We start from the raw sequence: 57,671 nt of genomic DNA on the forward strand, positions 1-57,671 counted from the left end.
AAGAACTTCAGAACCTCTGCACCATTTGCGCCATTTTTCTGCTGCTTGTGGATCAGGATGAATGTCGTTGAAGTGATTGGCCACGCATTTTCGCCCGGTTGATTAGTCAGATCCTGTGCGAAACTTTTACTCCAGTCAGCACCTTTTGCCGCCGCACTGAAATTGGCCTCAGTGGGAACAACTGTCTTTCCGTCAGCGGTAATCAACCCGGTATAAGCAAGGTTATTCTGTTTCGCATAGGCATATTCAACATAGCCAATGGAACCGGGTAAACGCTGAACAAATGCGGCAATACCATCGTTGCCTTTACCTCCCAGCCCGGTCGGCCACTTCACTGTAGAACCAGCGCCGACTTTTGTTTTCCAGTCACTATTCACTTTAGATAGATAGCTGGTAAAGACAAATGAAGTACCAGAGCCATCCGCGCGACGAATAACGGCAATGTCCTGATCAGGTAGTTTAAGATCCGGATTCAGTTTCGCAATGGCGGGATCATTCCATTTCTTAATGGTGCCGAGATAGATATCTCCCAGCGTTTTACCATCCAGCACCAGCTGGCCTGATTTGATATTCGGAAGGTTCACCGCCAGCACAATGCCACCGATTACAGTAGGAAACTGGAATAAACCCTCAGATGCCAGTTTTTCATCGGTGAGTGGCGCATCTGAAGCACCAAAATCAACCGTACCAGCTATGATCTGTTTTACGCCACCCGAAGAGCCAATTCCCTGATAATTGATTTTGTTGCCGGTTTCTTTTTGATAGGAATCAGCCCATTGGGTATATATCGGTGCCGGAAAAGTCGCTCCGGCTCCTGTCAGGCTGGTTGCTGAAAATGAAGAGACAGATACCATAGCTGATGCTGCTGCCATCATACCTACTACAGTGAAACGCATTGGTTTCATACACCCTCCGCTAAGAGACACATCATTCATCAAAAACAACTGTTAGTAGTTTGGTTTTATACCAATTCAACTTCAAGATTCGGGTAGAAATAAGGACTCGCCTCATATTGCCCGTTGAAACTTGAAGTTTACCGAGTATAAAAAGATGATTCTGGAGGGAAAAATAAGTCACTTTGATGACAGCAAAATGTACGAATTATGACATTTTTATGACACCGGTTCAGAATGAGGAACTCAGGAATCAGCCGCTAGTGGGATGTAAGCCCGAATGGATAAGCCTCCTCTTTCACTTCTGCCCACATCAAGATATCCGTCATGCATGTCGATGATACGGCGGATAATAGCAAGCCCCAGCCCAACGCCACTGTGATTATGGCGGTTATTCATGCTATGCGCTTTTGCCTGCCTGAAAGGCTGGAACAAAATATCAATGTCTTCCTTTGTGATACCAGCGCCATTATCTTCCACCTGAAACCAGCCGAATTTTTCAGTTTTTCCAGTGCTGATACCGATCCATCCATTACCATAACGCTGAGCGTTAGTGAGCATATTCGCCAGTACACGCTTCACTGACAGAGGGTCGGCCATAATGAAAACCGGAATAACAGACAGATTATCTGCAATTTCGGCCTTTTCTGCCATCATCACTTCCTTAATGAGCTGATTTAACTCACAACGAATTTTTGCCGTATCCTGCCCGGCCCGCTGATAATCGATGAACTGGCTAATAATTGCATTACACTCTTCAATATCATGATTCACGGATTCACAAAGGAAATCATTTTCTCCGCCAATCAACTCCATCGCCAGCCGTATCCGTGTCAGCGGAGTACGTAAATCATGGCTGAGACCTGCTATAAAAATAGCCCGATCATCCTCCAGCGACTTAAGCGCCACCGACATTTGGTTAAAGGCACGGATAACCGACCGGGTGCCGGATGTGCCCGATTCAGGTAACGGTGCGATGATTTTTCCTTTTCCTGTCCTGATGATTGCCTGCTGTATGGCGGCCAAAGGACGCCTTTGTGCCCGAAGGTAAAGCCAGCACATTGCGGCAACGAGGAGTACTGACAATAGTGTGCTAATCAGGATATACGGGAATACGGTAATAAATGAAATGCCTTCCTGCCTTGCCAGCATGGTGGCAGACAGATAACTGATCATCAGGCTGCTCAACGGCATCGCCAGTGCCCAGACCAGAGCACGGGAGAATTTATGATGCAGTGAGAGCCTGAACTTTTTCATAACGTACTTCCACTTATTCCTTATCAGGTACCTTATTACGATTTATGCTTGATTACCGTCAGGAACGAAAACATATCCCAATCCCCAAACGGTCTGGATATAGCGGGGATGTGCCGGATCTTCTTCAAGCAGACGGCGCAGACGGGAAACCTGTACATCAATAGAACGTTCCGTTGCACCGTATTCCCTGCCCCGGGCCAGACTCATCAGCTTATCCCGCGATAACGGTTCACGGGGATGAGACACCAGCGCTTTCAGTACAGAAAATTCACCACTGGTCAGGGACAGTTGTTCATCTTTATGGAACATTTCTCGCGTCCCGAGATCCAGTTTAAATTTACCAAACGTCACGACGGCATTATCCGGTGTCTGTGCGCCGGATAATTCATTAGAGTGTCTGCGCAACACTGCTCGGATACGTGCCAGTAATTCCCGTGGATTAAAGGGCTTTGCCAGATAATCATCCGCTCCGATTTCCAGACCGACAATCCGGTCAACTTCTTCCCCTTTCGCAGAGATCATAATGACAGGGATCGGGTTATTCTGACTCCTTAATCTGCGACAGATTGAAAGCCCATCTTCTCCCGGTAACATTAAATCCAGTACAATCAATTGAATAGATTCTCTGGTCAATAAGCGGTCCATCTGCTCTGCATTTGCAACACAACGAACTTGAAAACCCTGCTCCGATAAGTAGCGTTCCAGCAATACCCGCAAACGCATATCATCATCAACAACAAGTATTTTATAACTCTCTTGCATGTGTCAGCTCCCAAGATGCTCCATGCCCGCAATATCCATTATTCTTACAGAAAATCCATGCCTTAAAATAACACTAACGCCATGTATTTTAAGAATATTTGCAATATTGGCAATAATTACTTATGTTTCTGTTTTTCATCCCTGTTTTCCTTGCTCCCTGATTTACACCTACTGCTTTTATATCTCCGGTGGCTGATAACGGATTTCCAGAATCCAGTAAACCGCCAGACCATTCGGCGTCATTACAGTCACTTCATCATCAACCCGCTTGCCAAGTAGCGCTCTTGCCACCGGCGAATCAATGGAAATCCATTTTTTGGCCGGTTCAAACTCATCCGGCCCCACCAGGCGGAAAATATATTCTTCGGCTTTTTCGTTTTCGACTTTAACCCATGCCCCAAAAAAAACTTTTCCTTCCTGTCGCGGATCAGGGTCTACAATTTGCAAGACATCCAGTCTTTTAGATAAAAAACGCACGCGACGGTCAATTTCTCTTAACCTTTTTTTACCATAAATATATTCTGCGTTTTCTGAACGATCGCCTAATGCAGCCGCATCAGAGACAGCCTGAGTAACTTGTGGACGCTCAGTTTTCCAAAGGTATTTCAGTTCCTGATCAAGCGCCTGCCAGCCCTCTCGGGTAATATAGTTACTTTTGCCCATGAAAAACTCACTTGAGAAAATATGATTAATGGCGCAGTACTATATCTTAACCGGGCAGATATTCGATGAGTTCCATCGCAACATGACAGAAATATTATGCTATACCTGTTAAATTCCGAGTCGCATCACAGCAGAAAATAATCAGTCCCTGCGGTGGTTCATACTCGCAACAAAACGGACAACCGAAAGAAAGATAGAAGGCATATACACAATGGATTTCAAGATGCAGCGCAGCCAACAAAGAGGCCACTTGAAAGACGAAATATAGAAACTGGAAATTATTGCGCTCTGTACGTATATAATGGAGCCAAGTTTGAACCCTGCCAGCATCCAGTTAAATGATGAATCTGGCCCTGTCTGCGGATATCTGCTGATATCTACAGGCGCAGAGAAAGTTGAAGAAAATAGACTATGAATGAATCTTTAAGTCGAATTATTGCCGGTGAGTTACAGGCTCAGCCCCAACAAGTTCTGGCTGCTATTACTTTACTTGATGAAGGAAACACCGTTCCCTTTGTTGCCCGTTACCGTAAAGAAGCTACCGGAGGTCTTGATGACACCCAGCTTCGCCAGCTTGAAAGCCGTCTTGGCTATCTGCGCGAGCTGTCAGACCGCCGCCAGACTATCCTGAAATCTATCGAAGAGCAGGATAAACTGACGAGTGAACTGGCTGAAGCCATCAATAGCACGCTCAGCAAAACCGAACTGGAAGACCTCTACCTTCCTTATAAACCTAAGCGCCGTACCCGTGGGCAAATCGCGATTGAAGCCGGGCTGGAGCCACTGGCAGACCTGTTGTGGCAAGACCCGCAGCAAGAACCGGAATCTGCCGCTGCTGCTTACGTTAATGCTGACAACGGTGTTGCAGACACCAAGTCCGCCCTGGATGGCGCTCGCTATATATTGATGGAGCGTTTTTCTGAAGATGCGTCTCTGTTGGTGAAAGTACGTGAGTATCTGTGGAAAAATGCCCACCTGACTGCCAAAGTCGTTGAAGGTAAAGAGGAAGAAGGCGCTAAGTTCAGCGATTACTTCGATCATCATGAAGCTATCTCCTCTGTTCCCTCTCACCGTGCTCTTGCGATGTTCCGCGGACGTAATGAAGGCATCCTGCAACTGTCCCTGAATGCCGATCCCCAGTTTGAAGAAGCCCCTAAAGAAAGTTACTGCGAGCAGATTATCACTGACCACCTGAACCTGCGTCTGAACAGCGCACCGGCTGATAGCTGGCGCAAGGCTGTTGTGAACTGGACATGGCGGATCAAAGTACTGCTGCATATGGAAACAGAGTTAATGGGTACGCTGCGCGAAAAAGCAGAAAACGAAGCGATCAACGTCTTCGCCCGTAACCTGAATGACCTGATGATGGCGGCTCCTGCGGGTATGCGTTCCACAATGGGTCTGGATCCGGGTCTGAGAACAGGCGTGAAAGTTGCTGTTGTGGACTCAACCGGTAAATTGCTGGCTACAGATACCATCTACCCGCACACGGGTCAGGAAAATAAAGCAGCCGCAGCGGTTGCAGCGCTGTGCACCAGACATAATGTTGAGCTGGTCGCTATTGGTAATGGCACGGCATCCCGTGAAACAGAGCGCTTCTTTGCCAACGTTCAGAAACAGTATCCTGCTGTTACCGCACAGAAAGTCATTGTCAGTGAAGCCGGTGCATCCGTTTATTCTGCTTCAGAACTGGCAGCTCAGGAATTCCCTGATCTGGACGTTTCACTGCGTGGAGCGGTTTCTATTGCCCGTCGTCTTCAGGACCCACTGGCGGAACTGGTTAAAATCGAGCCAAAATCCATTGGTGTTGGTCAGTATCAGCACGATGTCAGCCAGACTCAGCTTGCCAAAAAACTGGATACCGTGGTTGAGGACTGTGTAAACAGTGTCGGTGTTGATCTGAATACCGCATCTGTTTCTCTGCTGACCCGGGTTGCGGGTCTGAGCCGCTCTGTCGCCCAGAATATCGTTACCTGGCGTGATGAAAACGGTCGTTTCAACAACCGTGAAGAGCTGCTGAAAGTTCGCCGTCTCGGGCCAAAAGCGTTCCTGCAATGTGCGGGCTTCTTGCGGATTAATCAGGGTGATAACCCGCTGGATGCTTCTACCGTCCATCCAGAATCCTATCCGGTCGTTGAAAAAATTCTGGCTACAACAGAGCAGACTTTACCGGAACTGATGGGTAACCCCGCAGCTTTACGCGATTTGAAGGCTCAGGATTTCACCACGGCAAAATTCGGTATCCCGACGGTCACCGACATTCTGAAAGAACTGGAAAAACCGGGTCGCGATCCTCGCCCGGAGTTCAAGACCGCCACGTTTGCCGACGGTGTGGAGACAATGAATGACCTGCGCGCAGGTATGATTCTGGAAGGTACTGTCACTAATGTCACCAACTTCGGTGCGTTTGTTGATATCGGTGTCCATCAGGATGGGCTGGTGCATATTTCTTCTCTTTCCGATCGATTCGTAGAAGATCCACACACCGTAGTGAAAACGGGCGATATCGTGAAAGTGAAGGTGATGGATGTTGACCTGAACCGCAAACGTATTGCCCTGACAATGCGCCTTGATGAGCAGCCGGGAGAAGCTCCGGCCCGCCGTAATAACTCTCAGGGAAATAACCGCCAGGAACGTAATGGCAATGAACGTAACCGGAATGGCAAAGGCCGCCAGAATTTCCGTTCATCCGGTTCCGCACAATTAGCTAACAGTGCCATGAGTGATGCTCTGGCAGCCGCTTTTGGTAAAAAACGTTAATATTCTGCGGTAGTGCACTTTCAGAACTGGCTTAATTAAGCCAGTTCTGTCAGGCATAAAATGTGTTAGATATATACACTTTATCTTTCAGATTATCTTGGTATCAGCTGCAACGTATCTTGAAATCCAATATGTATATTCGTCACTGAAAATCGTTTTTAACTTTCATTAACAAAATAAAATACCTTAATAAATCAATACTATTTTCATCATCACACTGCAATTTATTGCCGATCTAATAAATTTAAATAGGAGAAATGACTGCCTGTCTTCATTAATACTTAATATAATCTGTTGCGAAAATTCAATCACTATTATTAATAGTGACCATAAGTCGTTTACATAATTATAAATACAGATAATAAACTCAAATTGTTAAGGAATAATTTATGAATAAATATATCCAAAGCAGTTTTGACTTACTCAGCAATATAAGATTCTTCAACCTTGCCACTCATGCTCCGAATGCCGAGTCAGCTTGGTCATCCACACTTTTTTATATTCCTAAATATAATCCATTAAGTTTAATCTGGTATTCAAAACAGGATACCCGCCATTCTCAGGAGCTACTTATCAACCCTCGGGTCAGCGGTACCATATACAGCAGCATCACCACGCCTGATTCATCGCTGATACTCGCTGGCTCTCAGTTCATCGGCCACGCCCGTCAGGTTCCCGACGATGAACTACAGGAAACCTATGACTACTTCTTCCTGAAAACTTATCCGGATGAGAATATCAGAAAGAAAAAATCCCGTCCGATTGCTGACTATCATGGCAATGCAATACGCCGTTTCTATGAATTAAAAGTGGAAGCATGGTGGGTATACGACTCAACAGGCTGGAGTGAACGTCAGGATGATGCCCGTGTCTCAGTATCATTAAATGATCTTCTTTATCCACCGAAAGATTAATAGAAAAATATATAACAACAAGCTCCATTTCTTATTAGAGCTTGTTGTTAATTCCTTTCAGATATTCTTTACATAACTTTAATTTTTGATTAAATCGCCATTAAATTGATTAATATCAATTTATTCCGTCATTATTCAGTGATAAATAGATGATATTGGTATTGCATATTATTCTCATTGGCGCTTTAATCCAAAATAACTAATATACTTTTTCCTTGTGAATTTCGCTTTATTGAGGATAATCATTCTCATAATCACTGTCTTTTGAGTTTTAACGGAGTGTTATATGTCACTGACTCCAAATCAAAGCTATAAAATTCTGGGGTTCTTCCCACAGATAAATCGCGCATACAGGCAAAAATTATTGTCTCTGGGGATGCTACCCGGCTCTACTTTTCAGGTTATCCGAGTTGCCCCTTTGGGAGACCCCATTCAAATAGAAACACGCAGAGTCAACCTTATTCTCCGTAAAAAAGACTTAGCGCTCCTCACATTAGCAGTACATCCAGCAGAATGAATGAAGTCCAGATGCCGTACAGTCCTGAGACTGAATGCAATGATGCACACTATTCCTGATCAGTAAAAAGTATGATGAAACAATTAACTATAGGTTTAATCGGTAACCCTAACTCTGGGAAAACCACTTTATTCAACCAACTTACAGGCTCCCGACAACGGGTCGGTAACTGGTCTGGAGTCACGGTTGAGCGCAAAACCGGGCATTTTTCCACCCAAAAACATCAAATAGACCTTGTCGATCTTCCCGGTACCTATTCTCTCACAACCATTTCCGAGCAAACCTCAATTGACGAGCAAATTGCCTGTCACTATATACTGAGCAGCGAAGCCGATATGTTCATCAATGTCGTTGACGCTTCAAATCTGGAACGTAATCTCTACCTTTCATTACAGCTCATTGAGCTTGGTATTCCCTGCATTGTTGCCCTGAATATGCTGGATATCGCCAAAAGCCAGCATATCAACATTGATATTGCAGCGCTGGAGCAGCATCTTGGTTGCCCGGTTATTCCGCTCGTCTCTACCCGTTCGACAGGGATAGATACGCTTAAAAAAGCCATTGACCACTACCACCAGCCTGTACGCCCCGTACTGGTGCAATACCCCGATACTTTATTGCAGGAGGCGAACAACCTTGCTGACCTGATCAGCAGAAACTTCAATCTGCAACAGCGTCGCTGGCTCAGCTTGCAAATACTGGAAGGGGATATATACAGTTTTGAGCGTTCAGAGCTGACGCAGGCACAATTGGCCGAGAGCAAACTTCGCCTGCAACAGAAACAGATTGAAGAACCTGAACTCATCATTGCAGATGCCCGCTATCAGGCAATCAATAAATTGTGTCTGGCAGTCACGGATGTTGACTCAGCAATACCCAATAAACTGACTCAGGCGATAGACAAAGTTATTCTCAATCGCTGGCTGGGCGTGCCTGTCTTTCTGTTTGTCATGTATCTCATGTTCGTACTGGCGATTAATATCGGTGGTGCTTTACAACCCATTTTTGATGGTGCTTCCTCTGCCATTTTCATTGATGGTATGCAGTGGCTCGGTTATACCCTCCACTTCCCCGGCTGGCTGACCATTTTCCTTGCACAAGGGATCGGAGGCGGTATCAATACCATGCTGCCATTGGTTCCACAGATAGGCATGATGTACCTGTTTCTCTCTTTTCTTGAAGACTCCGGCTATATGGCCAGAGCTGCATTTGTGATGGACAGGCTGATGCAATCTCTGGGATTACCGGGTAAATCCTTCGTGCCCCTGATTGTCGGCTTCGGTTGTAATGTTCCTTCCGTGATGGGTTCCAGAACACTGGATGCACCGCGTGAAAGGCTGATTACCATCATGATGGCACCATTTATGTCTTGTGGCGCACGTCTGGCGATTTTTGCCGTTTTTGCCGCCGCGTTCTTTAATAAACATGGTGCCAGTATTGTCTTCTCTCTGTATATCCTCGGTATTGTCGTTGCCATCCTGACGGGCCTGCTACTCAAATACACCATTATGCGTGGTGAGGCATCCCCCTTTGTCATGGAGCTGCCGGTCTATCATGTTCCTCATGCTAAAACGCTATTAATCCAAACCTGGCAACGCCTGAAAGGGTTTGTGATACGTGCGGGTAAAGTGATTGTCGCGGCCAGTATGTTTATCGGAGCTCTCAATAGTTTTTCTTTCTCCGGTAAGACAGTAGACGATATCAATGAATCAGCGCTGGCCTCGGTCAGTAAAGTCATTACACCGATCCTTCATCCTATTGGCGTACATTCTGATAACTGGCAGGCAACCGTCGGGCTTATCACCGGAGCGATGGCAAAAGAGGTGGTTGTCGGAACACTGAATACACTTTATACCGCAGAAAACATCACCAAACAGCCATTCAACCCGGATGAGTTTAATCTGCTGGATGAACTGAAAGGCTCAGTAACAGAAACATGGGATAGCCTGAAAGAGACATTCACCCTGAGTGCTCTGTCCAACCCGATTGAGGCCAGTAAAGGCGACGGCAACATGGACAGCAGTTCAATGGGAGTGATGAGTGCTAAATTTGGTTCTCCTGTTGCGGCCTACAGCTATCTGATCTTTGTTCTGCTGTATGTGCCCTGTGTTTCTGTGATGGGTGCCATTGCCCGTGAAACCAGTCGCGGCTGGATGACATTCTCAATTTTATGGGGATTAAACGTCGCTTATTCTCTGGCTATACTGTTTTATCAGGCTGCAACCTTTTCCGCACATCCACAAAACAGCCTGCTCACTATTCTGGCGGTCATTTTGTTCAATGTCGCTGTTTTTGTCGGATTACGCCGTGCACGCAGCAGAATCACAATCACATTCAATAGCACCAGAGACCGGAGCTGCGATTGTTCCGGTAGCTGTCACTAGGAGTTTCCATGATTAGTCTGCTGCAAATCCGCGATATGGTCGCCCTTCATGGGCGCACCGATGCCAGATCACTGAGCCATCAGTTTTCAGCACCACTGGCCATCGTAGAAGCCATGCTCAATCAATTGGTGACGATGGGTAAACTGGAGGAAGTAGACATTTCCTCCTGCCTGAGTGGTGGTTGTAAACAGTGCCCGGAAACACAGAGATGCGCTGCTAAGGCATATCAACTGGCGATGATAAAGTGCTGAATACATTTTCTTAATTCAGCAACAAACCCTCTTCCTTTCTTCTAAACATCTTTAAGCAACTTGCCCAAACAAGACAAATGTCATATAACTAATATGACATTTGTCTTGTTTGGGGAATGATTTATGAGAATCTACGTACCAAGTAATACAACCGGTAATAAAGCGCTCTGGCGCTCTGTCGGCCTGCCGGCAAACCGAGGAAGCGATCTGATCAAAACCTTACAAGCCGGATTGCCACTCGATGTGCTGGATAATATTCACCGAGACTCAAAGATATCTAAAACTGATATCCTTCGCATTGCTGGTATCAATGAGCGTAATGTTGCACGCCGTAAAAGTTCTGGTCACCCATTTTCACCTGATGAAAGTGAACGTATAGCCCGTTTAGTCCGCGTATTTGATGCAACCATCACTTTCTTCAATGGTGATAAAGAAGCTGCCTATCATTGGCTTAAAGAGCCTGTGAAGGGTTTAGGTCATGTGGCTCCTATTTCCCTTCTCTCGACAGAAAGTGGCGCCCTTGAAGTGATGGACCTCATTGGCCGGCTGGAACACGGGGTCATTTCATGATTTTTTACCGATTAGTAAAATCCGTTCATGCTCATGAAGCATGGACGGGGTATGGTGCAAAAAGATTCGGCGGACGCTGGAATCATAAAGGATATGGGGCAGTTTATGCCTCCAGCTCTATCGCACTTGCCACTTTAGAATTGTACGTTCATACAACAAAAGAAAGTCTGCTTGAAGAATATCAACTATTTTCTATTGAATTAGCAGATACCGATGTGGACTATTTGGATCATCGTTATCTCCCCGATGACTGGAGAAGTGACCCAGCCCCTACTTCGACAATGGATATAGGCAGTGACTGGCTAAATGCTGCCGAAAATGCGGCCCTTATCATCCCTTCTTGTATCGTTCCTTACGAAAACAACATTATTATCAATCCAAATCACCCTAAATTTTCTAAATCTATTGAATCAGTTAAAGAATTAGACTTTACATTCGACCAGCGCCTAATTCGTTAACATTAGCACAGTAATTCTTTTAACCATCATGATAGATTAAAGAATAAAAACCACTTCCTGATTATTTCATATGCAGTTCTGTCATAACGATTAATAACCTGAGGATATACTAAAATGCCTAAAGAGTTATTTGCTGCAACAATAGAGTCTGCTGGTCATCTTAAAATGAAATGTTCATCACGAGGTTTTACCTTTCATGTGGATGAACCCAAAAATCTGGGCGGAACAGATGAAGCCATGAACCCTGTGGAAGCACTGCTTTCTGCTTTTGGTGCCTGTCAGTGTATTGTGGCCAAAAGTTTTGCCCGCAAACATAAAATCAACCTGATTGATATTCAGGTCAATGTGGAAGGAGAATTGGATACCGACGGTTTCACCGGTAAGAATAAAAACGCCAAAATCGGCTTTTCCAAAATCACATCAAAATTTCATATAAAAGCCGATAATACCGAACAGGAAATCCGCGATTTTATTCAGTTTGTAGAAAGTAACTGCCCTGTACTCGATACCATTGTCAATACACCGGAAATTGTCACCGAAGTTTATCCTGTCAGATAAATATCAACTACCCATAACAGCCATGTTATGGGTAATTAGTAGTCAATAGCTGAAATTACCCGGCTTCACTCCCACTGTTCGCAAACGCTATCAATAAATCGACAAATTCATCCGGATGGGAAATAAAAGGCGCATGTGCCGCATGACGCATAGTCACAGAACGGGTGTGCGGCCATTCACTATCAAGCAAGGCAGCAATCTTACGTGGTACCAAACCATCAAGATAACCATAGATACGCAGGAAAGGCAGCTGAAGCTGTGCCAGCTCACTTCTCAAATCATCAGTGCGCAGAATTTCCAGCCCGGCATTGAGCACTTCGACTGTCGGCATCGGCAGGTTCAATACCACTGATTTCAGTAAACGCGCATCCTGACGTGCGCTGTCTGTGCCCAAAGTCTGCAATGCTAAAAAACGCTCAACCGTCTTCTGAAAATCTTCACTCAACTGCTGCTTGAATGCACTCAGAACCGAAGGCTTGATTCCCGGCCAATCGCCCTCTTCACTGAATTTTGGCGATGATGCTACTGTGATTAAACCCGCCACTTTATCAGGATGATCTAACGCAATCTGGCTGGCAATGAGCCCTCCCAGCGACCATCCCAGCCATAAGGCATTTTCTGGCGCCTGTTGCCATACCGTATCAGCCATCTCTTTCAGTGTCATAGCCGGATACGGCTGGCTGCGCCCATATCCCGGTAAATCCACTAAATGTAAACGAAAATGCGAAGCTAATCGTGTTTCCACTGAACGCCAGACCTCAGCGTTCAACCCCCATCCGTGCAGCATCACAAGATCACGAGGAGCTTCGCCTAAAGTCTGCCAAAACAACTTATCCATTGTTATTCTCACCTTATTTACTCTCAGGAATTTCTTATCAAGGAAGAAAGCGATGTTCACAAAAACCATGCTAACAATGGTTGGGTACTGTTGGCTATGCCATCAAAATTTGTATTTCGCTCATCATGGAATATGCCACATCTGCTGGCAAAACCTGAAACGGCTGGCGAACGTTTGTCCACGCTGCTCTCTGCCTGCCAGTTCTCGTGATTTACCCTGTGGCCGCTGCCTGAAGGAGCCACCACTCTGGCAAAAAATGATCGCTGTTACCGATTATGCTCCCCCTTTAAGTCAGCTTATCCGGCGCTATAAATATCATAGTACACCCCAGCTCGCAGCAGTTCTGGCGCGCATATTTCTTCTGCACTGGTTACAGGGTTACCGTGAAGGGCGCTGGATTAAGCCGGACTGCATACTCGGTATTCCTCTGCACCGTCAGAAACGCTGGCAACGAGGGTTTGATCAGGTTGAGCTTATTATCAGGCCATTAGCACGCTGGTTGCGATGCCAATATCAGCCTAATCTTTTGCAACGCACACGTGCTACACTCACACAACGGGGCTTATCTGCCGCCCAGAGGAAAACCAATCTTAAGCATGCCTTTCAATTGCGTGGCGATTTTACTGATCAACATGTCGTCATTTTCGATGATGTGATCACCACGGGAACCACTCTGCATGAAGCCACACAGTTGTTAATTCGTGCTGGTGCCCGTTCCGTGCAAACCTGGGCAATATGCCGAACCTTGTAGTTCCTTTATGAATGGGCGTATTATAACCAACTATAACAGTCAACTATTGAGCAAATGACATGATTAATATTACTGAAGCAGCGCAAGCGCACTTTGCCAAGCTACTGGCAAATCAAGAACCCGGTACACAAATCCGCGTTTTTGTCATTAATCCAGGAACGCCGACAGCAGAATGCGGTGTTTCTTATTGCCCACCTGATGCTGTTGAAGCCACTGACACCGAATTGAAATTTGACCAACTTTCTGCCTATGTTGATGAAATCAGTGCGCCTTTTCTGGAAGAGGCGGTTATCGATTTTGTGACTGACCAGCTTGGCTCCCAGCTGACCCTGAAAGCACCAAACGCAAAAATGCGCAAGGTAGCTGACGATGCGCCACTGATTGAGCGCGTTGAATATACTCTACAATCACAGATTAACCCACAGCTCGCAGGTCATGGTGGCCGTGTCAGCCTGATGGAAATCACGGATGAAGGTTATGCCATCCTGCAATTTGGTGGTGGCTGCAACGGTTGTTCTATGGTCGATGTCACCCTGAAAGAGGGGATCGAAAAACAGCTGTTACAGATGTTCCCTGAGCTGAAAGGCGTTAAAGACCTGACAGAACATCAGCGTGGCGAACATTCTTACTACTGATTTTAGCCCATTATTTTTTGTTCTTTATATCTTTATTATCTCTAGTCCTGCCTTCCCAATGACAGAATTGGGAAGGTAGTAAAGTCATAAAGTAACATTTTTAAGAAACTGACACCTTAAAACGAAATTTCAAGAAACAAAGCTGAGTGTTTATGGAACATTTTCAAACAATAAGCCCTGAACAAGCCTACCAGAACTGGCTCGATAAAAGTGCTCTGATGGTGGATATCCGTGATCCACAGAGTTTCCGTGCCGGACATGTAACAGGTGCATTTCATCTGACGAATGAAACTATCAATCAACTCCTGCAAGAGGCCGATTTTGATCAGCCGGTTATGGTGATGTGCTACCACGGCCATAGCAGTCAGGGAGCCGCACAGTATCTGATAAATATCGGTTTTGAAACCGTATACAGTGTTAACGGCGGTTTTGAAGTATGGAAAAAAGATTATCCTCATGCCGTTCATGCTGAGTAATAAGCATCTGTACTTCTATACCCTATGGATTTCGAGTTGCATCGCGGCGGCAAGGGAATGAACCCCAGGAGCATAGGTAACTATGTGACTGGGGTGAGTGAACGCAGCCAACAAAGAGGCAACTCGAAAGACGACGGGTATAACCCTAATTTAAGGTGAATAATACGCACAATGATCCATGTAACTTCAATCCATAATCCAAGACTGGCTCAGGCCTTTATTGATTATATGGCGACACAGGGCATTCACCTGACCATCCGCCAGACCAATGAACCACATGTGGTTGAACTGTGGCTGGAAGATGAAAAACAATTAAGTGCTGTTCAACAGGAACTTAATCAGTTTTCCCGAGACCCGCTCAATGAGCGCTATCAGGCCGCCAGCTGGCAGGCAGGTAAAACAAGTACGCCGTTGAAATACGAAAGTAATCTGAACTGGAATACACTGAAAAACCAGTCCGGCCCATTAACTATCGCCATTTCTGCGCTCTGTATTCTGGTCTATTTTTGGATGCAGTTAGCTGGAGTTAATGAGGTTATGAGCTGGCTGGCATGGCCTAACAAAGAACAGTACCTGGAATTGTGGCGTTGGCTCAGCCCCGCTTTATTACATTTTTCGTTATTACACATTCTGTTCAATCTGGTGCTGTGGTGGTATTTCGGCAGTCAGGTTGAAAGGAACATTAATACCGAAAAGCTTGTTGAAATCACAATAGTTTCTACCATTTTCAGTGGCTGGGCACAATCGTTGTTCAGTGGCTCGCATTTTGGTGGGCTTTCCGGTGTAGTTTACGCTTTAATCAGCTATGTTTGGCTAAGCGGCGAAATGTCACCCCAAAAAGGACTCAGTGCCCCCAGAGGGCTTATTGCAATTTCAGTCATCTGGTTATTTGTTGGTTATTTCAATATGTTTTCTCTTAACATCGCCAATGCAGCCCACTTTTCAGGCTTAATTATCGGGTTACTGATGGGGTTATGGGACAATTTACGCAAACAAAAGAATCAATAATATTCCAATTAAAATCAGTTAATTATAATAATTTTAGGTAAAATTAGGGGAATGTTTTGAAGCAAACTCAGCGACATGATGCAATAATCGAGCTGGTACGTCTTCAGGGTTATGTCAGCACTGAAGAACTGGTCGAACACTTTGATGTCAGCCCACAAACAATCCGACGTGATTTGAACGAACTGGCCGACAAAAATAAGATCCAGCGTCATCACGGTGGTGCAGCTTTACCTTCCAGCTCTGTCAACACAGCTTATCATGACCGCAAGATTATGTGGTCAGATGAAAAAGCCCGCATTGCCAAGCAGGTTGCTACCCAAATCCCAAATGGTGCAACCCTGTTCATTGATATCGGTACTACACCAGAAGCAGTCGCCCATGCCTTACTTAATCATCAGGATCTGCGTATTGTTACCAATAATCTCAACGTCGCAACCCTGCTGATGGGAAAGGAAGATTTCCGCCTGATTCTGGCCGGAGGGGAAGTCCGTTCCCGTGATGGTGGCATTATTGGCGAAGCCACTCTGGATTTTATCTCCCAGTTCCGCCTTGATTTCGGCATTCTCGGTATCAGTGGCATTGACTCTGATGGCTCTCTGTTAGAGTTCGATTACCATGAAGTTCGAACCAAACGCGCAATTATTGAGAATTCCCGCTGTGTCATGCTGGTTGCTGACCATTCGAAATTTGGCCGTAGCGCGATGGTTAATCTCGGTAATATGAACCTGATTGATTTTCTGTTTACCGATAAAGAGCCCCCTTCCGGACTGCAAAAAATCATTGAACAGCATAGTGTTAAGCTGGAATTGTGTTAGGTCAGAATAATATTAAGCCAGAATCGTGTTAGAACTGGCTTCAGATTGAAGACATTCTATTTAGGATCCGCCTGTTTTCAGGCGGATCCTTCTCTCCTCCGGTCAATTGCTCCCAGTCATCATCTCAGTCCTCTCCCTTCATGACCCTGCAATAACGAGTGAACTCAAATTTGCCTCTCACAATTTCCTTATTAATCTTATATATATGATAACGATTTGTTATCTGCATCACGCAAATATGTTTTTTTCTGGTAAATGGTTGGCGATTGATGAAATTTTGATTACAATCCCTGAGCGAAAACGAACATTAAAGAACTGTTTCGAACATTTCAGAGGGTATGCAATGGAAACCAAAGACTTGATTGTAATTGGCGGCGGAATTAACGGCGCTGGTATTGCGGCTGATGCTGCTGGCCGTGGACTGTCAGTCCTGCTGTTAGAAGGTCAGGACTTAGCCAGTGCGACCTCATCAGCCAGTTCTAAGCTGATCCACGGTGGCCTGCGCTATCTGGAACACTACGAGTTCCGTCTGGTCAGTGAAGCACTGGCAGAGCGTGAAGTCTTATTAAAACTGGCACCTCACATTGCATTCCCAATGCGTTTTCGCCTCCCACATCAGCCACACCTGCGTCCGGCCTGGATGATCCGCATTGGCCTGTTCCTTTATGATCACTTGGGTAAACGTGTGAGTTTACCGAGCAGTAAGGGGCTGAAATTCGGCGCTAACTCAGTGCTTAAATCCTCTATCAATCGTGGCTTTGAATACTCTGACTGCTGGGTTGATGATGCACGTCTGGTCGTCCTTAATGCGCAGGAAGTCCAGAAACATGGCGGTGAAGTCCGTACCCGTACTCAGGTCACCCGTGCGTGGCGTGAAAATGATCACTGGATGGTAGAAGCTAAAGATCTCGTCACCGGTGAGAGCAAAACATGGCGGGCAAAAGGTCTGGTTAACGCAACTGGCCCGTGGGTTAAGAATTTCTTTGATAACGGCCTGCAACTGAAATCACCTTATGGTATTCGTCTTATCAAAGGCAGCCACATCGTTGTCCCACGTGTTCATGACGAACCTCAGGCTTATATCCTGCAAAACGAAGATAACCGCATCGTGTTTGTGATCCCGTGGAATGATGAATTTTCCATCATCGGCACAACGGATGTTGAATATAAAGGCGATCCAAAAGACGTTAAAATTGACGATCAAGAGATCGATTATCTGCTGAAAGTCTATAACGACCATTTCAAAAAACAACTTAACCGTACTGATGTTGTTTGGACTTACTCTGGTGTACGTCCGCTGTGTGATGATGAATCAGATTCACCACAAGCCATCACCCGTGACTACACACTGGATGTACAGGATGATCAGGGCCAGACTCCGTTGCTATCCGTCTTCGGCGGCAAACTGACAACTTACCGTAAACTCGCAGAACATGCGATGGATAAACTGGCACAGTACTATCCAAACGCCGGTCAGGCGTGGACGAAAAACGGTAAATTGCCCGGCGGCGAGCTGGAAGGCCAAGACCGTGATGGATATGCCCGTTTACTTCGCCAGCGTTATGACTGGTTGCCAGAAGGCATTGCGCGACGTTATTCCCGCACTTACGGCAGCAACAGCAATATCATTCTGGGTGATACGAAAGAACTGGCAGATTTAGGCGAATTCTTCGGTTATGGGCTGTATGAAGCTGAACTTCGTTATCTGGTCGAACATGAGTGGGTTACTCAGCTGGATGATGCGATCTGGCGCCGTACCAAACTGGGTATGTGGCTGACAGATGAGCAGAAACAGCGCGTTGCTGATTGGCTGGCTCAGAACGTTAAATCAGCATAATCACAAAACTGATTTAATCTGACAAACTCGTATACTTAAAAGCGGCGATAATTTTTTATCGCCGTTTTTTATTTCCTTCCGCTCAAACCCTCACAGAAAAAAATCATAAATTTTCGAAATCGATCATCAATACGTTCTATCAAAATTTCTTTATTTTCATTCGATTCTACTGAGCGATTTGATAGTACATTTTTACCACTGTGGTAGGCTAATGGCCGACAGGTGAAACATTAATCTGGTAATAACTTAATCCATTATAACTCATTGAAGAGATGACTTATGTTGAAAATCCAGCAAGCAGTCACAGAAGATAATCTATTGCTATCCCAAATGCTTGAAGAAAGTTATCGTTTTCATTTTTCTCAATTATGGAATGATAAAGGCGAATTGGAAGAATATATTGCCGAAGAGAGTTCACCAGAAAGCATAGCGAATTCGCTCAACACTCCGAATCATAAATGGTTTATTGCCGAGACTAACCGGCCTATTGGATTTATAAAAATAGCTGTAAATAAAACTATTCCGGATAGTGAATTAACAGGATTGTATTTACATAAACTCTATCTGCTGCCACGCCTGACCGGGCAAAATTATGGTCAACAGATGTTTGACTATGTTGAAAAATTAGGACAAGAACAAGGCCAAAAATGGCTTTGGCTGGAAGTGTTGGAAAGTAACAAGCAGGCGCGAAAATTCTATGAAAAAAATGGCATGACATGGTACAGAGATATTATATTCACCAGCCCTAAACAGCAAAGCACACTGCATATTATGATTAAGAAAATATAATCTTTATCCTTTCTCTGAATTCATTCACCAGAGGAAGGAGAGTAAAAGATTAATCAACGTTATATCTGATTTCATCTATTTTATGCTCTTTACCTTTCAGTCTACCTCTTTGTTGGTTGCATCATTCAGAAACGGAATAATTTCCTCAGTCATAGCCTGCATAAACGATGGCGGGAAGGTATGCCCCATTTGCTGCACTGGTAAGAACTTAGCCCCGCTAATACGTCTGGCGGTATCTTCTCCACAAGCCATCGGAATTAAAGGATCATCCTCACCATGTACAACCAGTGCAGGGCAACTAATCCGGCTCAAAAGCTCAGCCCGGTCAGAATCTGCAATTATCGCCAAAATCTGACGGATGAAACTTTTGGGATAATAGCCGCCACGACGAAAAGCCATTCTCAGATGCTGAGCCTGTTCATCTATATTTAGTGGTTCAGAAGGAGAAACGATAAGCCGGATTATTTTCAGTTGATGAGCAACCAGTTCTTCCATACTGGTATCGACGGGTTTGGATAACAACGCTGCCATTACCTCCGGCTTTGGCAAAGGAAGCCCCTGAGCACCACTCGAACTCATGATGCTCACCAGACTTTTTGCCCGATCAGGATTAGTTGCCGCCAACCTCTGGGCAATCATTCCTCCCATGGAAGCGCCGATAATGTGAGCCTGAGGGATATTCAGCGCATCAAGCACCCCCAAAGCATCATCAGCCATGTCCTGCATACTATAAGAAGCGCGAACAGGTAGTCCCAGACGAAACCGAACTTTCTGCCACAATAAGGAACGCTGTGGGCTATGATCAAATCTCTGGCTCAGCCCCGCATCACGATTATCATGCCGAATCACCCGAAACCCGGCCGCAACTAACAGGTTTACTATGTCATCGGGCCAGTCAATAAGCTGCATTCCCAGACCCATGATAAGCAACACCACCGGTCGCTTCTCACCATTAGCCCCTTCACCACTATCTTCTATTTCAATTGGGACATCATTTGCTATAACTTTCATAAGAAATAACCTCATGATATATCAATGAAAAATAAATAATTGGCCTGATAAATATACTATTCCTGTCTTTTATTGCAGCAGGATAGAATAAAATTTAATAGTAATGAAATAAAAAAAGAGAAAACTGTTTAGTTGATGACTCTATATTGAGGTAAAGAACAAAATACCATCAAATTGTTTCATACTGTGACAAATAGTGTAGCAAAAATCACCATACAGACAGAAAAATACAGCAGACATAAGGGCAGGAATCAGGCTATTTCCCTATATTCTCCCATGATGCTTATTTTTATATCTTCAGACCAAAATAATAATATATCTTCAAAATATTGATAATATTAGTTTTTATCATTTATTAAATTTTCATTTATTCTGTAATTGTGATATTACTCCCTTTTCTTTAATTCGCTGGTTGCGGTTTATGTTCAAATTTATGAAGATAAATAAGAATGGATAAAAACTTGTAATGATGAGTCAAACATTCATTAAAAAAGAGGGGATTGCGCAATCATTTCTGGCTCGTTATCTCCTCTCAGAACAATGTGGCAATCGCCTGAAAACCATAGAGTTACTGGCAAAAGAGTGTGGGTTGTCCGTAGGTTTAATGCAGGCAGCATTAAAATCTCTCGAGCAATCGCAGGCGGTTGGAATTAAGCGTCGTGGTCGGAATGGCAGCTTTCTCTCGCAGATTAACCACAAATTACTACTGGAATACGCCGATATCGGCAATGTAGTCTGCGCGATGCCTCTTCCCTATACCCGCGCCTATGAGGGTCTGGCCAGTGGTTTAAAAGCATTATGTGCAGGAGTTCCTTTTTACTTTGCACATATGCGAGGCTCAGATATCCGCATTGAGTGCTTACTGAATGGCGTCTATGACTTAGCAGTAACATCAAGACTCGCCGCAGAGCAGCATCCAGATAATAAAGATATATATATTGCGCTATCACTAGGGACCCAAAGTTACACAGACAGACATCGGTTAATCTTTCGTCAGGGGGAGATGGAAACTATCCGCCGCGTAGGGTTAGACAGCACCTCAGCTGACCAGAAAATAATGACAAAGCAGTATTTTGCAGGAAAAGAAATCGAACTGGTCGAGGTCTCTTATCATGAATGTCTGAATCAAATCATGAAAGGCCACATTGATGCGGCTATCTGGAACGTTGGACAAGGCCACGAGCTGATTGCACAAGGCCTGATGACCCAGCTTCCCGATGACGGTGAGTGTTTTATCAAAGCCTCCGAAGCGGTTATCCTTGCCCGCAAGGATAATATCCCTATCCAGCAACTCTTGCATACCATGGTTGACAGAGAAGCACTACTAACCCATCAGCAAAACGTGGTATCAGGCATAATCGAACCCATTTACTGAACCTTAATTAGCCCCAAAATAAGGTCTCAGCCAAAAACAGACTCAGACCAAACATAATCAATTAAATCTGACGTGTAACAAAAAGCGATGGTAGAACAACGGCTAACTATCCTGTTGCAAGGTGGTGTCATCGATCAGGATATCTACGATAATATGCTTGATGTCGTGCATATTCTGGAGGAGTTCTGGCTGATCCCAGTCCGCCATCCACAAGGTGAAATGGCGCTTACTCACATGGCAAGTGCTTTTATGCGATCACGTCGTGGAGAAATTGTTTCCCCTATAGAAAAAGACATTCTGGACAAAATAAAACAATCCGGGAATTATTCACAGTTACTCAAAATTCATCATTCCCTGTTGGAGAAATTTACACTTACCCTACACCCCAATGAGGAAGGCTATCTGTTAATAAATTTATATGGTTTAATACTTGCAACAACAAGTTACTGATTTTTTACACACCATAAATATTCAAAAAAATGAAGATTAAGAAACTTCATGTGTTTTTATTTTTCGCACACACGTACTGCTTTGCAGCTACAAAGAGAAACCTATGTTTATTAATGCGTTAAAAAAACAGAATCCTAAATTAATAGAAGTAGCAAAAAACCTTTGGCAGCAAGGTACGATTCTACCAGATACTTACGTCATTGATGTCGATCAGGTATTAAAGAATGGTCAGCATTTACTACAAACAGCAGAGCAATATGGTATCGAACTCTACCTGATGACCAAACAGTTTGGCCGTAATCCGTGGCTGACTAAAAAACTGATTGAACTTGGCTATCCCGGTGTGGTTGCGGTGGATTTCAAAGAAGCCTACAGCCTGAGTCAACACGGTATACCTCTATGTCACATTGGTCACTTAGTACAGACACCCGCTCATCTGATAGAAACCATGCTCCGGTGTGATCCTAAAATTATCACTGTATTTTCGCTGGAGAAAGCTCAGGCCATATCGGATGCAGCTGAAAAACTGGGACGTATTCAGCCCATCATGCTGAAAGTCTTTGCTAAGCGCGATATGGCTTTTACCTGTCAGGAATCCGGTTTCCTCTTTGAAGAGCTAGATCCGGCTATTGATGCTTTAAAACAGATGCCGGGAATTAAACTATCTGGTCTGACTCATTTTCCCTGCCTTGCATGGAATGCTCAGTATCAGACCACTTTGCCGACCGTTAATTTGCAGACGCTGATCAGAGCACGAAACAAACTCAAACAACGCGGCATTTCTCTTTCTCAAATCAATGCCCCCTCAGCAACCAGCTGCAACACAATTCCCCTGTTAGCAAAATATGGTGCGACTCATTTAGAACCGGGTCATGCTCTGACCGGAACAATCCCTGCAAATAGTATTGGCCGGGAGCCTGAACAGATTGCGATGGCTTATGTCACGGAAATATCCCATCACTATGAGGACAAAAGTTATTGTTATGGTGGAGGCTACTACCAACGCAGCCATATGAAACATGCACTGGTTTTTCCAGAACACAACAGTTCATACAAAACAGCACGGATATTACGGTTAGGTGAACCCTGCATTGATTACCACTTATCTCTATATGGATTACATCCTATTGGTAGCCCGGTGATCATGTGCTTCCGGACTCAGATTTTCGTCACCCGCAGCGATGTCGCCCTGATCTCAGGTATTCAGTCAGGAAATCCAAAACTTGAAGGCATTTATGACAGTCAGGGCAACTGGAAAAACAACGGTTACTCTTAATAATTACTCAACATAGGTATTACATTTAATATTATCTTTCCCTCAAATAATGTTATTTTCGCTCTAGTCAATTTACCGCATGATGCTGCGCGACTATTTATTTACGGAAATAATTTTTACGGAATAGTTATGCTTTATTTATGGAATAGTTATGGAATGCCAGAAAAAGATCAGGAATACACCCATACATTCCGCTCTGTATTCCCCACCCAAGATTGATACATCAGGTTACACCTATGTTCATGAGCACTTGCATATTGATCTGTCCGAAGCCAAAGGTACCCTTGACTGTCGTCTGGATCAGTATGAACTGATTGTTGATGAACTTCGCCATCTGCATGCGCTTGGTCTGCGCAATATTGTGGAGGTGACCAACCGTTACATGGGGCGCAATGCCTCCTTTTTACTGAATCTGGTACGTGATACCCACATCAATATCATTGCCTCGACAGGCTATTACAAACGGCCATTCTTCCCCGCTCATTTCAGTACATTAAGCATTCAGGACATTGCTGAAGAGATGATTGCTGAAATTGAGACAGGCATCGACGGTACGGCATTAAAAGCCGGTATTATTGCCGAAATTGGCTCCAGTCTTGGGGTAATTACCGAAGATGAACAAAAGGTATTTGCCGCAGCCGCTCTCGCACATCAGGCTACCGGATGCCCCATATCCACTCACACCACCTTAAGTACAATGGGACGTGAACAACTGGCGCTCCTCAAGGGGTTTGGTGTTTCTCCTGAATCTGTGGCGATTGGTCATTGTGATCTGAAAGACAATCTGGACACGATTATTCCCCTGCTTGAAGAAGGTGCCTGGGTACAATTCGATACCATTGGTAAAAACAATTACTATCCTGACAGCGGTCGCGTTGCGATGTTACAGGTACTCGCCAGACGAGGGCTACTCGACAGAGTCATGCTCTCTCAGGATATAACCCGCCGTTCTCACCTGAAAAGCAACGGAGGAATTGGTTTCGATTACTTACTCACGGTATTCGTTCCGATGTTGCTGACTGCCGGCTTTACCCAAACACAGATAGACCGAATGTTACGCGATAACCCTGCCCAATTCTTCCGGCACCGCTATTCCAAATAACTAAGCAATAATTCGACAGAAAATAAGAAAGAGAGGGATAACAGCATGAAATTTGTCGTTGGTGGACAAATAGAAAAAGAAAAAATTGCCGAATGTATCCGGCAACTGGCCGGAGACAAAGCCGCCTCCGTCGTCATTATGAATGACATTGAAGCCTCTATGGCGATTAAAAATGGCGAGGCCGATTATTATTTTGGTGCCTGTAATACGGGCGGTGGCGGGGCGCTGGCTATCGCGATCGCCCTTATCGGTCTGGATCTCTGCGCCACCATTGGTATGCCGGGAAAAATCTTATCCGACGATGAGATTATTGCTCATGTAAAAGCAGGCAAAAAAGCATTTGGCTTTACGGGGCAAGATATCGACATTGTTCTTCCGGTGATCATTAACACGATCATTTCTCAATAAGGAGCCTGCCATGCAACATTTTCATGAGTTCCTGATGAGACTGATGGAAGTCGATCCTTTTAAAGCGGGATTACTGGCTTCAATTGGTGCGATTGCCGCCATGATGGCAAACCGTGGTATCGCCGTTTTCCATGATGGCCTGCGTCCGCTGCTCCCTGAATACCTTGAAGGACGAATGAGCCGTAAGGCACTGGCAGCAACAAGTTTTGCCCTGAGCATTGGTCTGGTCGTCGGGTTTGGTATTCCCTTCTCGCTGACAGCCCCCATCGTGCTGGTTCACAGTCTGTTACTCGGTACTGATATGATTGGTATCTGGTGTGCCAACAGCCGCAGAGGATTCGTGGCTTCAGGTATCATTGGAGCCTTATACGCCATTGCCTTACTGGCCGGATTACGTTCCGTTGTTGAGCTGTTTGCGATGCTGCCGGTTAATTTCACCGATGACCTGAAAAAAGTCGGTGATCCGATTGTCGCCTGCTTTGCTCTGTTCCCTGCGATGGTCGTCGGCTATCAATATGGCTACCGCAAAGGGCTTTTAGTGATGCTCACCGCTTTAGTCGGCTATGTAGCGACCAAAGCCGCAGGCCCGCTCAGTTTTGGGGGGCTAATCGAAAAGCCGGTCAGTGTCGATCCGAATGGTGCGGCTTTGTTGCTGTCGATGATTGCCATGTTCTACTTCGCCATGCGTGAACGTCCGGATAATGCTCCATCCGCAAATCAATCCTCCGCAGCACCAAAAGGTGCTAATGAAATGTTAGTCGGGCTGTTCTCAACCCGCATCGAACGTATTCAGAAAAATAAATGGCTGCTAATCCTTTGTGGCGGCCTGACTGCAAGTGCAGCGACCATGTCTTTCAGCCTGCTGGCAGAAGGGCCTGTATCCCTGCAATTGATGGCGCAGGATGAGCAGACTAGTGCCCTGCTGGTGGCGCTGGCACGTGCCATCGGGTTTGTCCCGCTGGTTGGTACAACGGCAATCGCTACTGGTGTCTACAGCCCCAACGGGATGAAATTCGTGTTTGTGGCAGGTCTGGCAACCAGCAATCCGTGGCTGGCCTTTGTAGCAGGTGGCCTGACGATGTTTATTGAGATCCAGCTACTGGCAAAAATTGCTATCTGGCTGGATAAATATCCCGGCGTCAAAGCGTGTAGTGGCCATATTCGTACCGCGATCACCAAAATGCTCGAAGTTGCCCTGTTGGTTGGTGGTATGATCGCTTCCAACGCCATTCTGCCGGGTATGGGCTTTATGATTGTTGCGGGGATTTATCTGCTTAACCGCACGTCTAAACGTCCTTTGGTTGAAATGGCAATCGGCCCGATCGCAACCATTGCCGTAGGTATTCTTGCTAACGTACTCTATTTAGTCGGAATAAATTAACAGGAACAAAGTGAGAGAATGAAAACAGCGCCGTTACAAAGCATGACGATGGCACAGGCCCAGAAGCAGCAGTTTAAGCTGGTGGATATCATCTGTCGTCACTTTCCCGGCGCTGATTTTCTCTCACAGGGAGATCTGGGTTTAGTCCCGGGTCTCCAGCAACCCAGAATGACGCACCGTATTGAATCTGTTCTCGCCGAATATTTTAACGCAGAAGCGGCAGCTTTTGTGAATGGTGCCGGAACAGGCGCCTTGCGGGCCGGGCTGGGAGCAATGCTTCGCCCTTGTGAGACATTACTTGTCCATGACGCACCGATTTACCCCACGACGAAAACATCGATTGAACAAATGGGTCTTAATGTCGTTTATGCAGATTTTAACTGTACAAAGGAGCTTGAAACTGCCATTCAACAGCATAAGCCCACAGTTTGTCTTATCCAGCATACACGGCAGAAAATTGATGATCGTTATTCTTTGAAAGAAATTATTTCCATCCTGAACAAGCATCACATTCCTTCACTGGTAGATGATAACTACGCCGCCATGAAAGTGCCCCACATCGGCTGTGAATATGGAGCAACGCTTTCTGCCTTTTCCTGCTTTAAATTACTTGGGCCACAGGGAGTAGGCTTAGTTATCGGTAAGCAGGCTGTCATCGATAAACTGCGTCAAAACATGTACTCCGGCGGTTGTCAGATTCAGGGCTATCAGGCGATGGAAGCACTACGTGGGCTGGTATTTTCACCGGTCATGCACGCAGTACAGTCTGAAGTAAATGAAGAATTAGTGCTCCGGCTGAATCAGGGGGAAATACCCCAGGTAAAACAGGCTATTATTGCCAATGCCCAGTCCAAAGTAGTTTTAGTCGAATTTCATGAACCCATTGCGGATACGGTACTGAACACTGCGCATACATTGGGCGCATTACCTTATCCCGTTGGGGCAGAGTCAAAATTTGAAATTCCGCCCCTGTTTTACCGAATTTCCGGCACATTTCGTCAGACCGATCCCACGCTGGAGAAACGCATGATCCGCATCAACCCCAATCGCAGCGGAGCCGAAACTATCATGCGTATCTTGCAGGCAAGTTGTCGGAAACAGACATCCAGCTGATATTCTGCCAATCAGGGCTAACAACCCACCATCAAATATTTTCCCTTCTGGATCAGCCATCACTCTTCCCATAGAATCAATGATAGCTATCCAATTGAATAAATTACATAAATGATAATAAACAGGGAAAATATTATGATGGAAGAGCCGATTCGGGAAACCTCTCTTGCTGCGGTTAAAACAGCCAGTGAAATCGCATACCAATATGTCAGTGAAATTCGAAACCAGCGTGTCTATCCCGATTCTGATGCCTTATTAGGTCTGCAAAATTTCGACAGTCCACTGCCTCAGAATGGCACTGATTGTCAGGAGGTACTGGCACAACTTCACAAATACGGCTCACCGGCGACAGTTGCCAGCACGGGCGGACGCTATTTCGGGCTGGTTGTCGGCGGCTCAACGCCGGCGGCGATGGGAGCCAATATTGTTTCCAGTGCCTGGGATCAAATAGCGTTGATGGAGTCCTCCTCTCCCGTTGCTCATCAATTGGAAAAAATTGCCGGGCGCTGGGTATTGGAGCTTTTGAATTTACCCTCAGATGCATTCGTTGGTTTCGTCTCCGGCACCACGATGGCACATGTCAGTGCATTAGGTGCTGCGCGCCAGTATCTGTACCAAAAGCAGGGCTATGATCTGGCAGAACAGGGTTTGCATAATGCACCACCGTTGAAAGTTGTTCTGTCCGAAGAAACCCACGTCTCTGTTTTAAAAGCACTGAGGTTACTCGGCTTCGGTCGTTCACAGTTCATTTTTGTACCCTGTGATAATCAGGGGCGCATCATTGCCAGCGCTGTTCCTGAACTTTCAGATAACATGATTCTGGTATTACAGGCCGGTAATGTGAACTCTGGCAGTTCTGATCCCTTCCGGTCCCTGATTCCACAGGCCAAAAAAGCAGGCTGTTGGGTGCATGTGGATGGTGCTTTTGGTCTCTGGGCACGGGCATCAAAAGAAAAATCTGAATTAGCCGAAGGTGTTGAAGGCGCAGACTCATGGGCGGTAGATGCCCATAAATGGCTGAACACGCCTTATGACTGTGGCATGTGTATTGTACGCAACAAACAGGCACTCAGAGATGTCATGACAACCTCTGCCACCTATGTTGAAACTCAGGAAATATGGCAGGCAAAAGACATGCTGCCTGAATTCTCCCGTAAAGCCAGAGCCGTAGAAGTGTGGGCCGCTATTTCTGAGCTGGGTGCTCAAGGGATTGAAGCATTAATTGATCGCTGCTGCCTGTATGCTGAAATGCTGGCTGATGGTCTTAAATCACTGGGTTTCACTATTCTTAATGATGTTGTTCTTAATCAGTTGGTGGCCTGTCTGCCGGATATCACTTTGCAGCGCAGGATGCTGCAACTGGTTCAGCAATCCGGTGAATGCTGGTTCGGGCAGACGACATGGCAGGGTCAGGAAGCCATAAGGCTCAGTGTGAGTTCGTGGGCAACCACAGAAGCCGATATTCAGCGTAGCCTGAAAGCAATCGCAGCGGCTATTAATACGGCAAAGCAAGAGTAAAGGATACCCGGCAAGCAATCGCATTAAATAAATAAGAATAATTCCATAAAGTGTACACAAACCACATATAGGTGTGATATTTGTGTACACTAAATAAATTTCAAAAACAATTATTCTATTGGTGCTTTCGGTTTTGTTCTTATCTCAGTTAAAAGTCATCAAATACCTTCGCCCTCTTATTCAGAAAAGGCTAACAAGTACAGATCAAACATAATCCCTCAACTGCCGTTCCACCAACGTGAGAATGCTGTAAAGCGCGACAGGCTGTTGCTCCTGATTTAAAACCTGCACATCCCACATAACGACACCATGTGGTTTATCATCCGGCGTTTTCTGCACTTTCTTGATCTTCTTCTTACAGGTCAGCCGGACCTGAATCGTATCGCCAATCTTCACTGGCTCAATAAAGCGCAGGTTTTCCATGCCATAGTTCGCCAGTACCGGTCCAACGGGTGCATCGACGAATAAGCCGGCAGCGGCAGAAACAACAAAATAGCCATGTGCTACACGCTCACCGAACAGGGATTCAGCCGCGCCAATTTTATCCATATGAGCATAGAAATGATCACCGCTCAGGCAGGCAAAATTAACAATATCCGCTTCCGTCACCGTCCGGCGGGCGGTTAGCAGACTTTCACCGATTTCAATTTGTTCGAAATATTTGCGGAACGGATGGACAGGATCTTCCTTCACTTTTGCACCACGTACCCACTCTCGGCCAATTGCTGCCAGCATACTTGGGCTGGCCTGAATTGCCGTGCGCTGCATATAGTGTTTCACAGCACGTAATCCGCCAAGCTCCTCACCACCACCTGCGCGTCCCGGCCCGCCATGTACCAGCATGGGTAACGGAGAACCATGCCCGGTTGATTCAGCAGAAGCCGCTTCATCCAGAATCAGCATACGGCCATGAGCGCAGGCTGTTGCACGGATGACCTGCATCGCAATCTGATCATCTGACGTGACCAGCGAACCCACCAGACTTCCCTGCCCCATTAAAGCCAGCTCAATCGCCTGTTCAGTCTCCTGATATGTCATCAAAGTGGAAACCGGGCCGAAAGCTTCTGTTTCATGTACTGCCTGATTGGTCATCGGATCTGCGCAATAAAGCAGAGTTGGCGGGTAAAATGCCCCATTACTGTTTGTCTTATCCGCCAGTTCCAATTTAGCTAAAGAGCCACCATGCAGTAATTCACAACCACTTTGTAGCAGTAAATCAACTTTGGACTGAACTTCATCGCGCTGTTCAAGGCTGATTAATGACCCCATACGGACATCCGGTAAAGCCGGATCTCCCACCACAACACCGGACAAACGTTTCATCAACGCCTGCTTAACCGACTCAAGCTGGCTTTCCGGTACAATAATACGCCGGATAGCAGTACACTTTTGCCCTGCCTTCACGGTCATTTCACGGACAACTTCCTTAATGAATACGCCAAATTCTGGCATATCCGGCGTCACATCCTCCCCCAGAATACAACAGTTGAGAGAGTCAGCTTCCATCGTAAACGGAATGGATTTTTCAATCAGACGAGGGTGGGACTTCAATTTATGTCCGGTCTGGGCTGAGCCGGTAAAAGTCACCGCATCCTGATAGTCGAGATGATCAAACAAATCGCCGATTCCGCCACAGATCAACTGTAATGCGCCTTCCGGAACCAAACCACTGTCGAGGATCAGTTTCACCATTGCCTGTGTTAACTGTGCTGAAGCGGTAGCGGGTTTAATAATGGCCGGCATGCCTGCCATCCAGGTCGGTGCCAGTTTTTCCAGCATCCCCCAGCAAGGGAAGTTAAATGCATTAATGTGCAGAGCAACACCGGGACGGGAAGTCAGAACATGACGAGCGACAAACTGGGACTGTTTGGAAAGTGGGATCATCTCATCTTCCGGCCACAACACATCATCCGGTAACTCGCGTCCTGCCAGACCCGCATAGGAAAATAGCGTTGCAATGCCCCCTTCAATATCTACCCAGCCATCCGAACGGGTCGCTCCGGTTTCTGCTGAGATAGCATATAAAGCTTCTTTATTGGCAAGCAGATGCTTTGCAACGGCTTTCATCATCTGGGCACGCTGCTGGAATGTCATGGCTGAGAGTGCTTTTCCACCTTTTTCTCTGGCATATCTAAGGCTATCAGCCAGTGGCAGATCATCTGAACAGACCTGATACAGCGCTGCACCACTTACTGCATGGTGAATAGTTCTGGCGTTACCGTTTCCATAAACCCACTCACCACAAATATAACTGGTCAATTGTTGCATTTTTTTCTCCGCCGATATCATTAATGAATCACCATTAAAACAATATGCAATATTTATGTATCACATAACCCAGACAAAAAACCACCCAAAAAATTAACAAAAGCGAACATTTTCCGGGCTACACATATCAATATCCTTACTTATCCATAACAATAAAAATTAATTACAACTTTTTGAAAAATAAATAACATAAATTGTGATGCGCTCAACAAATATACAAATAAAAGGTTTGATATTTTTGTTATCAGTTTGTAGATTTAAGGTTGCATTAAGTGATTCGTTTTTATTATGCAATCTTAAAAGTAAGAATCATATGTGGAGCGTTATATGACAACTGATCAACCAGATCATCAACGACAGGCGCATTTTGACGCCAAGATCGAGGCAGATATCACCATTGAAGCTAAGGATTGGATGCCCGATGCCTATCGCCAAAACCTGATACGTCAGATCGGTCAACACGCACACTCGGAAGTTGTCGGCATGTTACCGGAAGCCAACTGGATCACCCGTGCCCCAACCCTGCGGCGCAAGGCTGTATTACTGGCAAAAGTGCAGGATGAGGCAGGCCATGGGCTTTATCTCTACAGCGCCGCAGAAACACTGGGCTGTACTCGTCAGGACATCTATCAGAAATTGCTGGATGGAACGATGAAATATTCGTCAATTTTCAACTATCCCACCTTGAGCTGGGCAGATATTGGCGTCATTGGCTGGCTGGTGGACGGTGCTGCAATAGTCAATCAGGTCGCTCTGTGTCGTGCCTCTTACGGCCCTTATGCCCGCGCTATGGTGAAAATCTGTAAAGAAGAGAGCTTCCACCAACGTCAGGGATATGAGGCGGTTACCGTGCTGGCAAAAGGGAGTGAAACTCAGCGGGCCATGCTACAGGATGCCATTAATCGGTTCTGGTGGCCGACGTTGATGATGTTCGGTCCCAATGACAGTGATTCCCCCAACAGCGCCCAGAGTATGGCCTGGAAAATTAAACGGTTTAGTAACGATGAGCTGAGACAGAAATTCATCGATAACACCGTTCCTCAATTAGAGGCACTGGGTATGACAGCCCCTGATCCTGAACTGGCCTGGGATGAAACAACAGGGCATTACCGCGTTGGTGAAATCAACTGGGACGAATTCAATCAAGTGATCAAAGGCCACGGCATATGTAACCACGAACGTCTGGAGGCCAAACGCCGGGCATGGGAAAACGGAAGCTGGGTACGTGAGGCAGCGTCCAGCCATGCCAGAAAAATGGCTGCCAAAAAACAGGCTGCTTAGTCCACTGTATTTAATCATCGATGAAAACGGAGGCAAGATATGAACAATACCGATTGGCCACTGTATGAAGTCTTTGTTCGCAGTAAGCAGGGGCTGGCTCATCGTCATGTCGGCAGCCTCCATGCAGCGGATGATCAGATGGCGCTCGAAAATGCGCGTGATGCTTATACCCGGCGTAATGAAGGCTGCTCTATCTGGGTGGTGAAATCCATCTACTTGGTTGCATCACAACCGGAAGATCGCAGCGCTTTTTTTGAACCGTCGGAAAATAAGATTTACCGTCACCCGACGTTCTACACGATCCCTGACGGCATCAAGAATATGTAAGGGGGAAAATATGAACATGCCTCATACCGCTTCCCTCGATCATAATCTTATCAATCATAATCTTTTCAACTACGTACTGCGTCTCGGAGACAGCCCGCTGATTCTGGCGCAGCGCCTGTGCGAGTGGTGTGGTCACGCGCCAGAACTGGAAATTGATTTAGCTCTGGCTAACATCGGTCTCGATTTGCTGGGTCAGGCACGCCATTTTCTCAGCTATGCCGCCACACTTGACGGAACTGATGCTGAAAAAAACAGAGAAAGTGATGAAGACCGGCTGGCTTTTGGGCGTGATGAGCGGGAGTTCCGCAATCTTCTGCTGGTGGAGCAACCTAATGGCGGCTTTAACGATACGCTGGTGCGCCAGTTTTTTATCGATGCCTATCACGTCTTACTCCATCAGGCATTAGGCCAGAGCCGCGATACCCAATTAGCCGCTATCAGCAATAAGTCATTAAAAGAGGTGGAATATCACCTGCGTTTCAGCCGTGGCTGGATGATCCGTCTGGGGGATGGCACAAAACAGAGTCACGAGAAAATGCAGCAGTCTGTCAATCAACTATGGCGCTTTACCGGCGAACTTTTCCATTGCGATGAGGTAGAGCAGCAACTTGCGGAGGCTGGCATTGCGGTGGATCCCCGGACACTGCATGAACCGTGGCAGCAAATGGTCAAAGACACCTTTGCTCAGGCTACGCTGGAAATACCACAGGAAACTCCGTACCGGCAAGGCGGCAAGCAAGGGCGACATACAGAACATCTCGGATACATACTGGCAGAAATGCAGTTTTTACAGCGGGCATATCCAGACAATAACTGGTGAGCGCAGCCAACAAAGAGGCAGCTTGAAAGACGATATGTATATACCCAATGGATTTCGAGTTGCATCGCGGCGGCAAGGAAACTCATCCCCTGGAGCATAGCTAACTATGTGACCGGGGTGAGTGACCGCAGCCAACAAAGAGGCAGCTCGAAAGACGAAGGGTATAGGAGGGTAGGATGGAGCAGCAACTTAGTTCCTTGCAATCAATAGCGTTGCAACCAATAGCATTGCAGCAACCCGAAATCCACCAGATCTGGCAGTGTCTGCATCAGATTGCCGACCCAGAACTACCGACGTTATCGATTACCGATCTCGGTATGGTACGCGAAGTTACCGCTTCCCAGAATGAACAGAACGGTCAGACGGGGTGGCAAGTGGTATTCACCCCCACTTATTCAGGCTGCCCGGCCACGGACTTTCTCATTAATGAAATCCGGACAACACTGGCTCAGGCCGGTTTTTCCCCTGTATATATTGACGTAAGCCTAAGCCCGGCATGGACGACTGACTGGATGAATGCCGATGCCAGACAGCGTCTGCGGGAATCCGGTATCGCGCCACCACAGGGAGCTGCCTGTGAAAGACCCGCAGACACCGAATCCATTACCTGCCCGCGTTGTGGCAGTCATCAGACAGAAAAAATCAGTGAGTTTGGTTCCACCGCGTGCAAAGCACTTTATCGCTGTCAGCACTGTCTGGAACCCTTCGATTATTTCAAATGTATTTAAGGGAGCAGCAGATGGCTATTCTTCCTCATCCCGGTTCTCAACAAAAACAGTCTCACCGGACACAGTTTCATCGCTTACGCATTGCTGCTATTGAGCCGGAAACGTCAGATTCTGTAGCGGTCACACTGCAAATTCCCGATGAACTAAAAGAATATTTCCACTATCAGCCGGGTCAGCACCTGACACTCAAGGCAGAGGTTAACGGGGAAGAACTACGCCGCTGTTACTCCATCTGTAGCTCACCACTGGATGACACACTACAAATTGGTGTCAAAGCTATCTATCAGGGGCGGTTCTCTACCTTTATTAACCAACAATTAAAAGTTGGGGATGAGCTGGATGTCATGCAGCCACAAGGTAATTTTGGTCATCCCCCTGATACCAGCAAGCCGGGAAATTATCTGGCGATTGCAGCCGGTTCGGGCATTACGCCTATCCTGTCGATTATCAAAAGCACACTGGCTCTGGAGCCAGAGAGCACTGTTACGCTGATTTATGGCAACAGTACCAGCCGCTCTGTGATGTTCAGGGAAGCACTGGCTGATCTCAAAAACCGCTACCTGCAACGTTTTCAGGTCATGTATCTATTCAGTCAGGAAACCACTGACAGCCCGCTGCTCAACGGTCGTATCAATACCGAAAATCTGCTGCGGATCGGCAAGATACTCCTTAATTTTTCCCAGTTTGATCACGCTTTTCTTTGTGGACCTGAAACGATGCTGGATGATGCCAAATCAGCACTTGAGCAAGCCGGCATGGCGCCTGAACACATCCATAGTGAACGTTTCAATACCGGTAATCATCCACTCTACACGGCTTCCCGTCCTGCCTGTCTGGCCGGACGCAATGAAACGAGTGTCGAAATTCATTTAGATGGTCGCACTCTGAATATTGTGATGAATACTGAGGATAACAGCATTCTTGATGCGGCCCTGCGTCAGGGAGCAGATTTGCCCTACGCCTGTAAAGGCGGTGTTTGTGCCACCTGTAAATGCCGGCTCAAATCCGGTGAAGTGGATATGGGGGTGAACTACAGCCTTGAACCGGATCAGCTGGCCGCCGGTTATATTTTAAGCTGCCAGTCATGGCCGAAAGGCGATGGTGTTGTTGTTGATTTTGATGTCTGAAATCTCTCATTAATCAGAAATATTCCAGAGATAAGAGTGCAAATCAGGAGATACCATGAGTCAGGAATGGGTTTTAAGTCTTCAACAACAGCGGGTACGCACACTGACCCTCAATCGCCCGGAAGTACGCAACGCTCTCAGCAATGACTGTCTGGAGCTACTCGTACAACGTCTGGAGCAGGCGGATGCCGATGCCGGAACCGGTGTCATCATTATTACCGGCTCACTACGCTGCTTCGCCGCCGGGGCTGACCTTAAAGAACTACAGCAACAAACCGTTGCCAGTGCAATAACTGACCGTCGCCCCCAACTCTGGCAACGACTGAACAATATCAGCAAACCCATGATAGCCGCCGTTAATGGTTATGCCCTCGGCGCGGGGTGTGAACTGGCACTGGCCTGTGATTTAGTGGTCTGTGGTGAAAACGCCAGTTTTGGACTGCCGGAAATCACACTGGGGCTAATGCCGGGAGCAGGAGGAACACAGCGGCTTATCCGCAGTGTAGGCAAAGCTCTTGCCAGCCAGATGATCTTAACCGGCGAAGCCATTAACGCTCATCAGGCGCAACAGGCAGGGTTAGTGAGTGAAATTTGCATCGATAATCTGACGTTGAAACGTGCACAACAAATAGCAGACCGCATCAGTGAATTTTCGCCGCTGGCTTTGCGGGCGGCTAAGGCTGCGCTCAAGACTGCATACGAAACCAGCCTGTCACAAGGGCTGTCCGCTGAACGACAACACTTTGTTGCCTTAGCAGGTACAGCCGATCGTCAGGAAGGTATTTCAGCCTTCCTTGAAAAACGTAAACCGACATTTAAAGGATGCTAGTAGATGGAAAATGAAAATATACCCACGATACTCACTGAAGTAAAAGCAGGTGTCCTTAGCATTAAACTCAATCGTCCAAAACTGATAAACAGTATCAACGAGGAAATGCACCTGCAACTCAGTGAAGCACTGAAAATTGCAGAACAGGATGAATCGGTGCGCTGTGTACTGATTTCAGGAGCCGGACGTGGTTTCTGTGCCGGTCAGGATTTAAATGATCGTAGTTCTGTTATCAACGTAGGTGGCGTTCCTGATCTCGGCTATTCCCTTGAAACTTACTATAACCCGCTAATCCGCCGTCTGACCACCCTTCCCAAGCCGGTGGTTTGTGCTGTTCATGGCGTAGCAGCGGGAGCGGGTCTTTCCCTTGCTGTGGCGGGTGACATTGTGCTCGCATCCCGCAATACCACCTTTATTCAGGCTTTCTGTCGTATTGGTCTGACACCAGATGCAGGCGGCAGCTGGTTCCTGCCTCATAAAATTGGTCATGCCCGCGCGATGGGAATGGCAATGCTGGGAGACAAAATCAGTGCTGAACAGGCACTGGAGTGGGGCATGATCTGGCAGGTCTTTGAACCTAAAGAACTGGAAGAAAAAGCATGGGAAATCGCCCAACGTCTGGCATCTCAGCCGACAGTCTCCCTTGCGTGCATCAAGAAATCCACTTACGCCGCCGCAACCAATACGCTGGATCAGCAGCTTGAACTTGAGCGCGATCTACAACGCCAGTGCGGGCATACAGAAGATTTTCAGGAAGGCATCCGTGCGTTTATGGAAAAGCGCGAACCACAGTTTAAAGGAAAATAAATATGAATATGCCAGTACATCATCGTCCGACATTCAGTGATTCAACAGCTAACGAATCAATACCAGAAGGCCCAATCGCTGTTATTGGCGCAGGAACGATGGGTATCGGCATTGCTCAGGTTGCAGCACTAGCAGGACATTCCGTCCTGCTATTTGATGCAAATGTTGAAGCCGCACAACGTGCGCTGGATACACTCCACACCCGCCTGCATCAGCGTGTCACAGCAGGTAAAGCCGATGCAGACAAAACTCAGGCGCTGTTGCAACGCATCACTCTGGTTGACTCATTACAGGCATTGGCTCCCTGTATACTGGTGATTGAAGCGATTATCGAACAGCTGGAAGCCAAACAAAAATTATTCCACCAGCTGGAATCTCTGTGTTCAGAACAAACCATTTTTGCCAGTAATACCTCATCACTGTCGATTACAGCTATTGCCCGTGTTCTGAGTAAACCCCAACGCATGGCCGGGCTGCATTTTTTCAACCCTGCTCCGCTAATGAAACTAGTGGAGATCGTGCAAGGTCTGGAAACCTGCCCACAAATCATGGCAACGCTTAAATGCCTCATGATCAACTGGCAAAAACAGCCCGTCATTTGCCGCTCTACGCCCGGTTTTATCGTCAACCGCATTGCGAGGCCTTTTTACGCAGAAGCCCTGCGCGCACTGGAAGAACAGGTTGCATCTCCGGCGACACTGGATGCGGTCATAAAGGATGCCGGTGGCTTTGCTATGGGGCCATTACAGCTGACTGATCTAATCGGACATGATGTCAATTACGCCGTTACAGAATCCCTGTTTCACGCTTTCTACGGTGATCCCCGCTTTCAGCCATCATTACGACAAAAAGAACTGGTGGAAGCCAATCATCTGGGGCGAAAAAGTGGCCGGGGGTTTTATGTCTATTCCGACACAAATAAAGAAAAAAATAGTGCGGATAAAGAGCCTCTATTATTTCCTGTGATTGAGGAAATACAAGCCGCAGCACCGATCACATCAGCACAAATAAATGCGAACGGAGACTGGTCTACCCTGCCGCATTTTGCCGCTTTATTACAGGAAAAATTGCAGGAAAACGGGGTATCCTGCGGGGAAAAATGCAATATCCCATTACCTTCACCTGCATTACAGATTGATGATGTTCTCTTTATGCTGGCAACCGGCAAAACCAGCTCCCAGCTGGCTGATGAAATTCAGGCTCCGGTCGTGCAGTTTGATCTGTCTGCAAACTATCAGGCAGCTTCGGTCATCGCGATCAGCGCAGCCAGCCAGAACACTCAACAACAAACGGCAAAAATCACCCGTTTTCTCCATTTCCTCGGCAAGCAGGTCATTTTACTGCCGGATTATCCGGCCATGCTGACGATGCGGACTGTGGCAATGCTGTGTAACGAAGCGCTGGATGCGCTTAATAAAGGCATTGCCAGCGCCGAAGATATCGATCTGGCAATGTGCCGCGGTGTGAATTATCCCATCGGGCCACTGGCATGGGGAACTCAGCTCGGCTGGCAGCATATTTTCAATACACTGGAAAAATTACAGCAGTTTTACGGGGAAACCCGTTATCGTCCGTCACCCCTGCTTCGGCAGCTCGCGGCGGGCCATGTCACATTACAGTCTCCATCTCTCCGGCAACATGAATATCAACATAAGAAGAAAGATCATGCCTAATAAAACGAATACTTCCCCGAAGCAACTTGCCCGAAACTGTATTGAGACCATGTATACCAAAGATGCCTGCGCTAATCATATGGGAATGCAGATTGACTATATCGACATCGGGATCGCTCAGTTAAGCATGACCATTGTACCTACCATGCTTAACGGCCATAAGACCTGTCATGGTGGCATTATATTCAGTCTGGCAGATACCGCATTTGCCTATGCCTGCAACAGTGAGGGAATTGCGGCTGTTGCTTCCGGCTGTAATATCGATTTCATCCATCCGGTTTTTAATGGTGACCGGCTTACGGCTAACGCGTCAGTACAGCATCAGGGCAAAACTAACGGGTTGTATGATGTCAAAATTACCAATCAGAATGGCAAAACTGTGGCCTTTTTCCGTGGTCACTCCCACCGTCTGGGTCATTCTGTTTTAGAAGAACCCGCCAAAGCAACGACTCCTACTAAAACAATCAGGAAAGAAAAATCATGACCCATGCATTTATTTGTGACGGAGTGCGTACACCTATTGGCCGTTATGGTGGAGCCCTCGCCAGCCTGCGCCCTGATGATCTGGCCGCTCTGCCACTACGGGCATTGCTGGCACGTTATCCCGGACTGGACTGGCAAGCGATTGATGATGTCATTCTCGGTTGTGCAAATCAGGCGGGTGAAGATAACCGCAATGTCGCTCGCATGGCGGCATTGCTCGCTGGCCTGCCATATTCCGTTCCCGGCACAACTCTCAACCGGTTGTGTGGCTCAGGTCTGGATGCGCTGGCTTTTGCTGCCCGCAGTATCAAAGCGGGTGAAGCTCAGCTGATACTGGCTGGTGGTGTGGAATCCATGACCCGTGCCCCATTAGTGATGGGAAAAGCGGAAACGGCTTTCAGCCGTCAGGCTCAGATATTTGATACCACAATTGGCTGGCGTTTCATTAATCCGCTGATACAGAAACAATTTGGTACAGATTCGATGCCGGAAACCGCAGAAAACGTTGCAGCCCTATTTGAAATCAGCCGGGACGCTCAGGATGCTTTCGCGCTGCGCAGCCAGCAACGTACCGCTAACGCGCAGCAACAAGGCATTCTGGCTGAAGAGATCATCCCTGTGACTCTACCTGACCGCCGGAAAAAAGGGGAAAACACGATTATTTCACAGGATGAACATCCCCGCCCTGAAACAACATTAGCGCAATTACAAAAGCTGAAAACACCATTCCGGACTGAAGGCACCGTCACTGCCGGTAATGCTTCTGGCGTCAATGACGGAGCCGCCGCCCTGATTATCGCTTCAGAAGCCGCAGCATTAAAACACGGGCTGACACCTAAAGCGCGTATTGTGGCAACCGCCACCAGCGGTGTTGAACCGCGCATTATGGGGATTGGGCCACTGTCAGCCACGGATAAAGTACTGTCACTCACCGGGCTGAGTCTGAATCAAATGGATGTGATCGAACTAAACGAAGCCTTCGCAGCTCAGTCACTGGCAGTGATACGCCAGTGGGGATTACCGGATGATGCAGAACACGTGAACCCGAATGGCGGTGCGATAGCACTGGGGCACCCGCTGGGAATGAGTGGTGCCCGGCTTGCACTGACAGCAACGCTTGAACTGGAACGGCGAGCCGGACGCTATGCCTTATGCACTATGTGCATCGGCGTTGGTCAGGGAATTGCCATGATTATTGAACGTATTTCATAACCAACACCTATATATGTACTCGATAAACTTCAAGTTACAACGGGTTATATGAGGCGAGCCCTTATATCTCCCCGCGCCGTGGGGAGATATAACACGAATCTTGGAGTTGAATTGGTATATACACAATGGATTTCAAGATGCATCGCGGCGGCAAGGGAGTTCATCCCCGGGAGCATAGATAACTATGTGACCGGGGTGAATGAGCGCAGCCAACAAAGAGGCAACTTGAAAGACGAAGTGTATAACAACAAAAGGGCGGGAATTATGAGCAACAACGTACAGCACCTCAACTCAAGCTTCACTCAACATTCCGAAGCCAGTCTCGATTCTGTTGAATTTGCTTCACGCGATGAAATTCAGGCTCGACAGTTTACGCAGATGAAATGGACATTGCATCATGCCTATAACAACGTGCCAATGTATCGCCGTAAATTTGATGCGATTGGTATTCACCCCAGTGATTTCCGGCAGCTTGAGGATATCGCTAAATTTCCTTTCACCACTAAACAGGATCTGAGGGATAACTACCCTTTTGATACTTTTGCCGTTCCGATGGAAAAAATTGTGCGTATCCATGCTTCATCCGGAACAACAGGGCGTCCGACCGTTGTTGGTTATACCCAGCAAGATATCGACAACTGGGCTGATCTGGTCGCTCGTAGCCTGCGTTTTGCCGGGGCAACAGCCAAAGACAAAATACATGTCGCTTACGGTTACGGCCTGTTCACCGGCGGTCTGGGAGCACATTACGGTGCTGAGCGTCTGGGGGCTGCCGTGATCCCGATGTCTGGCGGGCAGACAGAAAAACAGGCACAGCTGATCTGCGACTTTAAACCCGATGTCATTATGATGACGCCCTCTTACTGCCTGACGCTGCTGGATGTATTGGAACGGCAAATGGGAGGCGATGCCAGACAATGCTCTCTGCGGGTCGGTATTTTCGGGGCTGAGCCGTGGACGGAAGGGCTGCGGCATGAAATTGAAACTCGTATGGGCATCAAAGCGCTGGATATTTATGGTTTGTCCGAAATTATGGGGCCGGGTGTCGCCATGGAATCACTGGAATATGCTGATGGTTCCACTATTTGGGAAGACCATTTTTATCCGGAAGTGATCGATCCTGACAACCTGAATGTATTACCGGACGGCGAAAATGGTGAGCTGGTTTTCACCACACTCACCAAAGAAGCCATGCCGATGATCCGCTACCGTACCCGCGACCTGACACGCCTGTTACCGGGAACCGCCCGCAATATGCGGCGCATGGACAGGATCACCGGACGCTCCGACGACATGCTCATCATCCGTGGCATCAATGTCTTTCCATCACAGGTAGAAGAACAGATCACGCGTTTCAGCGAACTGTCGCCACACTATCAGCTGGAAGTGGACCGCGTTGGGAATTATGACAGTCTGTCCGTCAAGGTCGAACTGAAAGATCCGGCGCAACTGAGTATCCAGCAACGTTGCGATATCTGCCACCAATTACGCCATCACATCAAGGCCATGATAGGGATCAGCACCGAAGTCAGTATCGTCAATTGCGGGGATATTCCGCGCTCAGAAGGCAAAGCAGTTCGGGTTCTTGACCACCGTCAGCAGAAATAATATTCCAACAATACAATAACGACTGGGACACCTGATTATGCTACTGTCATGACTCATTTGCGTTTAGACAATAACAAAATATGACACACAAACTCGACGATTTTATTCGACATGCCCTTGATGCCCAGCCGATTAGCGGAACATCGCTGATCATTTCCCTGTATGGCGATGCGCTCAGCCATCGGGGAGGAGAAATCTGGCTGGGCAGTCTCAGCCTTCTACTGGAACCACTGGGATTCAGTGACCGTTTTGTCCGGACATCTGTATTTCGTTTACAAAAAGAGGGTTGGCTGGAGGTAGAGAAAATAGGTCGTCGCAGTTATTACCGCATCACTGAGCGGGGCATGAACCAATTCCGTCATGCAGAGAGTAAAATTTATCTCAGCGAACAACCGGCATGGGATGGCAAATGGGATTTATTGCTGTTGGAAGAAACCTGTAAAGAGGAACGTACCCGCCTGAAAAAAGAGCTGAACTGGTTTGGATTTGGTCAACTTAACAGCACATTAATGGCAGCTCCCAGCAGTTCACAAAGTGATATTCCGGCTCTGCTCGGAGAGCTCAGCGCCAGTGACTCCGTGATCTACTTCCGGGCAGATTATCCTTATCCCCGCTCCGAACAGAGCCTGAAAGAACGGGTATCAGCCAGCTGGTCGCTGGATCAGGTTGCTGAGCACTATCATGAATTTATCATCACATTCCGGCCCTTGATGAAGCTATTGCAAGATTGTAATGCAGACGAACTGACACCAGAGCGCTGTTTCCAGTTACGCCTTCTGCTTATCCACTTTTACCGCCGTGTTGTACTGCGTGACCCTCTATTACCGAACGCGCTGTTGCCTACACAGTGGGAAGGCCAAATCGCCCGGAATTTATGCATCAACATCTACCAGCGTATTGGCCCTGCCGCAACTCGATACATTGGTGAACAATGCGAAACCACCATAGGTAAATTGCCCCAGCCTGCTGCTGCGTACTATCGTCGTTTTGGAGGATTACACAGCGGTTCTTAGTAACGTCTGACAATTGTTTGAGGAAATACTTATGCCTGTATATCAACTTGATGGTTTAACCCCGGTTATTGATCCCAGTAGTTATGTTCACCCTACCGCTGTTTTGGTCGGTGACGTCATTATTGGCAAGCAGGTTTATATCGGCCCGAATGCCAGCCTGCGTGGTGATTTCGGTCGGCTGGTGGTGATGGATGGTTCGAATATTCAGGATAATTGCGTCATGCACGGTTATCCTCAACAGGACACAGTGGTTGAAGAAAACGGTCATATCGGGCATGGAGCTATACTGCATGGATGCCAAATCCGGCGTAATGTTTTGGTTGGCATGAATTCAGTTGTAATGGATGGCGCAGAAATTGGTGAAAACTGTATCGTGGGAGCAATGGCCTTTATCAAGGCAGAAGCTATTTTTGCAGCCAATCAGCTGATCGTCGGCACCCCCGCCCGCGCTTTGCGTACTCTGACCGAACAGGAACTGGAATGGAAACAGGTCAGCACTCGCGAATATCAGGAGCTGGTAACTCGCTGTAAAAATACATTGAGGCAGGTAGAACCGTTGACTGAAATAGAACCGGGGCGTAAGCGGATGGTCTTTAGTGACGATTTTGTGCCTAAGAATCAATTGTAAAATGGTTCCTACTGCTCGCTGGCTGCGAGCAGCTTCAATACTATTTAATATCAACCACCTCAGAAGGTTTTATCGTTATTCTTTGACCATGTAACTCACAATCTTCCATCATTTGGATAACCCCTTCTTTTGCCCATAAAGCCTGCGCACCTTCTGCTTCTTTATAAGGAACAACTGATTCAGTGATATCAATGAAGGGTTTGCTGAAGATAATGGCTTTATATCTATGTTCAGTATCACCATCAGGTAGATCCCAATCAATTAAGTAATTAGCATTCTTCCAGAAAACAATAACTCTTGTTAATTCTTCATCATCTTCTTTTTTATTCCACTTATAACCTATTACACAGTACGTATTATTTACACTATTAAAGCCGAATTTATTAATAAGATAACTGAATGAAGGCAAATAACTTTCATTATAGTTTTTAATTTCCAATATCTTGAAATGACTATCTGGCTTTCTATAAAACATTCCCCAGTTTCCCGTTTTATTCCAAGCCTCAAAATCTAATTCTTCCTTCTGTTGAGAAAAAACAGAAATAGAAAATAGAATCATTATAAAACTAAGTAACCATCTCATTTTCACTCACTTTATATTTAACTTAACTAAAAAAGTTCCCTCACAATCTTCGAGCTAGATAACTAATCTTTAATATCTATTATCTCAGAAGGTTTTATCGTTATTTTTTGACCGTGTAATTCACAATCTTCCATCATCTGGATAATGCCTTCTTTCGCCCACAAAGCCTGCGCACCTTCGGCTTCTTTATAAGGAAAAACAGATCTATCCATTTTAATAAATGGCTTGCTAAATATAATTGCCTTATATCTATTATCATCGTCACCATCAGGTAAATCCCAGTCAATTAGATAATTGGCATTTTCCCAAAAAATAACAACTCTTTCTCGTTCTTCACTATTTTTTGTTTTATTCCATTTATAGCCTATTAAACAATATTTGTTGTTTACATTCCTAAAATTAAATAAATTAATAAGATAACTAAATGAAGGCAAGTAACCATCTCTGTATTCTTTTATTTTTAATGGATTAAAATAATTATTTGGTTTTGAGTCATAAATTCCCCAATTACCTGTTTTTCCCCAAGCTTTGAAGTCTAGATTATCTTTCTGTGAAAGAGAAATTGATGAAAACAGAACTATACATAATCCAATAAAATATTTCATATAAATATCTCTTATTTAAGGTAACTATCAGAAAGTTTATAAAACTCTTGACCTTGCAATGAAAATAACTTAATAAAATTAGGACCAGGTGAACCACTATCTTGTGTTCTCCATGCAATAACCTCTGCATTCGAAATTCTATTACTTTTTGCTACATTGATAGCATGTGTAATTAATCGACGATAAGCTAAAAAGTGCTCTTGGGTTCCATCGTTAGCAACAATCACCATCCTATTAATTCTTCCTTGTATATCATCGTTTATATTGGGATATTGCTGAAAACCCTCTATTACTCTTGGTGCTGAAATCAATCCTATCAATTTATTTCCATGTTTAGGTACACCAAGGTATTGAGATTTAGGAGACCTTACTCTGTTTAATAAAACATCATGCATATACTGCATCGTATCTTTTGCTTCTTTTTCATTGTACTTGAATTTTTTAGACTCAGGAGATGACGTCTCCGCCAACAACACCATCAGCATCGCTCTCTGCTCAGTCGTAAGATCAGCGGGGATCGATATTTTAGGTATGATATTAATCGTTAAATGTGGAAAGCAATCTTCAGCAACACCCTGAGCAAAATTAGGACAGAAATCAATATTTGTATCAACCGCCTTAACTTTACTTACTCCTATATTAATCGCTGTTATTTGCAATGTTTGCTCTCTCATCTTAGGATTATCACGCTGAAAAATAGATACCAGTCCGTTATCTGATAGAAACTTAAGATGCTTTCTGGTATTGAGGTTTAAGCCATCAATCTTTAATGTCAGTGTATTACCCGGAGTGAGATGAAACTCTGTTCCGAGAAGCGCTTTTCCGTTATTCCGCGTAACAATAAATCTAGACATAATTTGTTATCCTTTCTATTTTGGTTAAATCCGTTTTCTGCCCTATCTTATTCAATAAGAGTAATCCTATAAACAAATTAAACAAAAATCCAATAAGACACCTCTTATTTTTGGTCATATCTTTTATATTTTAAAAGCTAATTGTCAATAACATAAATTATTTATTTAATCTCTTAAATGCCATCGAAAATATTTGCAATGGCATAATTAGTTATCAACCGTCATTATTTAGCATAGGAATCAGGAATAGACTGAATCAAGCCAGCCTGACAAGGGCAACTACTCTGGCTATCCAGCGTTCCTGCCATTCTTTGCTGATAATTGATAAAACCACTGACACCACCAATAATCCGGTATTTACCGGCAAATCTGCCACAACTGACCTCTGAACCCTCAAGAGCAGACGGCTTACCGTAAAAAGTGACGGTACTACTGCCCGTTAAAATTGCACCACCACATGTTGTCTTATCCCCAACAACTAAGAAGTATCCAATAGCCATCATTTATCCTTAAAGTGAATTTAATGTGATCGATCAATGTACCCTATGGATTTCAAGTTGCATCACGGCGGCAAGAGAATAAATCCCCGGGAACATAGATAACTATGTGACTGGGGTGAGTGAGCGCAGCCAACAAAGAGGCGACTAGAAAGACGACGGGTATAAATATATTATCGATAAAAACCGGATGATTAAAGCAACCATGCAGCATGGTTACAAATCAATTTATTCATCCTGCTTTATTTAAAATTTGTAGTAGTTGTGACAGTTAATACATAAAAAATTATAGACAAACTCTTTATTTCAAAAAGTTGTGTGACCAACATCAATTTTAAACATGCTGTTCTAAAATATTAGTTTAAAAAGCTAATCCATTTTCGATTCCCCTGATAGAGTTATTAATAATGTAACAAAAAAAATTATCTCAACACCAACTGGGTTTTCCAAATATTCATAAGCCCTAAAAAGTAAAATGAGGAAAGATATGTCAAAGCTCATTTATTATGTTGCTGCAACAATGGATGGTTATATCGCTACAGAGAATCATGAGTTAGGCTGGCTGGAGACATTTGCTCTCAGCGATGACGCCACTCCTTATGAAACCTTTTATCAGGGTATTGGAGCAGCCATTATAGGAGCCGGAACCTATGAATGGATTATGAAGAATACGGCTGGTCACTGGCCATATCAGAATATCCCTTCTTTTATTCTCTCCTCCAGAAATTTACCTGTTCCTACAGAAATTAATGCCGTTGTCACTCATGATTCTGCCAGTGAAATTGCTTCTAAAGCTCGGGCTGCCGCTAAAGATAAAGATGTATGGATCATTGGTGGTGGAGAAACAGCAGCATTCTTTGCCGATGCCGGAGAATTACAACAACTATTTCTTACCACGGTGCCGGTCTTTTTAGGCTCAGGTATCCGAGTCTTGCCAGTCAACCATTTGATTGAGGCAGTACCCAATAAACAGCGTCTCTTAAGCAGCGGCGCCATTGAAACTATTATGGATATCAAACCAACAGCATAAACTGAATGATATTTTGATCCATTGCAGGAGCCGATCTTTTATAAATTCAGGATCGGTTATGCTCTCAGCATTAAAGATCCTTGATTAACCTCTCATCCAGAACAACACGATCTTTCTTACAGTCAGTGTTCGTGTTGATACCCTGTTGTTCCGGTCATCATATATGACAATATTTCCCTAGATCTGACGATAAAAAAAAGAAACTGAGAAAAAAATATTATGGCAAGTGACCATGCTTTTCATGATAGTTTCTATTTATTACCTTTTTTCGATACTTCTTTCATGACTCAAATAAATTCAGCGTAAAAGGGGTTAGATAATGAATAAATATAACATCAGCGATACGCTATTTTCATTAGAACAATTCAGCAAAAAGACTCGTCAGGATCTCCATAAAATTCCTGAGCTATCCGGTCATGAATTTAAAACTGCAAAATATTGCCTTGATTTAATGAGATTCTTTGGTTACACCATCAAAAACTATTCAGATTATACCGGTTTTACTGCCGACTTAATTATTGATCCAGCCAAACCCCTGATTGCATTTCGTGCCGATATGGATGCGCTCGCGATGCCCGATCTGACCAATAATGACCACAGCTCTATGCATGAAGGCTGTGCGCATAACTGTGGTCATGACATCCATATGACAGTTGCACTGACTGCCGCCAATTACCTGTCACAGCATCAGCATGAGATGAACGTCAACGTGCGCTTTATCTTCCAGATGGCAGAGGAAGATATGCGCATTCCGGGCGCAGATAAAATGGTTGAGCTGGGGTGCATGGACGGTGTCAGTGAAGTCTATGCCCTGCATAACGATGGTGCTGAGGATACAGGTACTATCGCTCTGACAAGCGGCACCCTCACCTCGTGGGGGACGACATGGACTCTGGATGTCTACGGTGTTTCTGCCCACGGCTCAGCACCACAAAAAGGGCTGGATGCCATTCGGGAGATGTGTCGCATTATTGATTATATGGACTATATTGTCGCGAAAAAGACAGATCCATTCAGCCCGGCGGTACTCACTTGCGGCATGATTAACGGCGGAACCATTCCCAATGCCATCGCTGCCCATGCTCAGGCACAAGGAACCATTCGGACGATGGATAAGGAAACTGACCAAATCCTCAAAAATGGTATGCAGGAAATTATTGCCCGCAGCGAAGCGGGCGGTTTCAAAACTACAGTAAGCTACGCAACTTACCCCGCAGTGGAAAACCATCCTTACGCTTACCAGCGTATCATCGAAGCGGCCGGCAAATTCCTGCCTTCAGAAAATATAATCGCTAACATCCGCCCAGCAACAGGCAGTGAGGATTTCAGTTACATGATTAACGCCACCAAAGATCGCATAGGTGCCATGTTTTTCCTCGGTAGCGGAAATAAAGAGAAAGGAATAGACAACTACCCGCATTCCAATCCTTATTTTATTGACGATGACTGCCTGCTGGTTGGAGCACAAATATTTATTAATCTTGTTACTCGTTAATTGTATCTGGCGTCCGGTAGGGAATATTGAACGCTTTTTTATTTGATAAAAGATAGTAGCATCTATATGACCCTAATATATATTCTTTAAAAAAATTAAAAAAGCAAGAGACAGGGTGATTTCCCTACCATTATCTACCAATCTATTAGTATTAAGGTGCTCATTCGCTAACCATGATAGGTGATATATGAGTAAAAAAAATTTATGGAAAACCAATGAGAAACGTTGGCAAGCCATTGTTGAACGTGATAAGGATGCTGATAGTCATTTCGTATACGCAGTGCGTACTACAGGAATATATTGTTTACCTTCCAGTACTGCCCGCCTACCAAAACGGGAAAATGTGATCTTTTTTGACAATGAAAGTGATGCTAAACAGCAAGGTTATCGTCCAAGTAAGCGTTTACCAGGAAGCCAGCCTGAACAAGAAGCTAGCAACCTTGCTAAAATAGCGCAAGCCTGCCGTTACATAGAACAAAATGAAGGCTATCTTCCTCTGGAAAGTATCGCCAATCACATAGGAATGAGCCCATTTTACTTTCATCGATTATTCAAGGCAAAAATAGGTCTGACGCCAAAAGCCTATGCCGATGCTTACCGTGGTCAGCGTTTGAGGAATAATTTAGAACAAAACCATAGTGTTACTGAAGCTATTTTAGATGCAGGTTTCAATTCCAGCAGCAGGTTCTATGAAATTTCATCCGATTTATTAGGTATGACACCGAAAATTTGGCGCGCCGGTGGAAAGGGAGTGCAAATTTACTTTGCATTGGGCATTTGTTCATTAGGTCATATTTTAGTTGCACAAAGTAAAAAGGGTATTTGTGCTATTTTACTGGGAAATGATCCCAATAAACTTTTACAGGAGGTGCAAGACAAATTCCCCCAGGCAGAGTTTATTGGTGGAGATCCCCAGTTTGAGCAAATTATCGCGCAAGTCGTCGGGTTTATTGAGACTCCGGAAGCTGAGCTAAAACTACCATTAGATATTCGCGGTACAGCTTTTCAACAACGAGTTTGGCTGGCGTTACGAGAAATTCCGGTAGGAACCACTATCAGTTACGCTGAAATTGCCAAGCGTATTGGTTCACCAAAAGCTATACGTGCCGTAGCGAATGCATGTGCCGCCAATATGCTAGCGGTTGCGATTCCATGTCATAGGGTAGTCAGGAATGATGGAAGTTTATCTGGATATCGTTGGGGGATTGAGCGCAAGCGAGAATTATTAATGAGAGAGGCCAAAAAACAATGAGTACAGATATTGATATTACAAATCGCCTGATTAATATAAACTGGATAAATACCATTAATAAATTAAATACCTTTGATTATAGCCACCTGAATAAGCTCTTAACAGAAAATGTATACGATTCACTAGTGGTAGCATACTCAAAAAAGGAATTACTCCGTACACATACCCACCCTGAAAAAAATAATTCATCCAATGGTGAATATAAATATTTCAATTATTCTTTACCTAATCTAGTTTCTGAATCACATAACATCTCACACTCTAAAATATAATTAACTTAAAAACATGGCTATTATTTTTACATTCAATTCATTCATCTATCGTAAAAGTGTAAAAAAACTCGAAAAATAGAAATAGGTGTTTTCGTAACAAACTCGGAGATAATATGACAAACACAATATGTTTTCAGCATGCCCCAGGCACATTCCATAATATTAGAGGAAAAAGACTTTGGGTTGAAGAAGCAGGTAATGGAGAACCTCTCATCCTTCTATCAGGACTTGGGCCTGCCGGTTCACATGTAATATTTCATCCTCACTTCGATATACTACATACTGAATTTCGTGTCATATACTTAGATCTTTTCGGAAGAGGAAAATCTGATCAACCAGAATCTCTTTCCGAAATAACTTTTGAAGAGGATGTACTTGATGTTGCATGTGTAATTAACAAATTATGTCCAGATGGAGCACATATTTTTGGTTTCTCATATGGTGGTTTAATAAGTTTAAAACTTGCTTTGGATTACCCAGAATTAATAAAATCCTTGTTATTATGTAATAGCTTGCATAGCCCTTACATGTGGCAGAAGAATCACGAAAATATAAATAAAATCATTGAAAATCAATTACCAGACGTATGGAGTGAAATATCCCAACTTCGTCGAAGTGGATATGCTTCAACATCACCAGAAATGCAATCTCTCTTTGCAAAAGGAGCTTCATTAGTCCGATTCTTCGACCCCAAAAACTCCGAAAAAATAGCTACGGAGCCTGGAGCTAGAAATATTGAATTATATCCAATCTTTTGTGGGGAAGATGTAGATTTTAATATTGGTGGTCAAATTTTAATGATCCCTGATTTTCGCCCTAGGTTGAAAGAAATATCCATGCCTACACGAGTAATTGCTGGTCGATTCGATAGAGCTCTCTATCCATTATTACAGCTTGATTTTTCTCATGAAAACGTTTCCTTACAATTCCTGGAACATAGTGGTTCATTTTCATTTATTGAAGAAAATGAAGAGGTAATGAATATTATCAGAACTCATTGTTCATCATAAAATATTTGTTCTGGAATTATGGGATTTCCATATCAATGGAGGTGGCATAACCACATTTACCAATGATGAAAAAATTATTTATCTCGGATGTAAAGCGAAAGAGTGCGAACCTCTTTTTATAATACCTTATTATGATGAAATGGAACCATAAACAATACCGAAATAAATAACCAACAGCCCGTTTAACTTATATGCTTCCCAGTGAAACGGGTTTTCATACCAGAAAAATCAGAATATTAAGTTTCATTTGATAATTAATAAAAAATACATATAAAAACGGAATAACCTATAAACCAAACACATTAATTCTTAGGTGAATTAAAATTACTGAAACAATAAATTTAAGTAATATGAAAATTATTATATTTTCAATTTAGTAGAATAAAATGTGATCCAAAACTCAAACAACGTATCTTTTCATATTCAAAATTCTGAAATCTGACTAGGATGGGCTGGTTATTACTTCACTCTATGAATTATCTCATCATAAAAGTAATCATTCTGTTAGTACCAATTTCCGTTATTTACTACTCCTGCCATAGAAAGGAGAAAAGGCATGAAGAAAAAATCAATAAATCAAAAGGATGTTGATAATCTTATTAGATTAGTCGGAGGGCAGGAGAATATTGCCTCCGTAACCCATTGTATCACCAGGCTCAGATTTGTTCTTAATACCCCGGAAAACGCTGATGCTAAGGCCATTGAAGAGTTACCAATGGTGAAAGGCTGTTTCACTAACGCCGGGCAATTTCAGGTCGTCATCGGAACGAATGTCGATATTTATTATAAAGCTTTGCTTGCCGCAACCGGGAAGCAGTCAGCAAATAAAGAAGAAGTTAAGCAGGCTGCACGACAAAATATGAAATGGTATGAAAATGCAATTTCACATTTTGCTGAGATCTTCTTCCCATTATTGCCAGCCCTTATCAGTGGCGGTCTGATATTAGGCCTTCGAAATCTGATCGGCGGCATTCCATTTAGTGACGGAAAATCTCTTGCCGATATATATCCAATCTGGCAAACCATCTATAATTTCCTCTGGCTTATCGGTGAAGCCATATTTTTCTATCTCCCTGTCGGGATCTGCTGGTCTGCCGTTAAAAAAATGGGTGGAACGCCCATTCTGGGGATTATTCTGGGGATCACGTTAGTCTCGCCACAATTAATGAATGCCTATCAACTGGGGCAACAAATCCCAGAAGTCTGGAATTTCGGCTGGTTTACCATCTCCAAAGTAGGTTATCAGGCACAGGTTATTCCTTCTCTGATGGCTGGATTAGCCTTAGGCTGGATTGAAATACGCCTGAAGAAACTGGTGCCGGATTATCTTTATCTGGTGGTTGTTCCGGTTGTTTCCCTGCTGCTGGCCGTTTTCCTTGCTCATGCAATCATCGGCCCGATTGGGCGTTCAATCGGTGATGGTGTGGCCTGGTGCGTCAAAGGGCTGATGACCGGCAGTTTTGCTCCAATCGGTGCTGCCTTATTTGGCTTCTTCTATGCTCCGCTGGTGATTACCGGTGTACATCAGACGACGCTGGCGATTGACCTGCAAATGATCCAAAGCACGGGTGGAACACCTATCTGGCCGATTATTGCCCTGTCTAATATTGCTCAGGGTTCCGCTGTTATCGGCATCATCTGGGCAAGTAAAAAACAAAATGAGCGGGAGCTTTCCGTTCCTGCGGCAATTTCAGCCTACCTCGGTGTTACTGAACCGGCCATGTATGGTATTAACCTGAAATACCGTTACCCGATGTTCTGCGCAATGATTGGTACGAGTCTGGCGGGTTTGTTATGTGGGCTAAACCACGTGACTTCCAATGGTATCGGGGTGGGAGGTATACCGGGTATTCTGTCCATCAAGCCTCAATTCTGGATGATCTACCTTCTCGCTATGCTGATTGTGATTATTGTCCCAATGGCACTGACTGTGCTGATGTATCGCAGGAACGAACGCAAAGAAGAATTGATCAACAATGAAGCCGCGGGTTAATAGGATATAGTTTTATAAGGTATTGTTATGACTGAACAACAACCGTGGTGGTTAGACAGCGCTATCTACCAGATTTATCCAAAGAGTTTTCAAGATAGTACAGGAAATGGTACTGGTGATATTAACGGGATCACCCAACGTCTGGATTATTTACAGCACCTCGGAGTAGGTGCTATCTGGATCACCCCTATTTATCCATCTCCACAGGTGGATAATGGTTATGATGTTGCCGACTACTGCGCAATTAATCCTGAATATGGCACGATGGAAGATTTTGATAATTTGGTGGAGAATGCCCATCGCCGTGGCATTCGCATCATTTTAGATATGGTTTTCAACCATACTTCAACGGAACATCCGTGGTTTAAGGCCGCGCAGGACGCAAATAATCCTTACCGTCAGTTTTACATCTGGAAAGAAGGTAGCGGGCAGGATAATCCCCCTAATCACTGGAAATCCAAGTTTGGCGGCAACGCGTGGCAATGGCATGCAGCGAGCCAGCAGTATTACCTCCACCTGTTTGCCGTCGAACAGGCTGATCTGAACTGGGAACATGAGCCCGTTCGCGCTGAGCTGAAAAAAGTCTGTGAATTCTGGGCTGGCCGCGGTGTTGATGGACTGCGGCTAGATGTCATTAATCTTGTCTCAAAACAGCAGGCCTATCCTGATGATGATCGTGGTGATGGGCGTCGTTTTTATACCGATGGCCCACGTATACACGAGTTTTTGCAGGAAATGAGCCGTGATGTTTTCCAGCCTAAAGCGTTAATGACTGTCGGTGAAATGTCTTCTACAAGCCTTGAACACTGTGTCCGTTATAGCGCGTTAAGTGGGAATGCACTCTCCATGACATTCAATTTTCATCACCTGAAAGTTGATTACCCGAATGGGGAAAAATGGACACATGCGAAACCAGATTATATTGAACTGAAAAAGATCTTCTCAGTCTGGCAGCAAGGGATGCATCAGAAAGCATGGAATGCTCTTTTCTGGTGTAATCACGATCAACCCCGCATTGTGTCCCGATTCGGGGATGAAAACCAGCACCATAAAGCATCTGCCAAAATGTTAGCCATGGTGCTGCACGGAATGCAGGGAACACCTTATATCTATCAAGGTGAAGAGCTTGGTATGACCAATCCTCACTTTAAACGCATTGAAGAATATCGGGATATTGAAAGCCTGAATATGTATCAGGAACGCATCGAACAAGGTATGTCTTCAGAAGAAATACTGACAATTCTGGCGCAAAAATCCCGTGATAATAGCCGAACGCCAATGCAATGGGATAACACTGACAATGCTGGGTTTACCGCTGGTACTCCGTGGATAGCGACCAGCGATAATTATCGTGAAATCAATGCAGAATCCGTATTACAGGACAAAGATTCTGTATTCTACTGCTATCAGGATTTAATTCAGTTAAGAAAAACGCAGCCCATACTGACTTATGGTGATTATCTGGATCTTTTGCCTGAGCACCCTTCTCTGTGGTGCTATCTGCGACGCTGGCAGGATCAGACTTTACTGGTTATTGCCAATCTTAGTGATGAAACACAGCATTGGTCACCAGAGTCTGAACTTACACAAAAAGAGTGGCAGGTATTAATCAGTAATTATCCATCACCCGTCACAGTGGAAAAAGAAATTAAGATCAAACCTTATGAGTCGGTTTATTTAATTTCAACATAGCAATATTATTTATGCATCTTGATAATGCATAATACATTGTTTACATGCCACTTAAAACATCATGCCTCACAGAATAAAAGTGAGGCATGATATAAATTAAAAACAAAACTAATATATAAATCATCATACTCCCACCAGCAAAAATAAATTTCCAGATAAAACCTTACCTTTATTAATCCCTGCTATACTTAAAATGAAAAATCATATATCTATTTTAAAAATCACAATTTTGTTGGTGGATTTTTTCACCATATTAATAATCTCCCCGAAAGTATGATTTTAAAATACGACACAGATAATAAAAAGGTAATAAAAATGGAATCATTAAAAAAATACATATCATATGTTTTATATTTAAGCATCATGCTTATTGCAGGCTGTTCATTAACCAAAGACAATACATTTTCACATATTCACAAAAAAGAGATGGGGAAGCACATTGATAAACCATCTGTATATTCTGCATATTATAATATGTATATGTTAAATGCCAGTAAGACTGCTGTGGTTAAAATTAAACGTGATCAATATGAATGTATGTATAATGCCGGGCCAGAAGATGAATTTACTTTATCTCGTTATGAGGAAAAAAACTTCAATTTAGAAGATGATGATAATATATTTCATAATTGCAATGCATCAGCTAAATGGGTGACATGGAATATTGAATATGATGCACCAAACGGAGAACAAAAATATTGTAGTGTAAAATTACTGACAGACTATCTCGATATGGAAGATGGATGGAGAACTTATTTTTATCCAACACCGGGGACAAATTGTCAGGTTCCGGTTAACTTTGTTTGTGATGATAGTGAGTCAAATTGTCGTGATGGTTATATCAGTCATGATTCATCTGTAAACGCCCTGGTGATAACCGAATAATTTATATATGAATTAAGATGATTTATATATAATTGAGTTAGCACATTCTATATATCTAAACTCAACGATGATGAACACAAAACGATGATGGCACAGCCTGAAAACCTGTGCCATACTTATTCCGATTACCTATTCGTCGGAGTATCTTGCTATGTGTTATGCAAAATATTTAACCTGTCTTGGTATCAGTTGTCTGGTTTTCTCTTCTGCCATACAAGCCGAACCCCCCACATTTCAATTATCTCAGAATCAGCAAAAATACCTTCAACAACAAATTGATAAACAAGTTATCGATAAATCAGCACTAAAAGATATAAATAAGTGGTCAGATGCTAAAAAAATCGCTGAATTTATTTGCCGTCCTTTTGCTTTACCTATTATTCAACAACATCACAAAGATGCCGATAAAGTTTTCCTTGGTGATGTATCACCAGATAGCATCAAATTAATGAGTTCCTCAGAATTAGTCGGGGCTGGTATGTATCGGACCGATAATGGCTGGAAAAATATTCAATTCTCCTGCAAACTCGATGCAACCGGTAAACCACAATCCTTCAATTATGAAGATGCCAAAGTACCCAAATTACCAATGGGGCCGGGGCCTGTCGTTCCTCCGGATAAGGAAAAATAATGCGGTATATGCTGTTTTTATTATTCCTGCTGTCGCCACTCAGCCTCGCAGCCAGCTTTGATTGTGCAAAAGCCAAAGCCCCTGATGAAAAGGCAATTTGTGCCAGCCAGAAGCTGAATGATTTGGATGTAGAGATGAGTGTGAAGTATCACTTCCTACGCGGATTATTTGCAATGGGTGTATCAGGAGAGATGTATAATAGCCAGCAGGCATGGCTGAAACAGCGTCAGCAATGTGGAGCTAATATATTCTGCCTGACCAATAGTTATCGCCAGCGAATTAATCAATTGGATACGCTTTATAACTCAATAGAGAAACCTATCTAAAATCAGATTTATTATTTAAAACTTTTTATTAAGCCAGCATTTAAATTTGCTGGCTTTTTATTTCCCCTGCCACTTAATTTATTCTGTCATTTGATTTTATTTTTTATTCTTATAACACCACTTCGCAGATCACTGATATAAAAAGAACATTATTATTCAAAGAAAAATGCGGCTTTTAAATTTAACTCACGATATCTTATCCCCGTCTTTCAACAACAACTCCTTGGGACATCGGTATTGCCCAATTACACTAATACTAATAAGGTGCTCATTATGACTAATCCATTATTAGATTTTTCTGGACTACCAAAATTCGCTTCTATTAAAGCAGAACATGTTGTACCCGCGGTGAAAGAAATGCTGGCTAAATATCGTCAGGTAATTGAGAAAGTGGTGAACGAAAATAGTCAATTTACCTGGGATAATTTATGTCAGCCAATCTCTGAGGCAAGAAATCAGTTTGAGCGCGTCTGGTCTCCTGTATCTCATCTCAATTCTGTCAAAAATACACCGGAATTCCGGGTGGCTTATGAACAATGCCTGCCAATGAATTCTGAGTTCTCGACCTGGATGGGTCAACACAAAGGGCTATATCAGGCTTATAAATCACTGAAAGAAAGTCCTGAGTTTGAAAAACTGTCTCAGCCGCAGCGTAAGGCTGTAGAAGATAAGCTGCTTGATTTCACTCTATCCGGCATTGCATTACCGGAAGAGAAACAAAAACGCTACGGTGAAATCACGGCTCGCTTGTCTGAGCTGAGCGCCCGCTTCGGTAACAATGTGCTGGATGCCACAATGGGTTGGACAAAGCTCGTCACCGATGTCTGCGATCTGTCTGGTTTACCTGAAAACATAAAAAGTTCAGCCAAAGCTGCCGCTAAAGCGAAAGATTTAAAAGGCTGGTTACTGACGCTGGATCCGCCAGTCTACAGTGCAGTGATGAGCTATGCAGATGACTGTGAGCTGCGTGAA

57 protein-coding genes (2 of these 57 cut by a window edge) are annotated in these 57,671 nt (G+C 44.8%); 46 read left to right on the forward strand and 11 right to left on the reverse strand.

What is annotated here, in order from left to right; translation table 11 throughout:
• The 4 genes from pstS to greB all read right to left on the reverse strand — a co-directional run.
• Window positions 1–905: the 5' portion of a phosphate ABC transporter substrate-binding protein PstS gene (gene pstS, locus AACS90_RS08985; RefSeq protein WP_099120361.1), read on the reverse strand. The gene continues 136 nt to the left of window position 1, outside the view; only the first 905 of its 1,041 coding nucleotides appear in the window; the start codon lies at window positions 903–905; its stop codon lies off the left edge, out of view.
• A 234-nt stretch (window positions 906–1,139) separates the two neighbouring features.
• Window positions 1,140–2,150, reverse strand: a complete 1,011-nt coding sequence (locus AACS90_RS08990; RefSeq protein ID WP_099120362.1) for an ATP-binding protein — start codon at window positions 2,148–2,150, stop codon at window positions 1,140–1,142.
• 42 nt (window positions 2,151–2,192) lie between these two features.
• Window positions 2,193–2,912, reverse strand: coding sequence for an osmolarity response regulator transcription factor OmpR (ompR, locus tag AACS90_RS08995; RefSeq protein WP_099120363.1), 720 nt, complete (start codon window positions 2,910–2,912; stop codon window positions 2,193–2,195).
• Between the two features lie 177 nt (window positions 2,913–3,089).
• Complete coding sequence (gene greB / locus AACS90_RS09000; protein WP_099120364.1) at window positions 3,090–3,575, reverse strand: transcription elongation factor GreB; 486 nt, start codon at window positions 3,573–3,575, stop codon at window positions 3,090–3,092.
• Window positions 3,576–3,986: 411 nt separating this feature from the next.
• Here greB and AACS90_RS09005 point away from each other — a divergent pair, with 411 nt between their 5' ends.
• The 8 genes from AACS90_RS09005 to AACS90_RS09040 all read left to right on the forward strand — a co-directional run bounded on the left by AACS90_RS09005 (window position 3,987) and on the right by AACS90_RS09040 (window position 11,987).
• Window positions 3,987–6,335, forward strand: a complete 2,349-nt coding sequence (locus tag AACS90_RS09005; protein ID WP_099120365.1) for a Tex family protein — start codon at window positions 3,987–3,989, stop codon at window positions 6,333–6,335.
• A 389-nt stretch (window positions 6,336–6,724) separates the two neighbouring features.
• Window positions 6,725–7,249, forward strand: coding sequence for a pyridoxamine 5'-phosphate oxidase family protein (locus AACS90_RS09010; RefSeq protein WP_099120366.1), 525 nt, complete (start codon window positions 6,725–6,727; stop codon window positions 7,247–7,249).
• 286 nt (window positions 7,250–7,535) lie between these two features.
• On the forward strand, window positions 7,536–7,766 hold the full coding sequence (gene feoA / locus AACS90_RS09015; RefSeq protein WP_099109533.1) for a ferrous iron transporter A: 231 nt from the start codon (window positions 7,536–7,538) through the stop codon (window positions 7,764–7,766).
• Between the two features lie 74 nt (window positions 7,767–7,840).
• Window positions 7,841–10,150 (forward strand): Fe(2+) transporter permease subunit FeoB, encoded by a 2,310-nt coding sequence (gene feoB, locus AACS90_RS09020; RefSeq protein ID WP_099120464.1) that lies wholly within the window; start codon window positions 7,841–7,843, stop codon window positions 10,148–10,150.
• An 8-nt stretch (window positions 10,151–10,158) separates the two neighbouring features.
• Window positions 10,159–10,401, forward strand: a complete 243-nt coding sequence (locus tag AACS90_RS09025) for a FeoC-like transcriptional regulator (protein WP_099120367.1) — start codon at window positions 10,159–10,161, stop codon at window positions 10,399–10,401.
• A gap of 123 nt (window positions 10,402–10,524) precedes the next feature.
• Window positions 10,525–10,971 carry a type II RES/Xre toxin-antitoxin system antitoxin gene (parS, locus tag AACS90_RS09030; protein WP_099120368.1) on the forward strand — a complete coding sequence of 149 codons (447 nt, stop codon included), beginning with the start codon at window positions 10,525–10,527 and terminating at the stop codon, window positions 10,969–10,971.
• Window positions 10,968–11,429 (forward strand): RES family NAD+ phosphorylase, encoded by a 462-nt coding sequence (locus AACS90_RS09035; RefSeq protein WP_099120369.1) that lies wholly within the window; start codon window positions 10,968–10,970, stop codon window positions 11,427–11,429. Before parS ends, AACS90_RS09035 begins: the two co-directional genes overlap by 4 nt.
• A 114-nt stretch (window positions 11,430–11,543) precedes the next feature.
• Window positions 11,544–11,987, forward strand: coding sequence for an OsmC family protein (locus tag AACS90_RS09040; RefSeq protein ID WP_099120370.1), 444 nt, complete (start codon window positions 11,544–11,546; stop codon window positions 11,985–11,987).
• 55 nt (window positions 11,988–12,042) lie between these two features.
• On the opposite strand, the gene bioH is transcribed toward AACS90_RS09040, so the two are convergent.
• A complete protein-coding gene (gene bioH, locus AACS90_RS09045; protein WP_099120371.1) occupies window positions 12,043–12,825 on the reverse strand; it encodes a pimeloyl-ACP methyl ester esterase BioH in 783 nt (260 codons plus the stop codon).
• Between the two features lie 67 nt (window positions 12,826–12,892).
• Between bioH and gntX the strand changes: the two genes are divergently transcribed.
• The 7 genes from gntX to AACS90_RS09080 all read left to right on the forward strand — a co-directional run bounded on the left by gntX (window position 12,893) and on the right by AACS90_RS09080 (window position 19,136).
• Entirely contained in the window at window positions 12,893–13,576 is a 684-nt protein-coding gene (gene gntX / locus AACS90_RS09050) for a DNA utilization protein GntX (protein ID WP_099120465.1), read from the forward strand.
• 59 nt (window positions 13,577–13,635) lie between these two features.
• The gene (gene nfuA / locus AACS90_RS09055) at window positions 13,636–14,211 is read left to right on the forward strand and encodes a Fe-S biogenesis protein NfuA (RefSeq protein WP_086954736.1); all 576 of its coding nucleotides are present in this window, start codon (window positions 13,636–13,638) and stop codon (window positions 14,209–14,211) included.
• A 152-nt stretch (window positions 14,212–14,363) separates the two neighbouring features.
• The gene (glpE, locus tag AACS90_RS09060) at window positions 14,364–14,687 is read left to right on the forward strand and encodes a thiosulfate sulfurtransferase GlpE (RefSeq protein ID WP_099120372.1); all 324 of its coding nucleotides are present in this window, start codon (window positions 14,364–14,366) and stop codon (window positions 14,685–14,687) included.
• 171 nt (window positions 14,688–14,858) lie between these two features.
• Window positions 14,859–15,695 (forward strand): rhomboid family intramembrane serine protease GlpG, encoded by an 837-nt coding sequence (gene glpG, locus AACS90_RS09065; RefSeq protein WP_099120373.1) that lies wholly within the window; start codon window positions 14,859–14,861, stop codon window positions 15,693–15,695.
• A 56-nt stretch (window positions 15,696–15,751) separates the two neighbouring features.
• Window positions 15,752–16,510: a DeoR/GlpR family transcriptional regulator gene (locus AACS90_RS09070; RefSeq protein ID WP_099120374.1), complete on the forward strand. Its 759-nt coding sequence runs from the start codon at window positions 15,752–15,754 to the stop codon at window positions 16,508–16,510.
• A gap of 343 nt (window positions 16,511–16,853) precedes the next feature.
• Window positions 16,854–18,347: a glycerol-3-phosphate dehydrogenase gene (gene glpD, locus AACS90_RS09075; RefSeq protein WP_099120375.1), complete on the forward strand. Its 1,494-nt coding sequence runs from the start codon at window positions 16,854–16,856 to the stop codon at window positions 18,345–18,347.
• Between the two features lie 279 nt (window positions 18,348–18,626).
• Window positions 18,627–19,136 carry a GNAT family N-acetyltransferase gene (locus tag AACS90_RS09080; RefSeq protein ID WP_099120376.1) on the forward strand — a complete coding sequence of 170 codons (510 nt, stop codon included), beginning with the start codon at window positions 18,627–18,629 and terminating at the stop codon, window positions 19,134–19,136.
• 96 nt (window positions 19,137–19,232) lie between these two features.
• On the opposite strand, the gene AACS90_RS09085 is transcribed toward AACS90_RS09080, so the two are convergent.
• Window positions 19,233–20,147, reverse strand: coding sequence for an alpha/beta fold hydrolase (locus AACS90_RS09085; RefSeq protein WP_099120377.1), 915 nt, complete (start codon window positions 20,145–20,147; stop codon window positions 19,233–19,235).
• A gap of 466 nt (window positions 20,148–20,613) precedes the next feature.
• On the opposite strand from AACS90_RS09085, the gene yhfZ reads away from it, so the two are divergent.
• The 8 genes from yhfZ to AACS90_RS09125 all read left to right on the forward strand — a co-directional run bounded on the left by yhfZ (window position 20,614) and on the right by AACS90_RS09125 (window position 28,770).
• Window positions 20,614–21,522, forward strand: coding sequence for a GntR family transcriptional regulator YhfZ (yhfZ, locus tag AACS90_RS09090; protein ID WP_099120378.1), 909 nt, complete (start codon window positions 20,614–20,616; stop codon window positions 21,520–21,522).
• Window positions 21,523–21,609: 87 nt separating this feature from the next.
• Window positions 21,610–21,972 carry a PRD domain-containing protein gene (locus AACS90_RS09095; protein ID WP_099120379.1) on the forward strand — a complete coding sequence of 121 codons (363 nt, stop codon included), beginning with the start codon at window positions 21,610–21,612 and terminating at the stop codon, window positions 21,970–21,972.
• Window positions 21,973–22,075: 103 nt separating this feature from the next.
• Entirely contained in the window at window positions 22,076–23,248 is a 1,173-nt protein-coding gene (locus AACS90_RS09100) for a YhfX family PLP-dependent enzyme (protein WP_099120380.1), read from the forward strand.
• Between the two features lie 151 nt (window positions 23,249–23,399).
• Complete coding sequence (locus AACS90_RS09105) at window positions 23,400–24,350, forward strand: phosphotriesterase-related protein (protein ID WP_099120381.1); 951 nt, start codon at window positions 23,400–23,402, stop codon at window positions 24,348–24,350.
• Between the two features lie 45 nt (window positions 24,351–24,395).
• Window positions 24,396–24,758: a DUF2620 domain-containing protein gene (locus AACS90_RS09110; RefSeq protein ID WP_099120382.1), complete on the forward strand. Its 363-nt coding sequence runs from the start codon at window positions 24,396–24,398 to the stop codon at window positions 24,756–24,758.
• A 10-nt stretch (window positions 24,759–24,768) separates the two neighbouring features.
• A complete protein-coding gene (locus tag AACS90_RS09115) occupies window positions 24,769–26,139 on the forward strand; it encodes a YhfT family protein (protein ID WP_099120383.1) in 1,371 nt (456 codons plus the stop codon).
• 18 nt (window positions 26,140–26,157) lie between these two features.
• Window positions 26,158–27,252, forward strand: coding sequence for an aminotransferase class V-fold PLP-dependent enzyme (locus tag AACS90_RS09120; protein ID WP_099120384.1), 1,095 nt, complete (start codon window positions 26,158–26,160; stop codon window positions 27,250–27,252).
• Window positions 27,253–27,387: 135 nt separating this feature from the next.
• Window positions 27,388–28,770, forward strand: coding sequence for a pyridoxal phosphate-dependent decarboxylase family protein (locus AACS90_RS09125; protein WP_206601823.1), 1,383 nt, complete (start codon window positions 27,388–27,390; stop codon window positions 28,768–28,770).
• Window positions 28,771–28,974: 204 nt separating this feature from the next.
• Here the strand turns inward: AACS90_RS09125 and paaZ are convergent, their stop codons facing one another.
• Entirely contained in the window at window positions 28,975–31,038 is a 2,064-nt protein-coding gene (paaZ, locus tag AACS90_RS09130) for a phenylacetic acid degradation bifunctional protein PaaZ (RefSeq protein WP_099120467.1), read from the reverse strand.
• A gap of 327 nt (window positions 31,039–31,365) precedes the next feature.
• On the opposite strand from paaZ, the gene paaA reads away from it, so the two are divergent.
• The 13 genes from paaA (at window position 31,366) to paaY (ending at window position 43,574) form a co-directional block, all read left to right on the forward strand.
• Window positions 31,366–32,319 (forward strand): 1,2-phenylacetyl-CoA epoxidase subunit PaaA, encoded by a 954-nt coding sequence (gene paaA / locus AACS90_RS09135; protein WP_099120385.1) that lies wholly within the window; start codon window positions 31,366–31,368, stop codon window positions 32,317–32,319.
• Between the two features lie 39 nt (window positions 32,320–32,358).
• Window positions 32,359–32,646, forward strand: coding sequence for a 1,2-phenylacetyl-CoA epoxidase subunit PaaB (paaB, locus tag AACS90_RS09140; protein ID WP_099120386.1), 288 nt, complete (start codon window positions 32,359–32,361; stop codon window positions 32,644–32,646).
• A gap of 16 nt (window positions 32,647–32,662) precedes the next feature.
• On the forward strand, window positions 32,663–33,466 hold the full coding sequence (gene paaC / locus AACS90_RS09145; RefSeq protein ID WP_099120468.1) for a 1,2-phenylacetyl-CoA epoxidase subunit PaaC: 804 nt from the start codon (window positions 32,663–32,665) through the stop codon (window positions 33,464–33,466).
• A 176-nt stretch (window positions 33,467–33,642) separates the two neighbouring features.
• Entirely contained in the window at window positions 33,643–34,194 is a 552-nt protein-coding gene (paaD, locus tag AACS90_RS09150; protein WP_099120387.1) for a 1,2-phenylacetyl-CoA epoxidase subunit PaaD, read from the forward strand.
• 11 nt (window positions 34,195–34,205) lie between these two features.
• Entirely contained in the window at window positions 34,206–35,321 is a 1,116-nt protein-coding gene (gene paaE / locus AACS90_RS09155) for a 1,2-phenylacetyl-CoA epoxidase subunit PaaE (RefSeq protein WP_099120388.1), read from the forward strand.
• Window positions 35,322–35,376: 55 nt separating this feature from the next.
• Window positions 35,377–36,150 carry a 2,3-dehydroadipyl-CoA hydratase PaaF gene (gene paaF, locus AACS90_RS09160; protein WP_099120389.1) on the forward strand — a complete coding sequence of 258 codons (774 nt, stop codon included), beginning with the start codon at window positions 35,377–35,379 and terminating at the stop codon, window positions 36,148–36,150.
• A 3-nt stretch (window positions 36,151–36,153) separates the two neighbouring features.
• Window positions 36,154–36,957: a 2-(1,2-epoxy-1,2-dihydrophenyl)acetyl-CoA isomerase PaaG gene (gene paaG / locus AACS90_RS09165; RefSeq protein ID WP_099120390.1), complete on the forward strand. Its 804-nt coding sequence runs from the start codon at window positions 36,154–36,156 to the stop codon at window positions 36,955–36,957.
• A gap of 8 nt (window positions 36,958–36,965) precedes the next feature.
• Complete coding sequence (locus tag AACS90_RS09170) at window positions 36,966–38,630, forward strand: 3-hydroxyacyl-CoA dehydrogenase (RefSeq protein WP_099120469.1); 1,665 nt, start codon at window positions 36,966–36,968, stop codon at window positions 38,628–38,630.
• A complete protein-coding gene (paaI, locus tag AACS90_RS09175) occupies window positions 38,623–39,114 on the forward strand; it encodes a hydroxyphenylacetyl-CoA thioesterase PaaI (RefSeq protein WP_099120391.1) in 492 nt (163 codons plus the stop codon). Before AACS90_RS09170 ends, paaI begins: the two co-directional genes overlap by 8 nt.
• Entirely contained in the window at window positions 39,111–40,325 is a 1,215-nt protein-coding gene (gene pcaF / locus AACS90_RS09180; protein ID WP_099120392.1) for a 3-oxoadipyl-CoA thiolase, read from the forward strand. The genes paaI and pcaF overlap by 4 nt, the downstream gene beginning before the upstream one ends.
• 264 nt (window positions 40,326–40,589) lie before the next feature.
• Window positions 40,590–41,933: a phenylacetate--CoA ligase PaaK gene (gene paaK / locus AACS90_RS09185; RefSeq protein WP_099120393.1), complete on the forward strand. Its 1,344-nt coding sequence runs from the start codon at window positions 40,590–40,592 to the stop codon at window positions 41,931–41,933.
• A gap of 80 nt (window positions 41,934–42,013) precedes the next feature.
• The gene (paaX, locus tag AACS90_RS09190) at window positions 42,014–42,946 is read left to right on the forward strand and encodes a phenylacetic acid degradation operon negative regulatory protein PaaX (RefSeq protein WP_099120394.1); all 933 of its coding nucleotides are present in this window, start codon (window positions 42,014–42,016) and stop codon (window positions 42,944–42,946) included.
• Between the two features lie 31 nt (window positions 42,947–42,977).
• The gene (paaY, locus tag AACS90_RS09195; protein WP_099120395.1) at window positions 42,978–43,574 is read left to right on the forward strand and encodes a phenylacetic acid degradation protein PaaY; all 597 of its coding nucleotides are present in this window, start codon (window positions 42,978–42,980) and stop codon (window positions 43,572–43,574) included.
• Window positions 43,575–43,614: 40 nt separating this feature from the next.
• Here paaY and AACS90_RS09200 read toward each other — a convergent pair whose 3' ends face one another.
• The 4 genes from AACS90_RS09200 to AACS90_RS09215 form a co-directional block, all read right to left on the reverse strand.
• A complete protein-coding gene (locus tag AACS90_RS09200; RefSeq protein WP_153043634.1) occupies window positions 43,615–44,157 on the reverse strand; it encodes a hypothetical protein in 543 nt (180 codons plus the stop codon).
• A 62-nt stretch (window positions 44,158–44,219) separates the two neighbouring features.
• Entirely contained in the window at window positions 44,220–44,762 is a 543-nt protein-coding gene (locus AACS90_RS09205; RefSeq protein WP_099120397.1) for a hypothetical protein, read from the reverse strand.
• Window positions 44,763–44,773: 11 nt separating this feature from the next.
• Window positions 44,774–45,616 carry a hypothetical protein gene (locus tag AACS90_RS09210; protein WP_099120398.1) on the reverse strand — a complete coding sequence of 281 codons (843 nt, stop codon included), beginning with the start codon at window positions 45,614–45,616 and terminating at the stop codon, window positions 44,774–44,776.
• 224 nt (window positions 45,617–45,840) lie between these two features.
• Window positions 45,841–46,119, reverse strand: coding sequence for a PAAR domain-containing protein (locus tag AACS90_RS09215; protein ID WP_241537919.1), 279 nt, complete (start codon window positions 46,117–46,119; stop codon window positions 45,841–45,843).
• Window positions 46,120–46,600: 481 nt separating this feature from the next.
• On the opposite strand from AACS90_RS09215, the gene AACS90_RS09220 reads away from it, so the two are divergent.
• The 10 genes from AACS90_RS09220 to prlC all read left to right on the forward strand — a co-directional run.
• The gene (locus AACS90_RS09220) at window positions 46,601–47,143 is read left to right on the forward strand and encodes a dihydrofolate reductase family protein (RefSeq protein WP_099120399.1); all 543 of its coding nucleotides are present in this window, start codon (window positions 46,601–46,603) and stop codon (window positions 47,141–47,143) included.
• A 316-nt stretch (window positions 47,144–47,459) separates the two neighbouring features.
• On the forward strand, window positions 47,460–48,638 hold the full coding sequence (locus tag AACS90_RS09225; RefSeq protein WP_099120400.1) for a M20 metallopeptidase family protein: 1,179 nt from the start codon (window positions 47,460–47,462) through the stop codon (window positions 48,636–48,638).
• A 187-nt stretch (window positions 48,639–48,825) separates the two neighbouring features.
• Window positions 48,826–49,890: a bifunctional DNA-binding transcriptional regulator/O6-methylguanine-DNA methyltransferase Ada gene (ada, locus tag AACS90_RS09230; protein WP_099120401.1), complete on the forward strand. Its 1,065-nt coding sequence runs from the start codon at window positions 48,826–48,828 to the stop codon at window positions 49,888–49,890.
• 385 nt (window positions 49,891–50,275) lie between these two features.
• Window positions 50,276–51,172, forward strand: a complete 897-nt coding sequence (locus AACS90_RS09235) for an alpha/beta fold hydrolase (protein ID WP_206601824.1) — start codon at window positions 50,276–50,278, stop codon at window positions 51,170–51,172.
• Window positions 51,173–51,728: 556 nt separating this feature from the next.
• Window positions 51,729–53,165: a PTS trehalose transporter subunit IIBC gene (gene treB, locus AACS90_RS09240; protein WP_099120403.1), complete on the forward strand. Its 1,437-nt coding sequence runs from the start codon at window positions 51,729–51,731 to the stop codon at window positions 53,163–53,165.
• Window positions 53,166–53,192: 27 nt separating this feature from the next.
• A complete protein-coding gene (gene treC / locus AACS90_RS09245; protein ID WP_099120404.1) occupies window positions 53,193–54,857 on the forward strand; it encodes an alpha,alpha-phosphotrehalase in 1,665 nt (554 codons plus the stop codon).
• A 315-nt stretch (window positions 54,858–55,172) separates the two neighbouring features.
• A complete protein-coding gene (locus tag AACS90_RS09250) occupies window positions 55,173–55,742 on the forward strand; it encodes a hypothetical protein (RefSeq protein ID WP_099120405.1) in 570 nt (189 codons plus the stop codon).
• A gap of 151 nt (window positions 55,743–55,893) precedes the next feature.
• Entirely contained in the window at window positions 55,894–56,373 is a 480-nt protein-coding gene (locus AACS90_RS09255) for a hypothetical protein (protein WP_099120406.1), read from the forward strand.
• Window positions 56,373–56,699 (forward strand): lysozyme inhibitor LprI family protein, encoded by a 327-nt coding sequence (locus tag AACS90_RS09260; protein ID WP_099120407.1) that lies wholly within the window; start codon window positions 56,373–56,375, stop codon window positions 56,697–56,699. The genes AACS90_RS09255 and AACS90_RS09260 overlap by 1 nt, the downstream gene beginning before the upstream one ends.
• Before the next feature lie 273 nt (window positions 56,700–56,972).
• Window positions 56,973–57,671, forward strand: partial view of an oligopeptidase A gene (gene prlC / locus AACS90_RS09265; RefSeq protein ID WP_099120408.1) — the 5' portion only. Its footprint extends 1,344 nt past the window's final position; the window shows 699 of its 2,043 coding nt (coding positions 1–699); it begins with the start codon at window positions 56,973–56,975; its stop codon lies beyond the right edge, outside the window.

It is taken from the genome of Xenorhabdus sp. KK7.4, assembly GCF_963876465.1.
Classification (GTDB): domain Bacteria; phylum Pseudomonadota; class Gammaproteobacteria; order Enterobacterales; family Enterobacteriaceae; genus Xenorhabdus; species Xenorhabdus stockiae.

Coding starts and splice junctions, on each gene's coding strand:
- AACS90_RS09115 (WP_099120383.1), top strand. CDS start 24,769: ATGCAACATTTTCATGAGTTCCTGATGAGACTGATGGAAGTCGATCCT.
- AACS90_RS09260 (WP_099120407.1), top strand. CDS start 56,373: ATGCGGTATATGCTGTTTTTATTATTCCTGCTGTCGCCACTCAGCCTC.
- glpE (WP_099120372.1), top strand. CDS start 14,364: ATGGAACATTTTCAAACAATAAGCCCTGAACAAGCCTACCAGAACTGG.
- AACS90_RS09215 (WP_241537919.1), bottom strand. CDS start 46,119: ATGATGGCTATTGGATACTTCTTAGTTGTTGGGGATAAGACAACATGT.
- paaE (WP_099120388.1), top strand. CDS start 34,206: ATGGCTATTCTTCCTCATCCCGGTTCTCAACAAAAACAGTCTCACCGG.
- yhfZ (WP_099120378.1), top strand. CDS start 20,614: ATGATGAGTCAAACATTCATTAAAAAAGAGGGGATTGCGCAATCATTT.
- AACS90_RS09100 (WP_099120380.1), top strand. CDS start 22,076: ATGTTTATTAATGCGTTAAAAAAACAGAATCCTAAATTAATAGAAGTA.
- bioH (WP_099120371.1), bottom strand. CDS start 12,825: ATGGATAAGTTGTTTTGGCAGACTTTAGGCGAAGCTCCTCGTGATCTT.
- paaA (WP_099120385.1), top strand. CDS start 31,366: ATGACAACTGATCAACCAGATCATCAACGACAGGCGCATTTTGACGCC.
- AACS90_RS09200 (WP_153043634.1), bottom strand. CDS start 44,157: ATGAGATGGTTACTTAGTTTTATAATGATTCTATTTTCTATTTCTGTT.
- feoA (WP_099109533.1), top strand. CDS start 7,536: ATGTCACTGACTCCAAATCAAAGCTATAAAATTCTGGGGTTCTTCCCA.
- AACS90_RS09025 (WP_099120367.1), top strand. CDS start 10,159: ATGATTAGTCTGCTGCAAATCCGCGATATGGTCGCCCTTCATGGGCGC.
- ompR (WP_099120363.1), bottom strand. CDS start 2,912: ATGCAAGAGAGTTATAAAATACTTGTTGTTGATGATGATATGCGTTTG.
- AACS90_RS09035 (WP_099120369.1), top strand. CDS start 10,968: ATGATTTTTTACCGATTAGTAAAATCCGTTCATGCTCATGAAGCATGG.
- paaC (WP_099120468.1), top strand. CDS start 32,663: ATGCCTCATACCGCTTCCCTCGATCATAATCTTATCAATCATAATCTT.
- paaG (WP_099120390.1), top strand. CDS start 36,154: ATGGAAAATGAAAATATACCCACGATACTCACTGAAGTAAAAGCAGGT.
- glpD (WP_099120375.1), top strand. CDS start 16,854: ATGGAAACCAAAGACTTGATTGTAATTGGCGGCGGAATTAACGGCGCT.
- pcaF (WP_099120392.1), top strand. CDS start 39,111: ATGACCCATGCATTTATTTGTGACGGAGTGCGTACACCTATTGGCCGT.
- AACS90_RS09005 (WP_099120365.1), top strand. CDS start 3,987: ATGAATGAATCTTTAAGTCGAATTATTGCCGGTGAGTTACAGGCTCAG.
- AACS90_RS09220 (WP_099120399.1), top strand. CDS start 46,601: ATGTCAAAGCTCATTTATTATGTTGCTGCAACAATGGATGGTTATATC.
- parS (WP_099120368.1), top strand. CDS start 10,525: ATGAGAATCTACGTACCAAGTAATACAACCGGTAATAAAGCGCTCTGG.
- paaX (WP_099120394.1), top strand. CDS start 42,014: ATGACACACAAACTCGACGATTTTATTCGACATGCCCTTGATGCCCAG.
- feoB (WP_099120464.1), top strand. CDS start 7,841: ATGAAACAATTAACTATAGGTTTAATCGGTAACCCTAACTCTGGGAAA.
- greB (WP_099120364.1), bottom strand. CDS start 3,575: ATGGGCAAAAGTAACTATATTACCCGAGAGGGCTGGCAGGCGCTTGAT.
- AACS90_RS09110 (WP_099120382.1), top strand. CDS start 24,396: ATGAAATTTGTCGTTGGTGGACAAATAGAAAAAGAAAAAATTGCCGAA.
- treC (WP_099120404.1), top strand. CDS start 53,193: ATGACTGAACAACAACCGTGGTGGTTAGACAGCGCTATCTACCAGATT.
- AACS90_RS09250 (WP_099120405.1), top strand. CDS start 55,173: ATGGAATCATTAAAAAAATACATATCATATGTTTTATATTTAAGCATC.
- AACS90_RS09085 (WP_099120377.1), bottom strand. CDS start 20,147: ATGAAAGTTATAGCAAATGATGTCCCAATTGAAATAGAAGATAGTGGT.
- AACS90_RS09010 (WP_099120366.1), top strand. CDS start 6,725: ATGAATAAATATATCCAAAGCAGTTTTGACTTACTCAGCAATATAAGA.
- AACS90_RS09105 (WP_099120381.1), top strand. CDS start 23,400: ATGGAATGCCAGAAAAAGATCAGGAATACACCCATACATTCCGCTCTG.
- nfuA (WP_086954736.1), top strand. CDS start 13,636: ATGATTAATATTACTGAAGCAGCGCAAGCGCACTTTGCCAAGCTACTG.
- paaK (WP_099120393.1), top strand. CDS start 40,590: ATGAGCAACAACGTACAGCACCTCAACTCAAGCTTCACTCAACATTCC.
- treB (WP_099120403.1), top strand. CDS start 51,729: ATGAAGAAAAAATCAATAAATCAAAAGGATGTTGATAATCTTATTAGA.
- AACS90_RS09235 (WP_206601824.1), top strand. CDS start 50,276: ATGACAAACACAATATGTTTTCAGCATGCCCCAGGCACATTCCATAAT.
- glpG (WP_099120373.1), top strand. CDS start 14,859: ATGATCCATGTAACTTCAATCCATAATCCAAGACTGGCTCAGGCCTTT.
- ada (WP_099120401.1), top strand. CDS start 48,826: ATGAGTAAAAAAAATTTATGGAAAACCAATGAGAAACGTTGGCAAGCC.
- AACS90_RS09255 (WP_099120406.1), top strand. CDS start 55,894: ATGTGTTATGCAAAATATTTAACCTGTCTTGGTATCAGTTGTCTGGTT.
- paaF (WP_099120389.1), top strand. CDS start 35,377: ATGAGTCAGGAATGGGTTTTAAGTCTTCAACAACAGCGGGTACGCACA.
- paaI (WP_099120391.1), top strand. CDS start 38,623: ATGCCTAATAAAACGAATACTTCCCCGAAGCAACTTGCCCGAAACTGT.
- AACS90_RS09125 (WP_206601823.1), top strand. CDS start 27,388: ATGATGGAAGAGCCGATTCGGGAAACCTCTCTTGCTGCGGTTAAAACA.
- AACS90_RS09170 (WP_099120469.1), top strand. CDS start 36,966: ATGCCAGTACATCATCGTCCGACATTCAGTGATTCAACAGCTAACGAA.
- AACS90_RS09210 (WP_099120398.1), bottom strand. CDS start 45,616: ATGTCTAGATTTATTGTTACGCGGAATAACGGAAAAGCGCTTCTCGGA.
- paaZ (WP_099120467.1), bottom strand. CDS start 31,038: ATGCAACAATTGACCAGTTATATTTGTGGTGAGTGGGTTTATGGAAAC.
- AACS90_RS09040 (WP_099120370.1), top strand. CDS start 11,544: ATGCCTAAAGAGTTATTTGCTGCAACAATAGAGTCTGCTGGTCATCTT.
- paaD (WP_099120387.1), top strand. CDS start 33,643: ATGGAGCAGCAACTTAGTTCCTTGCAATCAATAGCGTTGCAACCAATA.
- AACS90_RS09080 (WP_099120376.1), top strand. CDS start 18,627: ATGTTGAAAATCCAGCAAGCAGTCACAGAAGATAATCTATTGCTATCC.
- AACS90_RS09120 (WP_099120384.1), top strand. CDS start 26,158: ATGAAAACAGCGCCGTTACAAAGCATGACGATGGCACAGGCCCAGAAG.
- AACS90_RS09095 (WP_099120379.1), top strand. CDS start 21,610: ATGGTAGAACAACGGCTAACTATCCTGTTGCAAGGTGGTGTCATCGAT.
- paaY (WP_099120395.1), top strand. CDS start 42,978: ATGCCTGTATATCAACTTGATGGTTTAACCCCGGTTATTGATCCCAGT.
- gntX (WP_099120465.1), top strand. CDS start 12,893: ATGCTAACAATGGTTGGGTACTGTTGGCTATGCCATCAAAATTTGTAT.
- AACS90_RS08990 (WP_099120362.1), bottom strand. CDS start 2,150: ATGAAAAAGTTCAGGCTCTCACTGCATCATAAATTCTCCCGTGCTCTG.
- paaB (WP_099120386.1), top strand. CDS start 32,359: ATGAACAATACCGATTGGCCACTGTATGAAGTCTTTGTTCGCAGTAAG.
- AACS90_RS09205 (WP_099120397.1), bottom strand. CDS start 44,762: ATGAAATATTTTATTGGATTATGTATAGTTCTGTTTTCATCAATTTCT.